Annotated in this window: 57 protein-coding genes (1 of these 57 cut by a window edge); 38 read left to right on the top strand and 19 right to left on the bottom strand. The window is 66.6% G+C overall.

What is annotated here, in order from left to right; genetic code table 11:
• Both hutU and VM621_RS09990 read right to left on the bottom strand, forming a co-directional pair.
• Nucleotides 1–1,645, bottom strand: the 5' portion of a protein-coding gene (gene hutU, locus VM621_RS09995; RefSeq protein ID WP_325468821.1) for a urocanate hydratase. The gene continues 29 nt to the left of window position 1, outside the view; 1,645 of the gene's 1,674 nt are visible here — the first part of the coding sequence; it begins with the start codon at nt 1,643–1,645; its stop codon lies beyond the left edge, outside the window.
• Nucleotides 1,646–1,743: 98 nt separating this feature from the next.
• Complete coding sequence (locus tag VM621_RS09990) at nt 1,744–2,199, bottom strand: hypothetical protein (protein WP_325468820.1); 456 nt, start codon at nt 2,197–2,199, stop codon at nt 1,744–1,746.
• A gap of 56 nt (nt 2,200–2,255) precedes the next feature.
• On the opposite strand from VM621_RS09990, the gene VM621_RS09985 reads away from it, so the two are divergent.
• From VM621_RS09985 to VM621_RS09950, 8 genes are all read left to right on the top strand, one after another.
• Nucleotides 2,256–3,518 (top strand): ectonucleotide pyrophosphatase/phosphodiesterase, encoded by a 1,263-nt coding sequence (locus VM621_RS09985; RefSeq protein WP_325468819.1) that lies wholly within the window; start codon nt 2,256–2,258, stop codon nt 3,516–3,518.
• A 9-nt stretch (nt 3,519–3,527) separates the two neighbouring features.
• Complete coding sequence (locus tag VM621_RS09980; RefSeq protein ID WP_325468818.1) at nt 3,528–3,920, top strand: hypothetical protein; 393 nt, start codon at nt 3,528–3,530, stop codon at nt 3,918–3,920.
• Nucleotides 3,921–4,589: a biliverdin-producing heme oxygenase gene (locus VM621_RS09975; protein WP_325468817.1), complete on the top strand. Its 669-nt coding sequence runs from the start codon at nt 3,921–3,923 to the stop codon at nt 4,587–4,589.
• Nucleotides 4,582–6,468 (top strand): GAF domain-containing protein, encoded by a 1,887-nt coding sequence (locus VM621_RS09970; RefSeq protein ID WP_325468816.1) that lies wholly within the window; start codon nt 4,582–4,584, stop codon nt 6,466–6,468. The genes VM621_RS09975 and VM621_RS09970 overlap by 8 nt, the downstream gene beginning before the upstream one ends.
• Nucleotides 6,469–6,519: 51 nt before the next feature.
• Complete coding sequence (locus VM621_RS09965) at nt 6,520–7,221, top strand: arginyltransferase (protein ID WP_325468815.1); 702 nt, start codon at nt 6,520–6,522, stop codon at nt 7,219–7,221.
• Between the two features lie 77 nt (nt 7,222–7,298).
• Entirely contained in the window at nt 7,299–8,087 is a 789-nt protein-coding gene (locus VM621_RS09960) for a cobalamin-binding protein (protein WP_325468814.1), read from the top strand.
• Between the two features lie 148 nt (nt 8,088–8,235).
• Entirely contained in the window at nt 8,236–9,807 is a 1,572-nt protein-coding gene (locus VM621_RS09955) for a sensor histidine kinase (protein ID WP_325468813.1), read from the top strand.
• A complete protein-coding gene (locus VM621_RS09950) occupies nt 9,777–10,430 on the top strand; it encodes a response regulator transcription factor (protein WP_325468812.1) in 654 nt (217 codons plus the stop codon). Before VM621_RS09955 ends, VM621_RS09950 begins: the two co-directional genes overlap by 31 nt.
• Before the next feature lie 5 nt (nt 10,431–10,435).
• Here the strand turns inward: VM621_RS09950 and VM621_RS09945 are convergent, their stop codons facing one another.
• Together VM621_RS09945 and pdxH are read right to left on the bottom strand one after the other, a co-directional pair.
• Nucleotides 10,436–10,876 (bottom strand): secondary thiamine-phosphate synthase enzyme YjbQ, encoded by a 441-nt coding sequence (locus VM621_RS09945; RefSeq protein WP_325468811.1) that lies wholly within the window; start codon nt 10,874–10,876, stop codon nt 10,436–10,438.
• A 13-nt stretch (nt 10,877–10,889) separates the two neighbouring features.
• Nucleotides 10,890–11,477: a pyridoxamine 5'-phosphate oxidase gene (gene pdxH / locus VM621_RS09940; RefSeq protein ID WP_325468810.1), complete on the bottom strand. Its 588-nt coding sequence runs from the start codon at nt 11,475–11,477 to the stop codon at nt 10,890–10,892.
• Between the two features lie 21 nt (nt 11,478–11,498).
• On the opposite strand from pdxH, the gene VM621_RS09935 reads away from it, so the two are divergent.
• Complete coding sequence (locus VM621_RS09935; RefSeq protein WP_325468809.1) at nt 11,499–12,308, top strand: kinase; 810 nt, start codon at nt 11,499–11,501, stop codon at nt 12,306–12,308.
• A 178-nt stretch (nt 12,309–12,486) separates the two neighbouring features.
• On the opposite strand, the gene VM621_RS09930 is transcribed toward VM621_RS09935, so the two are convergent.
• Entirely contained in the window at nt 12,487–13,329 is an 843-nt protein-coding gene (locus VM621_RS09930; RefSeq protein WP_325468808.1) for an NAD-dependent epimerase/dehydratase family protein, read from the bottom strand.
• A gap of 7 nt (nt 13,330–13,336) precedes the next feature.
• Here VM621_RS09930 and VM621_RS09925 point away from each other — a divergent pair, with 7 nt between their 5' ends.
• The 4 genes from VM621_RS09925 (at nt 13,337) to hemE (ending at nt 16,337) form a co-directional block, all read left to right on the top strand.
• A complete protein-coding gene (locus tag VM621_RS09925; RefSeq protein WP_325468807.1) occupies nt 13,337–13,867 on the top strand; it encodes a shikimate kinase in 531 nt (176 codons plus the stop codon).
• On the top strand, nt 13,867–14,934 hold the full coding sequence (gene aroB / locus VM621_RS09920) for a 3-dehydroquinate synthase (protein WP_325468806.1): 1,068 nt from the start codon (nt 13,867–13,869) through the stop codon (nt 14,932–14,934). Before VM621_RS09925 ends, aroB begins: the two co-directional genes overlap by 1 nt.
• Nucleotides 14,935–15,001: 67 nt before the next feature.
• Nucleotides 15,002–15,265, top strand: coding sequence for a WGR domain-containing protein (locus VM621_RS09915; RefSeq protein WP_325468805.1), 264 nt, complete (start codon nt 15,002–15,004; stop codon nt 15,263–15,265).
• Complete coding sequence (gene hemE, locus VM621_RS09910) at nt 15,255–16,337, top strand: uroporphyrinogen decarboxylase (protein WP_325468804.1); 1,083 nt, start codon at nt 15,255–15,257, stop codon at nt 16,335–16,337. The genes VM621_RS09915 and hemE overlap by 11 nt, the downstream gene beginning before the upstream one ends.
• 207 nt (nt 16,338–16,544) lie before the next feature.
• Here the strand turns inward: hemE and VM621_RS09905 are convergent, their stop codons facing one another.
• From VM621_RS09905 to purT, 5 genes are all read right to left on the bottom strand, one after another.
• Nucleotides 16,545–17,057, bottom strand: a complete 513-nt coding sequence (locus VM621_RS09905; RefSeq protein WP_325468803.1) for a tetratricopeptide repeat protein — start codon at nt 17,055–17,057, stop codon at nt 16,545–16,547.
• 3 nt (nt 17,058–17,060) lie between these two features.
• Nucleotides 17,061–19,388 (bottom strand): penicillin-binding protein 1B, encoded by a 2,328-nt coding sequence (gene mrcB, locus VM621_RS09900; RefSeq protein WP_325468802.1) that lies wholly within the window; start codon nt 19,386–19,388, stop codon nt 17,061–17,063.
• Nucleotides 19,389–19,485: 97 nt separating this feature from the next.
• The gene (locus VM621_RS09895; RefSeq protein ID WP_325468801.1) at nt 19,486–20,319 is read right to left on the bottom strand and encodes an SDR family oxidoreductase; all 834 of its coding nucleotides are present in this window, start codon (nt 20,317–20,319) and stop codon (nt 19,486–19,488) included.
• Nucleotides 20,320–20,327: 8 nt separating this feature from the next.
• Entirely contained in the window at nt 20,328–22,043 is a 1,716-nt protein-coding gene (locus VM621_RS09890; RefSeq protein WP_325468800.1) for a hypothetical protein, read from the bottom strand.
• An 80-nt stretch (nt 22,044–22,123) separates the two neighbouring features.
• Nucleotides 22,124–23,305, bottom strand: coding sequence for a formate-dependent phosphoribosylglycinamide formyltransferase (purT, locus tag VM621_RS09885; protein ID WP_325468799.1), 1,182 nt, complete (start codon nt 23,303–23,305; stop codon nt 22,124–22,126).
• Nucleotides 23,306–23,429: 124 nt separating this feature from the next.
• On the opposite strand from purT, the gene VM621_RS09880 reads away from it, so the two are divergent.
• The gene (locus tag VM621_RS09880; RefSeq protein WP_325468798.1) at nt 23,430–24,926 is read left to right on the top strand and encodes a transglutaminase-like domain-containing protein; all 1,497 of its coding nucleotides are present in this window, start codon (nt 23,430–23,432) and stop codon (nt 24,924–24,926) included.
• A 39-nt stretch (nt 24,927–24,965) separates the two neighbouring features.
• Here VM621_RS09880 and VM621_RS09875 read toward each other — a convergent pair whose 3' ends face one another.
• The gene (locus VM621_RS09875; RefSeq protein WP_325468797.1) at nt 24,966–25,355 is read right to left on the bottom strand and encodes a DUF423 domain-containing protein; all 390 of its coding nucleotides are present in this window, start codon (nt 25,353–25,355) and stop codon (nt 24,966–24,968) included.
• 81 nt (nt 25,356–25,436) lie between these two features.
• Between VM621_RS09875 and VM621_RS09870 the strand changes: the two genes are divergently transcribed.
• The gene (locus VM621_RS09870) at nt 25,437–26,054 is read left to right on the top strand and encodes an SCO family protein (RefSeq protein ID WP_325468796.1); all 618 of its coding nucleotides are present in this window, start codon (nt 25,437–25,439) and stop codon (nt 26,052–26,054) included.
• Nucleotides 26,054–26,497: a copper chaperone PCu(A)C gene (locus tag VM621_RS09865; RefSeq protein WP_325468795.1), complete on the top strand. Its 444-nt coding sequence runs from the start codon at nt 26,054–26,056 to the stop codon at nt 26,495–26,497. Before VM621_RS09870 ends, VM621_RS09865 begins: the two co-directional genes overlap by 1 nt.
• Nucleotides 26,498–26,521: 24 nt before the next feature.
• On the opposite strand, the gene VM621_RS09860 is transcribed toward VM621_RS09865, so the two are convergent.
• The 3 genes from VM621_RS09860 to VM621_RS09850 are packed head-to-tail and all read right to left on the bottom strand — an operon-like array spanning nt 26,522 to nt 28,537.
• Nucleotides 26,522–26,791, bottom strand: coding sequence for an acylphosphatase (locus tag VM621_RS09860; protein WP_325468794.1), 270 nt, complete (start codon nt 26,789–26,791; stop codon nt 26,522–26,524).
• Between the two features lies 1 nt (nt 26,792).
• A complete protein-coding gene (locus tag VM621_RS09855; protein WP_325468793.1) occupies nt 26,793–27,266 on the bottom strand; it encodes a TlpA disulfide reductase family protein in 474 nt (157 codons plus the stop codon).
• Nucleotides 27,263–28,537, bottom strand: a complete 1,275-nt coding sequence (locus tag VM621_RS09850; protein WP_325468792.1) for a YihY family inner membrane protein — start codon at nt 28,535–28,537, stop codon at nt 27,263–27,265. The genes VM621_RS09855 and VM621_RS09850 overlap by 4 nt, the downstream gene beginning before the upstream one ends.
• Nucleotides 28,538–28,618: 81 nt before the next feature.
• On the opposite strand from VM621_RS09850, the gene wrbA reads away from it, so the two are divergent.
• Genes wrbA through VM621_RS09830 form a run of 4 tightly spaced genes read left to right on the top strand, consistent with a single transcriptional unit; the run spans nt 28,619 to nt 31,837 of the window.
• Nucleotides 28,619–29,221, top strand: coding sequence for an NAD(P)H:quinone oxidoreductase (gene wrbA, locus VM621_RS09845; RefSeq protein WP_325468791.1), 603 nt, complete (start codon nt 28,619–28,621; stop codon nt 29,219–29,221).
• A complete protein-coding gene (locus VM621_RS09840) occupies nt 29,218–29,556 on the top strand; it encodes a DUF2069 domain-containing protein (RefSeq protein WP_325468790.1) in 339 nt (112 codons plus the stop codon). Before wrbA ends, VM621_RS09840 begins: the two co-directional genes overlap by 4 nt.
• 56 nt (nt 29,557–29,612) lie before the next feature.
• Nucleotides 29,613–31,313 (top strand): acyl-CoA dehydrogenase family protein, encoded by a 1,701-nt coding sequence (locus tag VM621_RS09835; protein ID WP_325468789.1) that lies wholly within the window; start codon nt 29,613–29,615, stop codon nt 31,311–31,313.
• A 38-nt stretch (nt 31,314–31,351) separates the two neighbouring features.
• On the top strand, nt 31,352–31,837 hold the full coding sequence (locus VM621_RS09830) for an asparaginase domain-containing protein (RefSeq protein WP_325468788.1): 486 nt from the start codon (nt 31,352–31,354) through the stop codon (nt 31,835–31,837).
• Nucleotides 31,838–31,845: 8 nt separating this feature from the next.
• On the opposite strand, the gene VM621_RS09825 is transcribed toward VM621_RS09830, so the two are convergent.
• Together VM621_RS09825 and VM621_RS09820 are read right to left on the bottom strand one after the other, a co-directional pair.
• The gene (locus VM621_RS09825) at nt 31,846–33,204 is read right to left on the bottom strand and encodes a S8 family peptidase (RefSeq protein ID WP_325468787.1); all 1,359 of its coding nucleotides are present in this window, start codon (nt 33,202–33,204) and stop codon (nt 31,846–31,848) included.
• A gap of 209 nt (nt 33,205–33,413) precedes the next feature.
• Nucleotides 33,414–35,255 (bottom strand): M4 family metallopeptidase, encoded by a 1,842-nt coding sequence (locus VM621_RS09820; protein WP_325468786.1) that lies wholly within the window; start codon nt 35,253–35,255, stop codon nt 33,414–33,416.
• 206 nt (nt 35,256–35,461) lie between these two features.
• On the opposite strand from VM621_RS09820, the gene VM621_RS09815 reads away from it, so the two are divergent.
• On the top strand, nt 35,462–35,905 hold the full coding sequence (locus VM621_RS09815) for a DUF4279 domain-containing protein (RefSeq protein WP_325468785.1): 444 nt from the start codon (nt 35,462–35,464) through the stop codon (nt 35,903–35,905).
• 15 nt (nt 35,906–35,920) lie between these two features.
• On the opposite strand, the gene sufT is transcribed toward VM621_RS09815, so the two are convergent.
• Nucleotides 35,921–36,478 carry a putative Fe-S cluster assembly protein SufT gene (gene sufT / locus VM621_RS09810; protein WP_325468784.1) on the bottom strand — a complete coding sequence of 186 codons (558 nt, stop codon included), beginning with the start codon at nt 36,476–36,478 and terminating at the stop codon, nt 35,921–35,923.
• A 191-nt stretch (nt 36,479–36,669) separates the two neighbouring features.
• Between sufT and VM621_RS09805 the strand changes: the two genes are divergently transcribed.
• From VM621_RS09805 to VM621_RS09735, 15 genes are all read left to right on the top strand, one after another.
• Nucleotides 36,670–37,119, top strand: coding sequence for a hypothetical protein (locus VM621_RS09805; RefSeq protein ID WP_325468783.1), 450 nt, complete (start codon nt 36,670–36,672; stop codon nt 37,117–37,119).
• 97 nt (nt 37,120–37,216) lie between these two features.
• A complete protein-coding gene (locus tag VM621_RS09800) occupies nt 37,217–37,840 on the top strand; it encodes an RNA polymerase sigma factor (RefSeq protein WP_414674520.1) in 624 nt (207 codons plus the stop codon).
• Complete coding sequence (locus VM621_RS09795; RefSeq protein WP_325468782.1) at nt 37,837–38,214, top strand: hypothetical protein; 378 nt, start codon at nt 37,837–37,839, stop codon at nt 38,212–38,214. Before VM621_RS09800 ends, VM621_RS09795 begins: the two co-directional genes overlap by 4 nt.
• Nucleotides 38,215–38,219: 5 nt before the next feature.
• The gene (locus VM621_RS09790; RefSeq protein WP_325468781.1) at nt 38,220–38,804 is read left to right on the top strand and encodes a DUF3106 domain-containing protein; all 585 of its coding nucleotides are present in this window, start codon (nt 38,220–38,222) and stop codon (nt 38,802–38,804) included.
• Nucleotides 38,801–39,373, top strand: coding sequence for a nitroreductase (locus tag VM621_RS09785; RefSeq protein WP_325468780.1), 573 nt, complete (start codon nt 38,801–38,803; stop codon nt 39,371–39,373). Before VM621_RS09790 ends, VM621_RS09785 begins: the two co-directional genes overlap by 4 nt.
• Entirely contained in the window at nt 39,361–40,260 is a 900-nt protein-coding gene (locus VM621_RS09780; protein WP_325468779.1) for a 5'-3' exonuclease, read from the top strand. Before VM621_RS09785 ends, VM621_RS09780 begins: the two co-directional genes overlap by 13 nt.
• Before the next feature lie 76 nt (nt 40,261–40,336).
• On the top strand, nt 40,337–40,939 hold the full coding sequence (locus VM621_RS09775; RefSeq protein WP_325468778.1) for an NUDIX hydrolase: 603 nt from the start codon (nt 40,337–40,339) through the stop codon (nt 40,937–40,939).
• Nucleotides 40,940–41,145: 206 nt separating this feature from the next.
• Nucleotides 41,146–44,691: a DNA polymerase III subunit alpha gene (gene dnaE / locus VM621_RS09770; protein ID WP_325468777.1), complete on the top strand. Its 3,546-nt coding sequence runs from the start codon at nt 41,146–41,148 to the stop codon at nt 44,689–44,691.
• 120 nt (nt 44,692–44,811) lie between these two features.
• Complete coding sequence (locus VM621_RS09765) at nt 44,812–45,771, top strand: acetyl-CoA carboxylase carboxyltransferase subunit alpha (protein ID WP_325468776.1); 960 nt, start codon at nt 44,812–44,814, stop codon at nt 45,769–45,771.
• Nucleotides 45,772–45,778: 7 nt separating this feature from the next.
• Nucleotides 45,779–46,159 carry a VOC family protein gene (locus VM621_RS09760; RefSeq protein ID WP_325468775.1) on the top strand — a complete coding sequence of 127 codons (381 nt, stop codon included), beginning with the start codon at nt 45,779–45,781 and terminating at the stop codon, nt 46,157–46,159.
• 62 nt (nt 46,160–46,221) lie between these two features.
• Nucleotides 46,222–46,965 (top strand): NYN domain-containing protein, encoded by a 744-nt coding sequence (locus VM621_RS09755; protein WP_325468774.1) that lies wholly within the window; start codon nt 46,222–46,224, stop codon nt 46,963–46,965.
• A complete protein-coding gene (tilS, locus tag VM621_RS09750) occupies nt 46,962–48,257 on the top strand; it encodes a tRNA lysidine(34) synthetase TilS (RefSeq protein WP_325468773.1) in 1,296 nt (431 codons plus the stop codon). The genes VM621_RS09755 and tilS overlap by 4 nt, the downstream gene beginning before the upstream one ends.
• A gap of 32 nt (nt 48,258–48,289) precedes the next feature.
• Nucleotides 48,290–48,550, top strand: coding sequence for an exodeoxyribonuclease VII small subunit (locus tag VM621_RS09745; RefSeq protein ID WP_325468772.1), 261 nt, complete (start codon nt 48,290–48,292; stop codon nt 48,548–48,550).
• Nucleotides 48,531–49,436, top strand: coding sequence for a (2E,6E)-farnesyl diphosphate synthase (gene ispA / locus VM621_RS09740; protein ID WP_414674519.1), 906 nt, complete (start codon nt 48,531–48,533; stop codon nt 49,434–49,436). Before VM621_RS09745 ends, ispA begins: the two co-directional genes overlap by 20 nt.
• A 151-nt stretch (nt 49,437–49,587) precedes the next feature.
• On the top strand, nt 49,588–52,464 hold the full coding sequence (locus VM621_RS09735) for an RHS repeat-associated core domain-containing protein (protein ID WP_325468771.1): 2,877 nt from the start codon (nt 49,588–49,590) through the stop codon (nt 52,462–52,464).
• Between the two features lie 58 nt (nt 52,465–52,522).
• Here the strand turns inward: VM621_RS09735 and VM621_RS09730 are convergent, their stop codons facing one another.
• On the bottom strand, nt 52,523–52,936 hold the full coding sequence (locus VM621_RS09730) for a DUF4870 domain-containing protein (protein WP_325468770.1): 414 nt from the start codon (nt 52,934–52,936) through the stop codon (nt 52,523–52,525).
• Between the two features lie 106 nt (nt 52,937–53,042).
• The gene (gene pmbA, locus VM621_RS09725) at nt 53,043–54,395 is read right to left on the bottom strand and encodes a metalloprotease PmbA (RefSeq protein WP_325468769.1); all 1,353 of its coding nucleotides are present in this window, start codon (nt 54,393–54,395) and stop codon (nt 53,043–53,045) included.
• Nucleotides 54,396–54,514: 119 nt separating this feature from the next.
• Here pmbA and VM621_RS09720 point away from each other — a divergent pair, with 119 nt between their 5' ends.
• Nucleotides 54,515–54,763 carry a DUF1653 domain-containing protein gene (locus VM621_RS09720; protein WP_046966332.1) on the top strand — a complete coding sequence of 83 codons (249 nt, stop codon included), beginning with the start codon at nt 54,515–54,517 and terminating at the stop codon, nt 54,761–54,763.
• Nucleotides 54,760–55,311 carry a ribosome biogenesis factor YjgA gene (gene yjgA, locus VM621_RS09715; RefSeq protein WP_325468768.1) on the top strand — a complete coding sequence of 184 codons (552 nt, stop codon included), beginning with the start codon at nt 54,760–54,762 and terminating at the stop codon, nt 55,309–55,311. The genes VM621_RS09720 and yjgA overlap by 4 nt, the downstream gene beginning before the upstream one ends.
• Nucleotides 55,312–55,543 lie beyond the last annotated feature (232 nt).

Genomic DNA, 55,543 nt, shown 5'->3' with positions numbered 1-55,543 from the left:
GCGCCCTGGCACAGGCGATCGCATCCTCATAACCCGCATCCGCATGGCGCATGACGCCGGTGCCCGGGTCGTTCCACAGCACGCGCGCCAGCCGCTTGTCCGCGGCCTCGGTGCCATCGGCGACGATGACCACGCCGCTGTGCTGGCTGTAGCCCATGCCGACGCCGCCACCATGGTGCAGGCTGACCCAGGTGGCGCCGCCGGCCACGTTGAGCATGGCGTTGAGCAGCGGCCAGTCGCTGACCGCGTCGCTACCGTCGCGCATGGACTCGGTCTCGCGGTTGGGGCTGGCCACCGAGCCGGAGTCCAGATGATCACGGCCGATCACGATCGGCGCCTTGAGCTCGCCGTTGCGGACCATTTCATTGAAGGCCAGCGCCAGTCGATGGCGCTGGCCCAGGCCCACCCAGCAGATGCGCGCCGGCAGACCCTGGAAGCTGATGCGCTCGCGGGCCATGTCGAGCCAGCGGTGCAGGTGCGGGTCGTCGGGGATCAGCTCCTTCACCTTGGCGTCGGTCTTGTAGATGTCTTCCGGATCGCCGGACAGCGCGACCCAGCGGAACGGACCGACCCCACGGCAGAACAGCGGGCGCACGAAGGCCGGCACGAAGCCCGGGAAGGCGAACGCCTCGGCGAGGCCCTCGTCCTTGGCCATCTGGCGGATGTTGTTGCCATAGTCGAACGTCGGCACGCCCATGGCGTGGAAGGCGAGCATCGCTTCGACGTGCTTGCGCATGGAGGCCTTCGCCGCGCGTGAGGTGCCCGAGGGATCGGACTTACGGCGTTCGAACCATTCCTCCACCGTCCAGCCCGACGGCAGGTAGCCGTTGACCGGATCGTGGGCGCTGGTCTGGTCGGTGACGGCATCCGGGCGAACGCCGCGTCGAACCAGTTCCGGCAACACGTCGGCGGCATTGCCGAGCAAGGCCACGGAGACCGCACGGCCTTCCTTCGCGTAGCGTTCCAGGCGCGCGAGCGCGTCGTCGAGGTCGCTGGCCTGTTCGTCGACGTAGCGCGTCTTCAGGCGGAAGTCGATGCGGCTCTGCTGGCATTCGATGGTCAGCGACGAGGCGCCGGCCAGGCTGGCGGCAAGCGGCTGCGCACCGCCCATGCCGCCGAGGCCGGCGGTGAGGATCCAGCGTCCCGCGAGGCTGCCGCCGTAGTGTTGGCGACCCATCTCGACGAAGGTTTCGTACGTGCCCTGCACGATGCCCTGCGAACCGATGTAGATCCACGATCCGGCCGTCATCTGGCCGTACATCATCAGGCCTTTGCGATCGAGCTCGTTGAAGTGCTCCCAATTCGCCCAGGCTGGCACCAGATTGGAATTGGCCAGCAGTACGCGCGGTGCGTCCGGGTGCGACGGGAACACGCCGACCGGCTTGCCGGACTGGATGAGCAGCGTTTCGTCGTCGCGCAGTTCGCGCAGTGCGCGCAGGATGGCATCGAAGCATTCCCAGTTGCGCGCGGCACGGCCGATACCACCATAAACCACGAGCTCGGCGGGGTTTTCCGCCACCTCGGGATCGAGGTTGTTCTGCAGCATGCGGAATGGCGCTTCCGTGAGCCAGCTGCGACACGTGAGTTCGGCGCCGCGCGGTGCGCGGACGGTGCGGGTCGTGTCGATGCGCGTAAAGGCCGTCATCGGGGAAACTCCGTCGATCCAGGGGAATCGCCGATTATGGGCTGGCGACGTGGCGCCTCGCCAGCCGCGTCGCAACAAACAACGCGTTAGTTGCCTGCTTAGTGGCCGGCGGAGCCAGCGCTGGCGGGCGCGGAGCGCTGCGTCGTGTCACCCGTCCGCGGCACGCTGGGGTTGCGCCGCGCGGCGGCGTCCTGTTGCGCCTGATAGGTCTGCTGCTGGGCGCGATCGGCGTTGTCCAGTTGGGAACGCAGGCCGGGGTCGGTGGCGGTGCTGCGCTGCTGGTTCAGGTTGCTCTGTCGCAGTTGCTGCTGCACGGCGCTTTGGTTCTGCTGGTTGATCGACTGCTGGCGGTCGACTTGCTGCTGGAACTGCTGGGTATGCGAGGGTGCGTACACGACGGGCCGCGCGGCGGGCCGGGCCACCGGTGCGGGTGCCGCTGGCCGGGCAGCCGGAGCGGCCGCCTTGGTGGTTGGCGTCGAGGTCTGCGCTGTCGTCGTCAGCGGCAGGGCCACCGCAAGAAGAAACGACAGGATCTTGTGAGATGAATTGGTCATGGGACTCGTCCATCATAGGCGGATTGCCTTGATGAACAGAGCCTACGTCGTCCTTCATGAACGCCACGTCGTCCCCGCTGCAGCGCCTCTTTTTCGCGCTTTTCGCGGTGGTACTGGCCGGATGCGCCACGCGCCCCGCCAAGCCCACCACCCCGTCTGTCACGCCCGTGCTGCTGGTCTCGATCGACGCGTTCCGGCCCGACTACCTGGACCGTGGGCTGACACCGAACCTTGTCGCCATGGCCGCCGAGGGTGCGCGTGCGCGGTACATGCTGCCTTCGTTTCCGTCACTGACATTTCCCAACCACTACACGCTGGTGACCGGCCGCGTGCCCGACCGCAACGGCATCGTCAACAACACGATGCAGGACCCGGTGCTGGGCAAGTTCAGCCTCTCCAACCACGACGCGACCAGCGACGGCCGCTGGTGGGCGGATGCCGAACCGATCTGGGTGACGGCGCAGAAGCACGGCCTGCATACGGCCACCATGTTCTGGCCCGGCACCGAAGCCGAAATCCACGGCGTGCGCCCCGACCACTGGATTCCTTTCGACGACTCGCTCACCTCGCGGGCGCGGGTGGACAAGCTGCTATCGTGGATCGACGAACCGGGCCCGAAGCCGGCCTTCGACACGCTGTACTTCGACGCCGTCGATCATGCCGGCCATGAGCACGGGCCGGATTCCGCCGAACTCAACGCCGCCCTGGGCGAGGTCGACGACGCGATCGGCTATCTCGTGGCCCAGCTGCGCCAGCGCGGCCTCTACGGGAACATGAACCTGGTGATCGTTTCCGATCACGGCATGGCCTATGTGCCCAAGGGCAATATCGTCTTCGCCGACGACGCCACCGATCTGAACGCGCTGGACGCGGTGTCCTACGGTGTCATGGCCACCTTCAATCCGAAGCCCGACGTGGACACCGGTGCCGCCGTCGCCCGTCTGCTCGGCCCGCACGAGCACATGCGCTGCTACCGCAAGCAGGACCTGCCCAAGCGGCTCGACTACGGCAGCCATCCGCGCGTGCCGGCGTTCGAATGCCTGGCCGACACGGGCTGGTCGATCATCAGCCGCGAGGCCCTGGCAAAGCGCAAGGACCCGATGTCGCTGGGCGAGCACGGCTACGACAATCTCGACCCCGCCATGCGCGCCCTGTTCGTCGCCCATGGCCCGGCATTCGCGCGCGGCGTGACCGTCGCACCCTTTCCCAACGTGGACGTGTATCCGTTGCTGATGAGCCTGCTGCGCCTGCCCGCGGAGTCCAACGACGGTCATATCGAGGATGTGAGGGGCCTGCTGGCTCCGGCGCAAATCCCGTAGAATCCGGGCATGCGCCAGATCTATACCTCACCCCGCCCGGAAAACATCGACCGGATCGTGTCGCTCCTCACCGAGCACGACATCGAGACGACCGTCACCAACCGGTCGACCTGGAATCGCCCGACCTACCAGCGCTTCAGCTATTCGCAGCGCAACGACAATCGGGATGCCTGGCCGCAGGTATGGGTCAAGCGCGCCGACGACTTCCCCAAAGCCCGCGCCTTGCTGAAGGACATCGGCATCGAGCCGGTGGTGCGTTTCCAGGAAGAACTGCAGATGCACCGCTCCCCGGACCTGCGTCCGGCCCCCCAGCGCACGGCATCGCGCATTCGCCTGATGGCGCTGGCGATCGTCGCCGGCGTTGTGGTGGTCGTGGTGCTCAAGGCTGTCCAGGTGCTCTGAATGGCCGGCGCCGTCGGTTCGACGCCCGCCCATCTTCTGCTGCGCGAAGCCACCCGGGATGCCCATGAGGCGGCCGAAGCGACGGCCGGGATGCGGTTGTTGCTGGCCGGCGAGCTGGACGATCGCGGCTACGCTGGCTTGTTGCGGGCGCAACTGGGGTTGTTCGACGCGTGGGAAGCCGGACGGCGTGACTGGCTGGCCGGGCTGACAGAGTGGCGTTATGTGTCGCGCGCGGCGTTGATCGAGGCGGATCTTTCGGCTGCCGCGCCCATCGCCGATGAATCGGCTCCCACACAAGACATGCGCAGGCGGTCTGTGGGAGCCGACTTTGTCGGCGATGAATCGACTCCCACTCAGGACCCGCACAGGCGGTCTGTGGGAGCCGACTTTGTCGGCGATGAGGCCGCCTACTGGGGCGAGCTCTACGTCGTCGAAGGTTCGGCCCTCGGCGGACGTGTCATAGTCCGCCGTCTTCGCGAGCTTTACCCCGAGCTCCCGCACCACTTCTACGCCGTCGGCGAAAACGCCCCAGCCGGCTGGCGACGATTCCAGTCCCTGCTCGATCGCGCCCTCCCCGACGAAGCCTCCCAGGAGGCGGCCACCCTTGGCGCGCAGCGGATGTTCGCGCGCTTTCAACAGATGCTGAAGGATCCTGCGGCCCATGACTGACCTGCCCGACCTGACCGCCTGCGACCGCGAGCCCATTCACATCCCTGGCTCGATTCAGCCCCATGGCGTCCTGATCGTGGTGGATGCGCGCACGCGGACGATCCTGCAGGTCAGCGAAAACGCCGCGGACGTGCTCGGGGTCGACCCCGTCGTCGTCCTGGACGCCCCGCTGCACGAAGTCATCGCCCTGCCGGTCGATCTGTTCGACGATGACGAACGCCCCGCCCATAGCGCGTGGGTGTCCGTGTCCTTCCCAAACGCGACCAGGCAGGGGGATTGGTACGCCTCGGTACACGCCTACGACGCGCGCTGGATGATCGAGATCGAACCTCGCGAGAGCGATTTCGAAGACGACCCGTACCGTGTGGGCTTCGACCTCACCCACCGGCTCGAACTCGATACCACCGTGGAACGCGCCGCCGCGCGGGTGGCCCGCGCCGTTCGCAACCTGCTCGGCTACGACCGCGTCATGGTCTACCGCTTCGATCACGATTGGCACGGCGAAGTCATCGCCGAAGCGCGCCAGGAAGACCTCGAGGCCTACCTCGGGCTGCACTATCCCGCGACGGACATTCCCGTGCAGGCTCGCGCGCTCTATCTACGCAACCGCGTCCGCCAGATCAGCGATTGCCACTACGTGCCGGCGCGCATCCTGCCTGCCTACGATCCGGAAACCGCCGCGGCCACCGACCTCAGCGACATCTCGCTGCGCAGCGTCTCCCCGGTCCATCTCGAATACCTCGGCAACATGGGCGTCACCGGCACGCTGGTGGCCTCCATCATCGCCAATGGCAAGCTGTGGGGCCTGATCTCCTGCCACCACTACAGCCCGTTCTTCGCCGACCACCGCATGCGCGAGGTGGCCGACGCCGTGGCGCGTGCCTTCGCCTCGCGCGTCGCGGCGATCGAGGAACTGGCCAAGATCGAAAGCGAAAGCGTGCTGCTCACGGTGCGCGAGAAGCTCATCACCGCCTTCAACGAACGCGACCGCATCGACCCGGAACTGCTCGCCTCCCTCGCGCCCGAGTTGCTCGAGGTCGTGGACGCCGACGGCATTGCCATCTTCGCGGGCAACCGCGTGATGCGCCACGGCCAGTTGCCGGAGGAAGCCGCCTTGCTGCGCATTCGCGATTTCGTGGGGCGCGGTGCCGCCGCAGTAGTGGATGGCATCGCCGGCGTGCTCCACACGGACGAGGTAGGCGCACGCTACCCGGAACTGGCCGGCCCCGACGTCACCGGCCTGGCTGCGGGCATCATCTTCATGCCGCTGCAGTCCGACGCGCACAACGCCGTCTTATGGACGCGCGCCGAACAGGTGCGCAACGTGCGCTGGGCCGGCAATCCGGCACTGTCCAAGCTGGAGGTTTATCCCGGTGCGCGCCTTTCGCCGCGGCAGAGCTTCGCCACCTGGCAGGAAAACGTCCGCGGCCGCTCACGGCCCTGGTCGCGGCTGCACCTGGAATCCGCGCGTGGCCTTCGCGTGCTGATCGAGATGATGGAACGCAAGCACTTCCAACAGAGCTTTGCGCTGATGCGCGCCTCACTGGCTCGCCTGCCCGATCCGATCGTCATTACCGACGCCGCGCAGACCGACTGGCGCGAGTGTTCCGTGGTTTTCGTCAATGACGCCTTCGTCCACAAGACCCGCCGCAGCGCCGAAAGCGTCACCGGCCTGCCCATGACCGCCCTGCTCGGCGAGAGCCCCGAGGCCCTGGCCACCCTGGTCACCACCGTCGACGCACGGAACGCCGCCTCGGTCGTGGTTCCACTTCGTCACAGCGACGGCTCGATGCTGCAGGCGAGGGTCGAGCTGGAACCGGTCGCGGACGCGATGGGCAACATCACCCACTGGATGTCGGTGTTCCATTTCGGCGGCTGATGCCAGCGGTACGGGCTGACGCCAGCACCGCTTCAGCGCTATAACATCCCCATGACCGACCGTGTCCGCCTGTTCCAGACCCTGCCGCATTCCTGTGGCTATTTCGCCGAGCGGACGGCGCAGAACCTCGTGGTCGACCCCGGCGCCCCCAACCTCGACAAGCTCTACGGCCCGGCCCTCGCCAAAGGCTTCCGGCGCGCCGGCGGCCACCTCTACCTGCCCCAATGCGCGGCCTGCCAGGCCTGTGTGCCGTGTCGCATCGATGTCGACCGCTTCACGCCCGATCGCGCGCAGCGCCGTTGCCTCAAGCGCAATGCCGACCTGACCGTCCGCGAAGGCATTCCCGGCTTCACGCCCGAGCGGCATGAGTTGTACGAACGCTACCTCCGCGCCCGTCACAGCGGCGGCGGCATGGACACGGCCGACGCCGAAGACTTCCAGCGCTTTCTTGCCGCACCGTGGAGTCCCACCCTCTTTCTCGAGTATTACCTGGGCGAGCGCCTGCTCGGCGTGGCCGTGACCGATATCGCGCTTGCCGGTGTTTCGGCCGTCTATACCTTCTTCGACCCCGACGAAACATCGCGTGGGCTCGGTACCTTCGGCATCCTGCAGCAGGTGGCCCTGGCGAAGCGCCGTGGCATTCCGTATGTGTATCTGGGATTCTGGATCGCCGGGCATCCGAAGATGGATTACAAGCGTCGCTTTAGGCCGTTGGAAATTCGGCGGCACGGACGTTGGATCGAGATGCCTTGATGCGGTCCACGCACGCCTGTCGAAGCACGGACCATGGCGGTGGCACAATCGGCGTTTACCCGCCTTTCGGAACCCCCATGGGCCCGCGCCGCATCGTCTGCCTCACCGAAGAACCCACCGAAACGCTCTACCTACTCGGCGAGCAGGACCGCATCGTCGGCATCAGCGGTTTCACCGTGCGGCCGACGGAAGCGCGCCGCGACAAGCCCAAGGTCAGCGCCTTCACCAGCGCGAAGGTCGACAAGATCCTCGCCCTGAAACCCGACCTCGCCATCGGCTTCTCGGATATCCAGGCCGATATCGCTCAGGCCCTCATCAAGGCCGGCGTCGAAGTGTGGATCTCCAACCATCGCAGTGTCGAAGGCATCCTTGAATACATCCGCCGCCTTGGCGCGATGGTCGGCGTCGCGGATAAAGCGGAGACCCTCGCGGCGACGCTGGAACGTGGGCTCGAGGAAACGCGCGACGCGTCGGCGCGCCTGTCCCGTCGGCCGCGCGTCTATTTCGAGGAATGGGACGAACCGATGATCTCGGGCATCCGCTGGGTGTCGGAGCTGGTCGGCATCGCCGGTGGCGACGACGTGCTACCCGGTCGTGCCGTGCAATCGCTGGCGAAAGACCGGATCATCGCCGACCCGCAGGAAGTGATCGACACGGCGCCGGAGATCATCGTCGGCTCCTGGTGTGGGAAGCGGTTCCGGCCCGAACAGGTTGCCGCGCGACCGGGCTGGGAGAACGTGCCGGCGATTCGCGATGGGCACCTGTACGAGATCAAGTCGCCACTCATCCTTCAGCCCGGCCCTGCCGCCCTGACGGATGGCCTGGCCGAACTGCGCCGCATCATCCACGGCTGGACGGCCAGATGACCGTCCCGGCCTTCCCGATGGCCTAGACACCAATCCGACACCGCGCGCGTATAGTCGTAAGGGAGTCGTAAGGGGTGTGGCGGGGGTCACACGAAAAATGTGACGACAGCGGGTTAAGGCCGCCTCGGAAGAGGCGGTGGGAGAGCCGATGACGCAGGCCTTGCCATCGACATATGACGCGACGCGCTGGTGCGGTGGTGTTTTCGTGGGCGTCATGGCGGCGCAGCTGCTTTCCGCTGCGCTATGGAGCCATCAGGGCGGCACGCATATCGTCTGGTTCCCCGGCGCGGTACTGCTGGGCGCCCTCCTCGCGACTCCGCGACGCCTGTGGCCCGCGCTGATGGGCGCGGCACTGGTGGGGCTGGTGATCACCGGCGTGTCCTTCGGACTGCCACTGGCGGATACGGCGCTGGTGGTCTCACCCGCCGTGCTACTGACGCCGGTGGCTGCCTGGGCGATGCAGCTCGTGCCCGCGCACGCGCCGCCACTGGAGGACTTCACCCGGCTCTATGCGTTTGCCGCGGTGGCGGTCATCGCCCTGCCCGCGGCCTGCGCCACGCTGATCGACTACGCGAGCCATTACACCTCGTTTCGCGGCTCTGTGCTCAGTGACTGGCCGAATATCGCTCTCGCCCATGCGCTGGGCTACGTGCTCTATGTGCCGGTCTGGGTCAGCGTGCGGAATCCGGATTCCGCCGTACGTCATCAAGCACGCCTTCCTACCGAGTTCTACCTGCTGATGGTGGTCTCGACGGCCCTGCTCGGGGTGATCTGGTACGGCTACGGCGGCCGCCCCGAACTCGTGCCCGTGCTTTGCCTGGCACCGGCACCGATCATCATCGCCGCGATCATCCGGGCGCAGATGACCGGCAGTTCCATCGCGGTCTTCATCATCGTCATCATGGCCGGCCATCTCAGCGTCGGCGGCTACGGGCCGTTCACGGCCTCGACAGCGCAGGAAACGACACTCGCCCTGCAACTGTGGACACTCACCGCGGCACTCTCCGCGTTGACGCTCGGCGTGGTGGTGGAGCAGCGCTTCGCCAGCCGTCGCGCCCTCGACGATGCCCATGAAGAACTGCGCGAGATGACCGGCCGGCTCATCGCCACCCAGGAGCAGGAACGGGCTCGCCTGGCGCGTGACCTTCACGACGACATCAACCAGCGCCTCGCCGCCTCGTCGATCGGCCTTAGTGCGCTGCGGCGGCGCGTTCCACCCTCCGTGCAGGCGGAAGTGGCGCACATCCAGCATCAAGTCATCGCCCTGTCCGAGGACGTGCGGCAGCTTTCACACGAACTGCATCCGAGCTGCCTGGACCATGCGGGACTGCGCGACTCGCTCGAGGCCTTGTGCCACATGCCGCGGCGGCCACGCGCGCCGCAGGTGGTCTTTATCGCGGACCAGGCCATCGACGTCCTCTCCGCGGACATTGCCCTGTGTTTCTATCGCGTTACGCAGGAGGCGCTGACGAACGCGCTGCGCCACGCCGAGGCAAGCCAGGTGACGATCAAGGCCTCGGTGAATGGCGACCTCGCATCGCTATGGATCTTCGACGACGGCAAGGGCATCGACCCCGACGCGTTCCCGACGAAGAAGCCAGGCATCGGTTTGCTCAGCATGAGTGAACGTGCGAAGTTGCTGGGAGGCAGCTTCGAACTGCGTACCGCACCGGGAAAGGGAGTGGATGTATGCCTGCGCATACCACTGGAAACGGGTTGAGCTGCGAAGCGCTTCCGCGCATCGTCTTCGCCGACGACCACCGCATGGTTGCCGAAGGCATCGAACGGCTGCTCGCCGAGGACTTCGAACTGGTCGCCCTCGCCCAGGATGGCAAGAGCCTGATCGACAGCGTCGAACGCGAAAAACCCGACCTGATCCTCTCGGATATCAACATGCCTGGCGGCAGCGGACTCGAGGTACTCAAGACCCTTCGCGCCGGCGGCAACACCACGCCTTTCGTTTTTCTCACCATGCACGCCGAACCCGCACTGGCCGCTTCGGCCATGCGCGCCGGTGCCAACGGTTACGTGCTCAAGGTCTCCGCCGGCGACGAGCTGCTCAGCGCACTCCGCCAGGTACTCGCCGGTGGCACGTACGTCTCGCCGTCGCTCGGTGCGCGCAATCTTCGCGGCCACACGGCCGATTTGCACCAGCTCACGCCCAAGCAGCGCGAGGTACTTCGGCTGGTCGGCTCCGGCCTCCGGTCCAAGCAGATCGCCGCCCAGCTCGGTCTTTCGGTACGCACGGTGGAGGCGCACAAGTACACCATCATGCAGATCCTGGACGTGCACAGCACCCTCGAGCTCGTCCGTCGCTCGGAGGACCTCGGACTCTTGTTCTGACCGCCTCAGTGGCCCGATATCGTCACGGTGATCTTGCGCTGGTGCGCTTCACGGCGGTGCTCGTAAAGGAAGACACCTTGCCAGGTTCCCAACAGTGGACGCCCGCCGTGCACCGGTACCGAGAGCGATACACCGGTCAGCACGGCGCGCACATGCGCGGGCATGTCGTCGGGGCCTTCGTCCTGGTGGCGAAACAGCGGATCGCCGTCGGGCACCAGCCGTGCGAAGAAGCGCTCGAGATCGGCGACGACCGTCGGGTCGGCATTCTCGCCGATAAGCAACGAAGCGCTGGTGTGCTGCACGAAGACGTGCGCGATACCGGTCGAGACACCACTGGCCGAGACGGCGTCGGTCAGACGATCGGTGATCTCGATAAGCGAACGGCCACGCGTGTGCACCGTGAACGTGGTCTGTGCGATGTGCTGGACGGGTTGGGCGCGGCTCATCGCGGACTCCGGATCAGGGGTAAAGCAGGCGGCTCGTCCAGCTTGTACCGTGTTCGGCGTGGACGATACGTTCGTGCAGGCGGAATTCGGCGCCGTACCAGAACTCGACGCGGTCCGGCTTGAGCAGGTAGCCGCCCCAATGCGGAGGACGTGGTACGTCGCGGCCTTCGAACTCCTTCTCGAAGTGCGCCACACGATCTTCGAAGGTCTGCCTGTCCGGTAGTTCCTGGCTCTGCTTAGACGCCCAGGCACCGATCTGGCTGCCGCGCTGGCGACGCACGAAATACGCGTCCGACTCCGCCGCGCTGGCCTTGCTCACACGGCCCTCGAAACGCACCTGGATGCCTTCGCGGATCTGCTTCCAGTGGAAGCACACCGCCACCTGGTCGTGCGCGGCCATCTCGCCGGCCTTCGCGCTCTCGTAATTGGTGAAGAAACCCAACCCGTTCTCGTCGATGCGCTTGAGCAGCACGATGCGTGAATGCACGCGGCCGTCAGCGTCGACGGTGGCGAGGTTCATGGCGGTGGGTTCGCGATCGCCACTGGCTTTGGCCTCGTCCAGCAGGCCACGGAAGGTGTCGAGGATCTCGGGAGTCAGCATGGGTAGGCTATGCTTGCCGGTATGGAATCAGCCGATGCTATCACGCTCGCCGAGCGGGTCCTGGGGCGTTTCGCCGCGCCCATCGCGCACGCCTCCAAGCCGTTCATCCTGGGCCTTTCCGGCCTGCAGGGCAGCGGCAAGAGCACCCTCGCCACGGCCATGATCGACGCCGCCCGCGACCGCGGCTGGTCCGCCGCGACCCTCTCCCTGGACGACGTATACCTGACTCGCGCCGAGCGCCAGACCCTCGGTCGCCAGGTCCACCCGCTGCTAAGTACACGCGGCGTCCCCGGCACCCACGACCTCGCGCTCCTCGCCTCGACGCTCGACGCCCTCGACAAGGCCGCCTACGAGCGACCGGTTTCGATGCCGCGTTTCGACAAGGGGCACGACGATCGTTACGCCGAGCCGCTATGGCCCGAAGTGCCGCAGCCGCCAATGCTGGTCATCCTGGAAGGCTGGTGCCTTGGGCTCGACCCGCAGGCCGAGGCCGCGCTGGCCGAGCCGATCAATGCGCTGGAGCGCGACGAGGATGCCGACGGCGTCTGGCGCCGCTGGGTGAACGCGAAGCTGGCCGAGTACCTTCCCGTGTGGCGTCGCCTCGATGCCCTCGTACTGTTGCAGGCCCCATCGTGGGAGGTGGTCGCGCGCTGGCGCGACCAAGCCGAGTGGTCACTTCGCGCACGCGGCGAGCCGCAAGCCATGAATAAGGACGAGATGGCGAGGTTTCTTCAGCACTACGAGCGGCTCAGCAAGCACGCGCTGGATACGTTACCCGCGAAGGCGGACATGATCGTCACGCTCGATCGGGATCGCCATCGAATCGGATAGGGCGCGGGCGGGCTCGTGCTTTCCATGTGGGAGCCGCTTCAGCGGCGATAACGCAAAAGCCTCAGTCGCGCCCTTGTCGCACTGAGGGTTCGCCGCTGAAGCGGCTCCCACATTGCGCCTTGCATCGACATTGCGCCCCGCATCGATATTGCGCCTTGCATCGACATTGCGCCTCGCATCAAATAAGAGCGGCATAACCCATCCGCGCATCCGGCCAGCGGCATCGAAACCCCGTCGCGCGCAGGCGTGCGTTCGACAGGCGTTTGTTGCCGATGCCTGCAACCGGCGGGCCATCGGGCGGTGGCGCGGCGCCAAGCAGGCCGGCGAGGTAGTCGTAGAGTTCATCGACGGGCAGCGGCGTATCGTCGACGCCGACGTAGAGCGATTCGGGCGCGTCCAGCGACAACAGATGCGCGATGGCAGCAGCGGCGTCGTCGACATGCATGCGATTGGCGAAGACGCCGCGGCCGCGTGGCACGGAGACCGAGCCCTCGCGAAGTCGTTCGAACAATTGCGTTCTTCCCGGGCCGTAGAGACCGGCCAGGCGCAACGACATGCCGCCCACGTCACGCGATGCCAGCCAATCCTCCGCTTCGACAAGGACACGCCCGTTGAAACCGGGTGGGTCCGTGGGCGTGGTTTCATCGACCCAGTCGCCGGCGTGCTCGCCGTAGACGGCGGTCGAGGAGACGAACAGCGTCCGGCTCGGCGGCACCGGAAGCGCCTCGAGCAGATGCCGGAACCCATCGACGAAAATGGCGCGGTACGCCCGTTCATCGCGCGCGTCCGGGGTGGCGGCGAAGACGACCGCGTCGACCTTTGGAAGGTCACACAAGGTGTCGGGGCGGGTCAGGTCGCCGCGTAGCCAGCGGATCGCGGGATCCGGCGTCACTTCGCCACGGCGCAGCGCGATGACGTGCTTTCCCTGCGCCACCAACCGTCGAGCCACGCGGCCGCCGACATCACCAGCGCCGGCGATCAGCACGGTCTCGTTCTTCTGTGGATGGCTTATTGCTAGCATGGGTGCAATGAATCCTTCGCCCAACCTGTTCCTGGTCGGCCCCACGGGGGCCGGCAAGACCACGATCGGACAGCGCCTCGCGGCGCACTATGGCCTGACCTTCGTCGACCTCGACGTGGAAATCGAGGCACGCTGCGGTACGACGATCGCCGCGCTCTTCGAAAGCGAAGGCGAGGCGGGTTTCCGGGCACGCGAGTGCGCGCACCTGGATGAGTTTAGTCGGCGTCAGGGCATCGTGCTTGCCACCGGCGCCGGCGCCGTCGTGGACCCCGCCAACCGCGATCTGCTGATGAACCGGGGCACCGTGCTCATGCTCGGCGTCGATGTCGACGAACAGCTCGATCGCCTGCAGCACGATCGCGTCCGCCCAATGATCGCCGGCAACGATCGCCGGGGGCGGCTGGAAAGCCTCGCCCTCGATCGCAACCACCTCTACGAGGAAATCGCCGACCTGATCTTTCGCGGTCGGCACGAAGACGTCGACGCCGCCGCGCCCCGGGCCATCGCCCTCCTCGACCGCCACTGGAAACGCAGCTGATGGAAACCGTCGACGTCGCCCTTGCCGGGCGCGAGTACAGCGTCTGGATCGGCCCCGGCCTCATCGCGGACAGCGCACGCTGGCGTGCCAGTATCCGCGGCAGGCATGTGCTGGTGGTCAGCAACACCACGGTCGCGCCCCTGTATCTGGCGGCGCTGGCGAAAGGCCTCGAAGGCCTGACCTGGTCGTCCTATCTGATCGACGATGGCGAAACCCATAAGACCTTCGCCAATGTCGGCCATGTCCTCGAAGCCCTCGGGAAACTCGGTGCCACGCGAGACGCCTGCGTGATCGCCCTCGGTGGCGGTGTGGTCGGCGACCTCGCCGGCTTCGCCGCGGCCTGCTGGATGCGCGGCATCGACTTCATCCAGGTGCCCACCACCCTGCTGGCGATGGTCGATTCGTCGGTCGGCGGCAAGACCGGCGTGAACCTCCCCGCAGGCAAGAACCTCGCCGGGGCCTTCCATCAGCCGCGCGCCGTCGTCGCCGATGTGGACGTACTGGCAACCTTGCCGCAGCGCGAGTACCGCGCCGGCCTCGCGGAAATCGTCAAGGGCGCCGCCATCGGCGACGCGGACTTCTTCGAATGGCTGGAAGCGCATGCCGACGCGTTGGCAAAGAGGGAGCCAGCCATCCTGATCGAGGCGATCGCGCGCAAATGCCGGTACAAGGCCGGCGTCGTCGCGCGCGACGAAACCGAACAAGGCGAGCGCGCCCTGCTCAACCTCGGTCACACCTTCGGCCACGCCCTGGAAACCGCGGGCAACTACAGCGAGATCCTGCATGGCGAAGGCGTGGCCATCGGCATGGTTCTGGCCGCCCGCTTGTCCGAGAAGCTGGGCATGGCGGCGGCCGTCGACACCCAGCGTCTCAAGGAGCTGCTCGAACGCCTCGGCCTGCCCACCACGCCATCGCGCGAACACGCCGCCAGCCGCCTGCTCGACCTGATGCGCCTGGACAAGAAGAACACCGCGGGCACGCTGCGCCTTATCCTCTGGCGCGGCATCGGTCGCGCGGAGATCGTCCCCGGGGTGAGCGACGCGGACGTCCTCGCGGTGCTGGATTGACGCATACCGTGCGTACCCCGGGGCGACCACCTACAATGATCGGCCCTGCGCCAGCCCGGATCGTTTGATGCGGATCTACATGCAAACCATGCCCGAAGCGGCGGCGGAAGCGCCCCGTTTCGTCCAGATCACGCTGGAACAGGATCTTCTCGGCGGCTGGACCCTGTACCGCGAGAGCGGCATCCAGGGCGGCAAGACGACACTCAAGCGCGAGGTGTACCTCGAGCGCGACGCCGCGACCGCCGCCTTCGAGAAGGCGCGCGACGCACAGATAAAGAAAGGGTTCAAAGTGATGTTCAGCCAGGGTCAGGAGTCCGCGCATGGCCGCTGACGTCCTTCGCAACGACCGCTTTCTCCGCGCATTGCGTCGCGAACCGACCGACACCACGCCGATCTGGGTGATGCGCCAGGCCGGCCGCTATCTGCCGGAGTACCGCGCCACGCGCGCGAAAGCGGGCAGTTTCATGGGCCTGGCGACCAACCCGGAATACGCCTGCGAGGTCACCTTGCAGCCGCTTGCGCGGTTCGAGCTGGACGCGGCCATCCTGTTTTCCGACATCCTGACCATCCCCGACGCGATGGGTCTGGGGCTGTCGTTCGCCCAGGGCGAAGGCCCGCGTTTCGAACGTCCGCTGCGCGATGCCGCATCGATCGAAAAGCTCGTCGTCCCCGACATGGACGGCGAACTGCGCTATGTCATGGATGCCGTGCGCCTGATCCGCAAGGAACTCGACGGCCGCGTCCCGCTGATCGGCTTCTCCGGTAGCCCGTGGACGCTGGCCTGTTACATGGTCGAAGGCGAGGGCTCGAAGGATTTCGCCAGGGTCAAGGCCCTGGCCTGGAACGAGCCCGCCCTCGCCCACCGTCTGCTCGACACCATCGCTCGCTCGGTCGCCGCTTACCTGATCGCCCAGGCCCATGCCGGCGCGCAGGCGCTGATGATTTTCGACACCTGGGGCGGCCTGCTCGGCCCGGCGCCGTTCAAGGCATTCTCGCTGCGCTACATGACCCAGGTGGTGGACGCACTGAAGGCCGATCCGATCAGTCGCGACCTGCCGGTGATCCTGTTCTCCAAGGGCGCCAGCGGCCAGCTCGAGGCGCTCGCCGATACCGGTTGCACCGGCCTGGGCGTGGACTGGACGATCGATATCGGCGAAGCACGCCGACGCGTCGGCGAGCGCGTCGCGTTGCAGGGCAACCTCGATCCCGCCGTGCTACGTGCGTCGCCGGAGATCGTGGCGCGTGAGGCGCGCGCCGTGCTGGACGCCTTCGGCAACCACCCGGGGCACGTGTTCAACCTCGGACACGGCATCACCCCGGAAGTCGATCCGGAAAACGTGAAGGTGCTGGTCGATACCGTGCACGAGCACGGTCGGGTCATTCGGGGCGGCCGAGGCGACTAATTGTGGCAGCCGGCTAATAATGGTGGGAGCCGGCTAATTGAGGGAGCCGGCTAATAATTGTGGGAGCCGCTTCAGCGGCGAATAAGGAAACACGCGGCGTAGCCGCGCTCGTCGCCGCTGAAGCGGCTCCCACATAGAGCCTCGGGCCTTGGGGCCTAGAGGCCTTTGGGGCCTTGGGGCTCGGGGGCCTGGAGGCCTGCGAAACCTCTAGAACCGATTCGGCCCTGCGATGTGGCACTTACCCAGCTCGGCACGGGCGGCCATCGCTTGTCCCTGGTCGTTTGCCTGCATGCGCATCTCATAGATGGTCTGCCAGTTGCGCGCGCAGAGGCTGCCCGACTTCGGGCCCATCTCGAAGGACTGCCTGGCCAGCTTCTCGGCCGTCGGGAAATCCTGCATGCGGACGGCCACTTCGGCGCGGTCCTGGATGAGTTCCGGCGCCTCGGGCGCCAGCTTCAGGGCCTGAACGAGCTTGGCGTCCGCATCGGGGTAGCGGCCGGCCTGTTCGTCCGCCTGGGCGGCTTTCTCCAGACCCTGCACGCCGGGATCGCGTAGCGGGGCGACTTCGATCGCCGACTTCTCGCGCTCACCCGCGGCGCGGATCTGGGCGACGATGTCGTAAGCGGGCTTGCTGGGACGGGTCGCCTGCGGCGGAGCGGGCTGGCTGCAGGCGGCGACGAGCGTAACGGCGGCGATGGCACAGAAGCGAAGGCGATGCATGGGTCAATCCGTAGGATTACTGGGAACGGGCGGCGCCGGCTGGGCGTCACCGCCGCCGAACATACCCTTGAATTGCTGCCAGAAACAGCCCTCCTCGGCATCAGGCACGTAACCGGACACGAAGGGGAACTGCCGGGCGCCCTGGCAGGACGGGTCCGTACGCTTGCCCGTCTGCGGGTTCACCCAGGCCATTTCGAGGCCATCGCCCAGTGCTGTGGGCAGCGGCCTGGTCGGCAGCTTGCGGAACAGTTCCTGCCACACGCGCATGCTGCCGGTGGCGCCGTAGAGCCCGGTGGGCTTGTTGTCGTCGCGACCCATCCAGATCACGGCGAGGTGCTCGCCCGTGAAGCCGGCAAACCAGCTGTCGCGCTGGCTGTCGCTGGTGCCGGTCTTGCCGGCGGCATGCAGCGAGCCCAGTGCCGAGTTGCCGATGGCTGCCGCGGTGCCGCTGTTGACCACCTGCTGCATGGCCCAGGTGGTCAGGCGCGTGGCGCTCTGGTACTCGCCTTCACCGCCCTTCACCTCGTAGCGCTTGATCGCCTGCCCCTTGTTGTCCATCACGCCGCTCACGGCGATCAACGGCAGGGCATGGCCATCGGCGGCGATGTACTCGTAAAGCTGGGCCACCTGGAACGGTGACAGATCGATCGCGCCGAGCAGCAACGACGGGCTCGGGTTGACGTCTTCGAGACCGAAGGATTCGAGGAAACCCTTGATCCGCGGTACGCCGACCTGCATGCCGAGGTGCACCGTGGCGAGATTCCAGGAATGCACCAGGGCATCGAGCATCGGCACCTGGCCGTGGATCTCGCGATCGTCGTTCTGCGGTGTCCAGGGCTTGCCGTCGGGTTGGGTCATGTTGATCGGCGTGTCGTCGACGATCGTGGCGAGCGACCACTTCGACGGCTGCGCCCAGGCCACCAGGTAAACCAGGGGCTTGACCAGCGAACCGATCGAACGGCGCGCGTCGAGCGCACGATTGAAACCCTGGTCACCCGGATCGCGCGAGCCGACCACCGCCAGCACGCTGCCGGTGGCGGTATCGGTGACCACCGCGGCGGCCTGCGCCGCGGCGCCGCGCTTGCCCAGCGATTTCGCCGTGGTCAGGATGGCCTGCTCGGTGTACAGCTGGGCGGCGGGATCGAGTGTCGTGAAGATGCTCAGGCTGCCGTCGCGCAACGCGGCTTCGTCGAAGTCGGCGGTGATCTGCGAACGTACCAGCTGCATGAAGGCCGGGAAGCGGTTGTGCGGAAGTTGCGCGTTCTCGGCGATGCCGAGCGGCGTCGCCTGCGCGGCCTTCAGCTGTGCATCGTCGAGCAGACCGGTGTCGTGGAACTGCTGCAGCACCAGATTGCGTCGGGACAGCGCGCGATCGGGGTAACGGCGGGGGTCGTAGTAGCTCGGCCCCTTCACCAGACCGACGAGCATGGCGATCTCCTGCGGACGCAGGTCCTCCAGCCGACGGCCGAAGAAGAACTCGCCGCCGGCGGCGAAGCCGTGCACGGCCTGGCTGCCCTGCTGGCCGAGGAAGACCTCGTTGACGTACGCCTCGAGGATGCGGCCCTTCGAATAGTGCGCCTCCATCAAGACCGAAAGGATGGCCTCGTTCACCTTGCGCAACATGTTCTGGCTGCGGTCGAGGAACAGGTTGCGCACCAGCTGCTGGGTCAGGGTCGAGCCACCCTGCACGGCATGACCGGCACGGAGGTTGGCCAGCGACGCGCGCGCGATCGCGGAGAAGTCGATGCCGATGTGATGATTGAAGTCGCGATCCTCCACCGCCTGCAGACCCTGCACGAGCAACGGCGGCACGTTCTCGAGGCGCACGATGCGACGCTCTTCCTGCTGCGCGCCGTAGAGCGTGGCGATACGCGCGGGGTCGAGGTGGATGCTCTTGATCGGCTTGTCGTTCGTGTCGTCGACGATCTGGCCGACCTGGCCATTGGCCAGGCTTACCCGGATGCGATGGGGCAACTCGCCGCCGTCCGGACCGGAGTAGCCACGCGAGGCGATGACGAAACGCGAGCCGTTCTTCGCATAACTGCCCTGCACCTTGCCGGCGCCGTCGGTGGTATAGCCGGCGAAGGTGAGTTCGAGTTCGAGCGCGGCGGGTGTCATGGCGCGCCCCGGTTCAAGCGGTAGCGGTCGCGCATACACGCGCGTCGGCACCGCGAACACCAGATCGTTGAAGCGATCCTGCAGGCGGGCGTTGAGGATGAGCGTGTAGGGCAGCAGGAAGCCGAACACCAGGCCCATCACCAGCCAGAACGGAATGCGCAACCAGGGCCAGCTGGCGCGCAGGAGGGAGCCAAGACGATTCAGGAAAGCCAACGCGGGGAGGTCCTGGGGAAAGAGACGTAGCCGGATGATAGGGGCACAGCCCCGGCGCCCATCTGAACGAACGCTGGCGAAGCGGTGACTCGCGGGGTCAGGACGCCGTCCGCCAGGTCTCGGGCTGCGGCGCGAAAGCGCGGGGATGAACGTCGAGCGCGGCCTCCAGGAGCCGATTGTCGGCGATCAGGTCGCTATCGAGCCGGCGCACAGGGCCCCGCATCCCCGGCGAGACCAGGACGGCCGCGTTCAGGATAAAACGCGGAATCGGCACGGGAAGGGTCGCCGAACCCGCGGTGCGGCGTGCCCGACGGAACATCTCGGCCGCGCTCAGGCGCTCGCCACCGCCGATGGCGAAGGTCTGGTTGCGGCCCGCCGGTCGCTGCAGGGCGGCTACGATGGCCGCCGCGATGTCGTCGGCGTGGACGGGCTGACGCTGACCTCGACCCGCCGGTAGCGGAAAGACGTGCCGGCGCAGGGCGCCCTGCACGACCGGGGTGAGGCTCTTGTCGAGTCCGGCCCCGTAGATCAGCGTTGGACGGAAGATCGTCCACGGCATGCCGCGGGAGGCGCACGTCGTGCTGAGCTGGGTCTCCGCCTCGCGCAGGATGCGCGAGAGGTCGCGCTCTTCGGGATCGGTGGAGTCTCGCTTGGTCTCGGCGCTCATCGACGAGGTCGCCACGATATGTGGCGTCCCCGAGACGCGCGTTTGCGAAAGCCATCGCGAAAGCCCGTTCAACGGACCCAGGCAAACGATCGCCTTCAGCGGCGGCAATGCGGGCATCTCGTCAGGAAGCCGGCCGGCGAGCCAGTCCGGGTGCAGCGCCCCGGGATGCCGACCAAGGGGCAGAACGTCCTCACCGGCGGCGACCAGGCGAGGCAGGAGAAAGTGTCCGATCTGGCTCGACGCGCCGATGACGAGAATCTGCATGCCGTCGCTCATCGCCCCGTAGCGATACGCTCATAAGCGCCCTGCAGGCGCGGGTCGTCGGGAGCGTAGTGACGGGCTCGGTCGAGGGCCTGGAACGCGCCCTGACGGTCGCCCTGCGACGAACGCTGGAGGGCATTGTCGATCCACGCGCTACCGAGGCGATGGCGCATCTCGCCCTGTGAGGCATCGCCTGGGGCGAGGTCGGAAAGCGTGCCGTAGAGGTCCTCGGCGCGTTTGACGTTGCCATTGGCCACGGCCTGCTGCATCAGCTTCTCGACCTGGCCCGGCAGGCCCTGCAAGCCGGCACGGGCGGCGGGATCGTTACCGTCGATGGCGAGTGCATTCCGATACAGGTCGTAGGCGCTGTCGCCCGGAGGATCCATGATGTCGCCGCGTGCCACGGCGGCCTGCGCTCGACCGACCAGCGCGGCGACCTTCGCCTTCTGCTCCGGGCTGACCGCCAGGGACGCCTCGGCGGTATCGCCACCGCCTGCCGTGGCGACGCCATCGGACGTGGCGGCACGCTTGCCGCCCCGGGCTTCGCCACCGCCGATACGCGCACGCGCGGCGGCAAGTTCGGCGGATTTCGGGGCGAGCTTCGCAGCCTGGTCGAGCAACCGTGAGGCCTGCGCATCGTCTTCGCTGTCCAGGGCGGCATTGGCCTGCACGATCAGCGCCTGCGCCACCTGCCCGAGTCCGGCCCGGGCGTCGGCGTTATCCGGATCTTTCGCGAGCACGGCACGAAAACGCGCCAGCGCGTTGTCGTCGCCATCGCCGGTGAAACGGCCGGCGCGCATCGCGTCGTTGCCCTGCTGGATGAGGGTGGTGACGGCCTGGTCATCCTGCTTGCGGTTTTCCGCCAGCGAAGCGCGCAGGGACGGCAGGTCCCCATACCCCGGGACGAGAATGGCAATGCGGTCGACCAAGGTGTTCGCCTTCGCCCTGTCGTTATCGGCGATGGCCTGGCGCGCCTGCGCGGCCAGCGCGTCGCCGACCTTGTCCAGACCGCGGGCGGCTACCGCGTTGGATTTGTCCGCGTCGAGCACACGGCGGTAGAGCGCGCCGGCACCGTCGTCGCCGTCGAGCTTGCCGGCAGCGAATGCCTGCTGTGCCTGGTCGATAAGCGACTCGGTATGGCCCTGCGGATTGCGTGCCTGCGACAGGCGTGTGCTCAATTGCTCGACGTCGTTGCCGCCACCCAGCAGCTCACGCGCCACGTTGAGCGCGGCTTCGGCTTCGTCGAGCCGGCCGGCGGAAAGTGCCTGGTCGGCGCGGGCGACCTCTGCCTGCCCCACGCGGCGAAGACCATCCCGGGCCTGGTCGCTGTCGGGTTGCTGGTCGCGCGCCTTCTCGAACAGTTCGCGCGCGCTGTCGCCCTGCGTGCCATCGAGCTTGCCGGCATCGAGTGCCTGGTTGGCCTGGGTGAGGACATCGTTGAGTTCGGTGCTGGGAACGAGGTTGCGCAGGCGGTCCTGCTGCAGCCACAGGCCGGTGGCGGCGCCGATCAGCACCAGCACCAGGACGGGAATGAGCCAGCCGCGCTTGCGCGGACGCCGCGGTGGTGGCGTGGGACCGCCGGCGCGTCGCCGCGGCTCGTCGACCACGAAATGTGGCAAGCCGTCGTCGACCGGCGGTGCCGGCTTATCCAGATCGTCGAGCCGACCGAGGGTCGGTTCGGTTCGTCCGCGTGGTTCGTAGTCGTTCGAGTCTCGGCGTCCGCTCATGGGTCAGGCATCTTCCCTAGGAGCGCAGCAGCTTAACATCGGGGCGTGAACGGCCGTTGTAGACCGTCACGCCCGTCCATTCAGAGTTCGACGCGAATCCGGCTCGCCGCACGCTTGGCTTTGTCGAGTGCTTCCTCGACCGTGGCGCCGCGAGCGAGGGTCACCGCCATGCGACGGCGTCCGCGCACCTCCGGCTTACCGAAGATGCGCAGCATCGTCCCGGTCTCGGCCAGCGCCTCGGCAATGCCGTGGTAGGTCGGCGCCGTGCCCTCGCCCTCGACGAGCACGGCGCACGAGGCGGCCGGGGCGAAGAGGTGGATCTCCGGCACGGGCAGGCCGAGGATGGCCCGCGCATGCAGCGCGAATTCGGAAAGATCCTGCGAAATCAGGGTGACCAGGCCGGTGTCGTGAGGACGCGGGCTCACCTCGGAGAAGATCACCTCGTCGCCACGCACGAAGAACTCCACGCCGAACACGCCCCAACCGCCGAGTGCCGCGGTGATCGCGTCGGCCTGCCGTTCTGCCGACGCGCGCGCCGCGTCGCTCATGGGTTGCGGCTGCCACGATTCGCGGTAGTCGCCCTCTTCCTGGCGATGACCGATCGGCGCGCAGAACGACACGCCATCGCGATGGCGCACGGTGAGCAGGGTGATCTCGTAGTCGAAGTCGATGAAGCCCTCGACGATGACCCGGCCGCGACCGGCACGGCCGCCGGACTGTGCGTATTCCCACGCCGCGTCCGCATCGGCGGGCTGACGCACCACACTCTGGCCCTTGCCGGAAGAGCTCATGACCGGCTTGACCACGCAGGGCGTGCCGAGGGCGGCCACAGCGGCGAGGAAGTCCTCACGGGTATCGCAGAAGCGGTAAGGCGACGTCGGCAGGCCGAGCGTTTCCGCGGCAAGGCGGCGGATACCTTCCCGATCCATGGTGAGCCAGGCAGCCCTCGCGGTGGGGACGACCTTGAGGCCCTCCTTTTCCATCTCGATGAGGGTCTGCGTGTGAATCGCCTCGATCTCGGGGACGACCAGGTGCGGCTGTTCCTCTTCGATGAGCTTGCGCAGGGCGGCGCCGTCGAGCATGTCGATGACGTGGCTGCGATGCGCCACCTGCATGGCCGGTGCGTTCGGGTAGCGGTCGACCGCGATCACTTCCACGGCGAAGCGCTGGAGTTCGATGGCGACCTCTTTGCCGAGCTCGCCGGACCCCAGCAGAAGCACCTTGAGGGCGTTGTGGGAGTGCGGGGTGCCGAAGCTCTTCATAGGGGTGGGTCCGGAGGGGGCGAAGCTCCCATTCTACCGGGCCAGCCCCCGACGAAAGGGGTACTTGACTCCAGCCACCAAAGTGCTGTTATTCACTTGTCCCCAACAATCCGGAAGTACGCTCATGAGACGTCGTCTTGCCGCCGTCGCCGTACTGCTGTGCCTGACCGCCAATTCGGCCCTGGCGGACCAGCGCTGGATGACCGTTCTCCTCGACGGTCGCAAGGTGGGCAACCTGGAGATCGACCGCGATCAGGCCGGCGACAAGGTGACGACCACCCAGGTCCTCAACTTCCGCCTCACCCGCGTGCATACGCCCATCCTGCTCGAGACCCGGATCAAGACGGTGGAATCGCCGTTGGGGGCACCCCTGGCGTTCTACGCCAGCACCAACATGTCCTCGCAGCAGAACCTCGTCGAGGGCGAGGTGCGTGACGACGGCGCATTCCAGGTGGCCAACACCGTGGGCGGCCAGTCGAAGGTGAACCTCCTGATCTGGCCGACCGGCGCGTCGCTCGCCGAGGGACAACGCCTGGCCATGGTCGCCCACGGTTTCAAGCCGGGCACGACCTACCAGATCCGGAATTTCGACACCGTCAAACAGCAGGTCGCCAACGTCGAAGTCGTCGTGATCGGCGACGAGGTGGTCGACATGCCCGACGATCGCCGCGAGACGGTGCACCATCTCAAGGAGTCGTTGGTCGGCGCATCAGGCGACCACAGCGTGGACATCTGGGTCGACGACCAGGGCTATATCCGTCGTGGCATTTCGCCGTTGCTCGGTTTCCGCCTGGAGATGGCCGCCTGCAGCGAGGCCTGCGCCAAGGCGCCCGACCAGGACGTCGACCTGCTTCGCGCGGCCATGATCCAGTCGCCCCGCCCCATGGTGATGGGGCTGCGTGCGGCGCCGGTACGCTACACCGTGACGGTTCGCGGCAATTTTCCGCAGCCCTTCGTCGAAACCGACGAGCAGCACGTGGTGTCCCTGGGCGATGGCGTCTATATCATCGATGTCGGCTTCGGTCACATGACGAGCGACGAGGCGGCGCCCTCCCCCGAGGACACGGCAGCGAATGCGTGGGTGCAATCGGACTCGCCGCAGATCCGTGCCTTCGCCAGGCAGATCGCCGGCGACGCGAGCAGCGACCTCCAACGCATGCGCCGGCTTCGCTCCTATATCTCCGACTACATTTCGCGGAAGGGGCTCGACGTCGGCTACGCGTCCGCGCTGGAGACCATGGAAAGCCGTAACGGCGACTGCACCGAACACGCCGTGCTTCTCACGGCACTGGCTCGGTCGATGGGCATCCCGGCCCGCGTGGTCACCGGTGTCGTCTATGTCGAGCGCATGGGCGGCATGTCGCGCGTGTTCGTGCCCCATGCCTGGACCCAGGCCTTCATCAATGGTCGCTGGATCAGCTTCGACTCGGCGCAGCGACGTTTCGACTCGACCCACATCGCGCTCGGCGTAGGCAACGGCGACCCATGGCGTTTCTTCGCGGCGATGAGCACCCTGGGCCACATCACCATCGATCGGGCGGTCGCCGCATCCAACCTGATGGATCTGCCAATGCCTTCAGGCATTACCGCCAATGTCGGCGGCGGCAAGGGGTCGAACTGATGGGAGCCGTCGCTCCCATCGCCGAGGAATCGGCGAAACCTACGCAGCGGGAGCCTCACGCTGTCGCAACGCGAATCCCACCGCGATCCACCCCGCGATAAACGCCACGCCGCCCACCGGCGTCACCAGCCCGACCGGCCGTGGCGCGCCCAGCGCCAGCCCGTACAGGCTGCCCGAGAACATCGCGATCCCCAGCGCGAACAGCAGGATCGCCGCGGACCGAGCCCGGCACGACGGCAGTCCGATCACGGCGCCGAACAGCGCCAGCGCGTGCCAGAAATGGTATTCCACCCCGGTATGCCATATCTCCAGGCCGTGGTCGTCGATCACCCCGCGCAGGGCGTGCGCGCCGAAAGCACCCAAGGCGACCGCCGAAGCGCCGGCAATGCCGACGAGAAGGGCCTGTGCGCCACTGACATGTTGTCGCATGCGGATCGTTCCTGATGGGGGAAGTGCCTGACGGCCGGCACGGGTGGCGTATCCTTCGCGGGATATGTCGCGGAGTGTCGCATGAAGCCGTCGTTCTCCCGCCGGGCCGTCTGGGCCTTGCTGATCCTGATCGCCCTCGTCAGCGCGGGCGGCTGCCAACGCGAGCCGCAGCCGGCATGGCGGCTGACCGACGTGTCGGGCCATCTGCCCGACCTCGACTTCCACCTCACCGACGACAACGGCAAGGCGGTGACCGGCGCCGATTTCAAGGGCAAGGTCACCCTGATGTATTTCGGCTACACGCATTGCCCCGATGTGTGCCCGCTGACCCTGACCCAGTTGCACGTGGTGCTGGATCGCCTCGGACCACCGGCCGATAACGTGCGCATCCTGTTCGTCAGTGTCGATCCCAAGCGCGATACGCCGGAGATCATGCATGCCTACGTCAACGCATTCGATAAACGCGCGGTCGGCCTGGTCGGCTCCGATGCCGACGTAGAAGCGTTGGCCAAACGCTATCGCTCCGCGTTCACCCGCGAGCCGGACCGTGGCGACGGCGCGTACGACGTCAGCCACAGCTCGGCCATCTATTTCTTCGACGCCGAAGGCAAGGCACGCCTGCTGGCGACGCCGTCGGCCTCGCAGGACGACATGGTGCACGACCTGCACCTCCTCACTTCACTGGGAGCCCCACCGTGATGTTTCGATCGCTCGTTGCCGCCATGCTGCTTGTCGCCGGCGCGGCGCACGCCGCCGACGTTCCCACCGTCAAGGCCAGCGAAGGCTGGCTTCGTATCCTGCCGGGCAACCTGCCCGCAGGCGGCTACGTGAGCTTCGAAAACCTGTCCGACCACGCGGTCTCGATTGTCGGTGCCGCATCGCCGGACTATGCCGAGGCCATGATTCATCGCAGCAGCACCGACGGTGGCATGGGCCGCATGGAAATGATCGACAGCGTACCGCTGCCGCCGAAGGGCACACTGGCGTTCGCGCCGGGCGGCTACCACGTCATGCTGATGGGCGCGAAGCACCCGGTGAAGCCGGGCGACACGCTCGTCGTCACCTTCGCGCTGTCCGATGGGGAAAAGCTGCCGGTGACCTTGCTCGCCCGTCCGGCGAATGCGACCGGTCCCACCGACTGAATCCGGCTGATCCGCGGGGGCCGGCTATTTGGTCACGAACTCGACCGGCGCATCGTGTGCACCGATGTCTTCGCGATAGAGCTCGTTGACCTCGGCCGAGTCCGGACCGTCGTGCAGCCAGACCTCGAGCCGGTCGATCGCCGCTGCCTCGCCATAGACGACCACCTCGACGCTGCCATCCAGCAGGTTGCGAGCGTGGCCGGTGAGCCTCAGTGCTTTCGCCTGCTCCCGTGCCGAGGCACGGAAGAACACGCCCTGCACCTTCCCCCTGACGACGAAGCGAGCGGCTTTCATCTCATTTCCCCTTGCCGATGGCCTCGCCGAGGCTCTGCTCGGTCACCGGCCCGACGAAACGCTTGGCCACCGTGCCATCCGGCGCGATGAGGTAAGTCGTCGGCAGGCCCTTCGGCGGCTCGAAGGCCTTCGGCGGATCCATGACATCGACCTGGGCGATCGGGTACACGACGGGATGCTTCGCCAAGAAAGCGCGGATATCCTTCGCGTCGGTGTCCTCGAAGGCGAGGCCGATCGCCGCGACGTTCTTGTGGTTCTTCACGAAGGCCGAGATATCCGGCATTTCCTTGATGCACGGTACGCACCAGGTTGCCCAGTAGTTCACCACCACCCATTTGCCGTGTTGCTCGGCGAGGTTGAACGGCTTGCCGTCCAGCGTGGCGATCTTCAGTTCCGGGGTCGCGGCCGGTGCCGCGATGACGGGCCCTGCGAGGGCCAGGGCAACGACGGCAGCGGTGAGAAAGCGGGCGATCATGCGGGTGTATCCTCGATGGAAGCGCTAACGACAGCGGGGGGAAAGAGCCGGTCGAGCCGCGCACCCAGCGTCGCATCCAGCGCGGCGGCAAGGTGGTCGAGCAGCACCAGCAATTCGGTGGGGAGATAGATGCCCAGGCGCTCCACCTGCTCGCGTGGATGCAAGGGCAGGCGGTACGACGTGCAACGGTAGACACGAAGCAGTTCCGTGCAGTCGAGGCTACGCGTGAGTAGCCAGCCGCCGGCCTCGCCCCGCTGGATCATGTCCGAACGTTGCAGGTCGTCGAAATAGCAGGTGATCGCGCTGGACGGCAGGTAGGGCGCGCGTACGCGCACGGTGGCCGGGTCCACGCTGTCGCCGGCGCGTTGCGCCTCGACGAAATGTTGCAGCACCACCAGCAGGCCGATGAACTCCGCTCCTTCGGGGAGGGCCTCCTGCGGCAGGGTGTATTCGAATGCCGAGATCGACGCGGCGATCGAGGCACCGAGGATCACGATGATCCAGGACAGGTAGATCCACAACAGGAAGATCGGGATCGCCGCCAGCGCGCCGTAGATTTCCTCGTAGGTTGGCGCGTTGCGGATGAACAACGTGAAGCCCCAACGCGCGATCTCGAACAGGATGGCGCCAAGCAGCGCGCCGATGCCGGCATGACGCCAGTCGACACGACGATTCGGCACCATGGTGTACATCAACACGAGGGTGACGAAGGTGATCGCGAACGGCAGGACATTGAGCAAGCGGCTCTGCGTCGCGATCTGGTCGGCCGCCGCATGGAGCATGGGAAAGGCGGTGATGTAAGAAGTGAGCACGAGACTGCCGACGACCAGGATAGGACCCAGCGTGAGTGCCGCCCAATAGAGCAAAAGACGCGAGGTCCATCCGCGCGGCTTGCGCACGCGCCAGATACGATTCATCCGGTCTTCGATGCTTATCATCATCGAGACCGCGCTGAAGAGCATGACCAGGATGGAGATGCCGGTCAGCTGGCTGGCCTTGTCGGCGAAAGCCAGCATGTACTCCTGGATCTTGATGCCCGTGGCGGGTACGAAGTTCTGGAAAGCGTAGTTCGCCAGGCTGCCGCGCCATTCGGCGAACACCGGAAAGGCCGACAGAATGGCGAACACGGCGACGGTCAACGGCACGAGCGAGACGAGCGTGGTGTACGACAGCGCGCCGGCCGTCTCGAAGCACTTATCGTCGACGAAACGCAGCCACGTGAAGCGGGTGAAACTCAGGGCGCGATCGCGGTCGAAGCGAAGCGGCGGCATGTCTGTCCTTCATCCTGTCCCGAAACATTGGGAACATGTGGCAGTTCTGCGAGACTAGCGCCTTCGCACAGGCGGCCATCCATGTCCCACGACGTCCTCGTACTCTACTACAGCCGTAGCGGCCACACGGCCCAGCTCGCCCGCCTCATCGCCCGCGGCATCGAGGAAGTCCCCGGCATGCGGGCACGCCTGCGCCAGGTGCCACCGGTCGCCCCGGTGACCGAGATCGCCATGCCGCCCGAACCGGACGAAGGCGCGCCCTATGTATCCCGAGCCGATCTGGTCGAGTGCGTGGGCATGGCCATGGGCAGCCCCACGCGCTTCGGCAACATGGCCGCGCCGCTGAAATACTTCCTCGACACCACCGGGGCAGAGTGGGCATCCGGTGCGCTGGCCGGCAAACCGGCCGCATTGTTCACCTCGACCAGCACCATGCACGGCGGGCAGGAAGCCACCTTGTTGTCGATGGCGTTACCCCTGCTCCACCACGGCATGCTGCTCGTCGGCATTCCCTATACCGAGCCGGCATTGACCAGCACCACCAGCGGAGGCACCCCGTACGGGGCCAGCCATGTCGCCGGCGGGCGCGGCGACAACGTCATCAGCGAGCACGAACGCGAGCTCGCGCGGGCGCTCGGCCGGCGCCTGGCCGACGTCGCCCGACGACTGGCGACGCCCGCGTGAGCGTGATCCTGACCGGCACGCAGAAAATCGGCTTATGCGCGTGGGCCGGCTTGCTGGTGCTCCAGGTGCTCTGGTACTCGCTCTACCCACCGGTGTCGATTCCGACCTGGGTTGCCCTCGTGCTCACCGTTCCGCCGCTGCTTCTGCCGCTGCTCTCGCTGCCGAGGGTCACCCGCGCCCTGCTCTGGGTCGGCGTGCTGGCGCTGTTCTATTTCTGCCACGGCGTCACCGAGACATGGAGCGGCGGCCCGGATCGATGGCTTGGCGTGATCGAGCTGGTGCTCACTCTGTCGCTGATCGGCACACTGGGCGTGGGCGTGCGTCGCCCGCGTTGACCCCTCAAAGTCATCGGCGCAGGCTAGGCCCGCTTACCGACGGAGAGGATGCCACGATGGGTTTTCTGCAGGACGCGCCCCGACTGGCGCATCCCTTTCGCGACGATCGCGTACTGAACGCCTGGCTCGGCCGCGTGTTGCCGGCCGAGCGCCTGGATGCGATGCGAGGCGACCTGGACGCCTTGGGCGACTATGCCTTGATGGCCTGGGATCGACGCGGCCGCACACCGCGCAGCGAACCCGTCCTTACCTCATGGGACGCCTGGGGTGCCCGGGTGGATCGGATCGCGCTGACGCCTGCGTGGGAGGAGGGCCCCGGCATCACCACTCGCCACGCCGTGCTCGCTTCCGGCCATGCCGCCTCGCCATGGGCGCGCGTCGAAGCGTTCGCCCGCGTTTATCTCTATCACATCGCCAGCGAGTTCTATTGCTGTCCGCTGGCCATGACGGACGGCGCGGCCACGGCCATCCGCGCCTCCGGCAATGCCGCCCTGATCGCACGCGCGCTGCCGCACTTTCTCAGCCGCGACGCTTCCACGTTCTGGCTCTCCGGGCAATGGATGACGGAAACCCCCGGTGGCTCGGATGTCAGCCGCACCGAGACGGTCGCGCGGCAGGATCCCGACGGACAATGGCGGCTGTATGGTCGCAAGTGGTTCAGCTCGGCCGTGGTCGGCGAAGCGGCCCTGGCCCTGGCGCGACCGGAAGGCGCAGGCCCGGGGACCTCGGCCCTCGCCTTGTTCTACGTCGAGACGAAGGACGAACACGGGGCCTGGCGCGGTATCACGATCGACCGCCTGAAGAAGAAACTCGGCACGCACGAGCTGCCTACCGCCGAGATTCACCTGGATGGCCTACCGGCGACACCGGTCGGACCGCTGGACCATGGCGTGCGACAGATTGCGCCGATGCTCAACGTCACACGCACCTGGAACGCCGTTTGCGCCGTGGCAAGCATGGCGCGTGCGATCGCCCTTGCACGCGACTACGCCACGCGCCGCAGCGCCTTCGGGGCGCGCCTGATCGATCAACCCCTGCACGCGCGAACGCTTGCCGACATGCAGGCCGAGTTCGAAGCCGCGTTCTCGCTCACCTTCTTCGTCGCCGAATTGCTGGGCCGCACCGAGCACGGCGAGGGTGCGGCTCATGAAGCCGCCCTGCTCCGCCTGCTCACGCCACTGGCCAAGCTGTGGACGGCCAAGGTATCGATACGTGTCGTCTCCGAAGCGCTGGAGTGCTTCGGCGGTGCCGGCTATATCGAGGACACCGGTCTGCCGCAGCTACTGCGCGACGCCCAGGTCTACGCCATCTGGGAGGGCACGACCAATGTCCTCTCGCTGGACATGCTGCGCGCCATCGGAGCGACCGGGCTCGCGCCGTTGCGGCGGGCCATCGACGACCTCATCGGCCCGGATGCACCCGAGCGCACCGCCATCGACACCGCGCTGGACGCCACCGAAGCCCTGCTCGGCGACCTTGTCTCGGACCGCGCGGCCCTCGAGGCATCCGCGCGCGGTGTCGCCTATACGCTGGCCCGCACAACGGCCGCCGCGTTGCTGGTGCGCTCGGCGACCTGGGCGAACGCAGCGACCGACCCGCGTCCCGCCGCTGCCAGCCGGCGCTTCATCGCACGCGGGCTCGATCGGCTGGCACTCCCTGAGAACGACGAGGACGTGCTCCTCGCCACCGACACGGCGCCGCGCCCCCGAGGCAGCAAGGCCGCCGCCGAAGCGATGGGCACCCCGGTCACGAGGTAGAATGAGCGCCCCGCTTTATCCGGCTTCCCAGGTCAGACATGCAGCAGCTCACCATCGTTACCACCGGCGGCACCATCGACAAGGTCTACTTCGACGACAAATCGGATTACCAGATCGGTAGCCCGCAGATCGCCGATATCCTTCAGCAGCTGGGCGTCGCGTTTCGTTTCGATGTGATCCCGATCCTGCGCAAGGACAGCCTGCATGTGACGGACGAGGACCGGGCGCTGATGCGCAGCACGATCGAAGCGCAGCCGCACCGCCACGTACTGGTGACGCACGGCACCGACACCATGGTCGAGACGGCGCGCGTGCTGGCGGGTATCCCCGGCAAGGTCATCGTCCTTACCGGCGCATTGAACCCGGCGCGCTTCCAGGGTTCCGATGCGGTGTTCAATATCGGTTGCGCCGTGGGCGCGGTGCAGTCGCTGGACGATGGCGTCTACATTGCCATGAACGGCCGCGTGTGGGATCCGGCCACGGTCCGCAAGAACCGTGACGCGAACCGCTTCGAAGCGATCTGATCCACCGGTCATGAGCCCGGCCGGGGCAGGACGCTGTCCTCGATCACCGCGCTCACCGTTGCACCGGCATCGATGAGGCCGGCCCCACAGCCCTTCGGGCAGGGGCCCGGCAGCGGCCGCGCATTGTCGACCAACTGTGCGGTGATCTCGTCCACGCCGATGAGCGGGTCGGCCGAGCGCATGAGCGCGACCAGTCCGGCGACCTGGGGCGCGGCCATCGATGTGCCGGCGTAGTACTTGAAGACAGGCCGTTGGCGACCGCGTTCGCCCGCGTCGACCGACGAAAGGATGTCGTCCACGCCCATGCCCCAAAGCGTGCCTCCCGGCGCGGCGACCGTCACCCCGTCACCGTAGTTCGAGTAGGAGGCCATGCCGCCGTCGCGCGCCAGCGCGGCGACCGAGACGACGCCGGGGCAGTTGGCGGGCGATACGGCCGACGCCTTGATCGAATCGTTGCCGGCGGCGGCCACTACCGCCGTTCCGCGCGAGCGCGCCTGTGCGATGGCGCGCTCCATCGTCATGCCGCAGGCGCCGGGCAGGCGCAGGCTGAGGTTGATCACGTCGACGGGAGCCCTGCCGGGCACGCCTGCCACTTCACCCCCGGATGCCCAGACGATGGCGTCGGCCAGATCCGAAAGCCGGCCACCGCAACGCCCCATGACACGCACCGGAACGACCTTCGCCAAAGGGGCGACACCGACGATACCCGGGGTGTTGCCGGCGCGCGCCACAACGATGCCGGTGACATGCGTCCCGTGCCACGACGAGGGCGAAAACTGCTTGGCCCCGCAATCGCCCGGGTCTTTCCAGTCGCCTTCGTCGGTGGGATCGGCATCGCGACCATCGCCATCACGCGCCGCGTGTGCGTCGGCGATGAAGTCGAACCCGGGAAGCAGTTGCCCATCGAACTCGGGATGGGGCGTCACCCCGGTATCCAGGACCGCCACGACCGAGCCTTCGCCACGGGTATCGCGCCATGCCACCGGTGCCTCGATACCGACCTTCGCGTCATGCATGTACCACTGGCGCCGCCAGAGGGGATCGACGATGCCGATGCCGGCCAGATCGATCATGCGATCTTCCTCCACCGCGAGGACACCCTGCGAGGCCGCCATGACCTCGGCTTCGGCGGAAGACAGCTCCACCAACTCGCCTCCCGCGGCCACGCGGCGCAGGTGCCACGCAGGCAGGCCACGCTGGGACGGCGTCCGCACCGCCGCCGTTGTCGCTGTCGCTGTCGTCGCGAAGGCGGGGTCGGCGAAATGCACGATGTAGCGCTTGGTCGTTCCGTCCGAGGCGACGACGGGCATGCTCACCACGAGCCAGAGAGCGACGACGGCGTGAGGCAGACCGGAATACTTCGACATGGCACGTTCCTTCGACAAGGCGCTCCGCGGCGCCGATCGAAATAAGCTAGAAGACGCACCCTCGCGCAACCATCCGCTATACCTCGACATGACATGTGAGCATGAGGCGGCACGTGTTTCGGACAACGCTTACGCCGCAAAGCGTGCGGCAAAGGAAAGGCGCGGGCATCGCTGCCCGCGCCTTTCGTCACGACTGAACCCACACGCGCTTACGGCGTCCAGGTCGCCTTCAGCGACACACCCGAGAACGCGGAGTAACCGCGCACCTTCACGTAGTACGTGCCGGCCTGGGTCGTCGCGAACGTGCACGACTCGGCATTGCCGGTCTTGTACGGACGGCAGTTGTAGCTCGAGGTCGTCGGTGCGGAACCGAACTTCACATAGAGGTCCGCATCACCCGTGCCGCCGCTCGTCGCGATGACAAGATTGGTCGCGCCGGCGGCCACGACCACCGTATAGCTCAGTTCCTGGCTCGCGCTGCCGGAGAGGCCTGTCTTGGCCACGCCGTTCTGCAGCGCCGTACCACCGCCACCGCCGCCCGTCGAGCAGGTCACGCCCACGCCGCTGAACGCCGCGGCGACATCCGTTGCCGAGAGACCGAGGTCCGTCGCCGCGCTGGCGACGCCACACGAGCCGCTGTTGAAGGTGGAGCTCGCCGTCCAGTAGAGGGCGTTGGCGCGGGCGAACACCTTGAACGCATTGACCGTTCCCCAACCGGTCGTCTTCGCCAGCAGGCAGAACGCCTTGTTATAGACACCGGACGAGTAGTGCACGTCCAGGCCGCTGGTGTAGTCGGCCGCGTTGCCGATCGAGCCTCCATCCTGCGGCGGATCGCACATGTAGCGAAGCGCGGTGCCGATGCCGGCACTGGCCTTGACGATGTCGGCACCGACCAGGAAGTCGTTGCTACCACGGTCGTAGAATTCGGCCGCTTCGCCGGCGATGTCCGAGTAGGCTTCGTTCATGCCGCCCGACTGGCCGCTGTAGGTCAGGTTCGAGTGCTGCTCGGTGTAACCGTGGCTGATTTCGTGCGAGGTCACGTCCAGCGCCACCAGCGGATAGAAGGTGCTGGCGCCGTCGCCGAAGTTCATCGAGCTGCCGTCCCAGAACGCGTTCTCGTAGCTGGAACCGTAGTGGACCTTCATGATCAGCACCTGGCTCAGCGGTGCTGAGCCAGTGTATGCGGTGTACATGTCATGCACCACGCCACCGAAGTGGTGGGCGTCGTTGATCGGGCCATAGGCACCGTTGATCGCGTCGCCGGTGGAGTTGAAGCACGTGAAGCTCCACAACGTCCCCGCGCCGGACGTGGCGTGGTTGAGGTTGTAGGTTTTCACATTGGTGTTCTGCGCGGTGCAGGTGCTACCCGACTGCGTCACGCGCAGCGCGGGCTTGCCACCGGCGCCCCAGGTGTACTGCCCGGTCTTCTGGTTGCCACCTGGACCGGTCGCATCCACCTCGGCGTAGGTCAAGCCTTCCCACTGCTCGATGATCTCGCCGGTGTTGGCGTCGATGATCGCGGTCGGGCGGGTCGGATGGTCGCCACCGGAGAAGAACGAGGTCAGGTAGACCAGGCGGGCCGGCACACCGTCGCCAGGATAGACGTAGAGATCGGCCTTGGCGTTCTCGGGCTTCGCCACGGCACCGGCCAGGGTCTTGGCCTGCTTGCCGAGCAGCGCGATGGCGCGCGCGCCGTCGATCTTCGGTGTCACCGAGGCGAGGTCGACCTGAAGGTCGGAGGTGACGATGCCGTTGGCGACCAGCGAATTGCCCTGGGCGTCCTGCTCCACAGCAATGCTCCGACCAAACACGGGTACGCCCTTGAAGGTTTGCTGCATGCGTACCGTCTGCGTGCCCTTGACGGTCGGCAGCGCGGTCTTCGCGACAAAGGCGTTGTCGGCCGACAGGCCGAGTTTCACGGCCAGCTGGCTGGCGGGGACGGCTCCCAGGCTCTGCGCGCGCAGCGCCTGCTCGGTGGCCGCCGAAGCGACGGAGCAGGTCGCGATACCCAGCGATGCGACCAGGAGTTTCAAGCGAACATGACTTGCCATTACGTTCCTCCTCCAGGAACAGGCCACACGAACCCGTTGCGGTCGTGTGGACCACATTCCGAACGATATGATTGACGCGCCGAAGCGCGATGCCCGTTGCAACTTCCGGCCCCCCCGCCGAAAGTGCTTGTCAACCTAGCGCAAGTTTTCGCGGTCGACTACCTAGGGATTTCCCTAGGCCTCACGAACTTGCGAAGATGGTGACCATGACCCAATCGACCGACATCGACCTCGAACTTCGCCAGATGACCCCGTGGGTGCGCGCGTCGTTCCGCCTCACATCGGAGCGGCACACGCTCGACCACCTGACCGCCGAGTTCGGCGTTGCGGGTGCCAGAAGCTGGCAGCGCGGCGAGACGGAGGGAGATTCATTGCAGCGTCGCAGCCATGGCTGGTGCGTGGAGTTGCCCGAGCAACGCACGTATGCGCTGGACGACGCGCTCAGCCAGTTGCTCACCATGTTGGCGCCGAAGCGCGACGACATCGTCGCGGCCATTCGCAGTCTCGAGCTGGATGCGCACGTCGGCCTCCACGTGCGAGTGACGGGCGATCGCGTGCCTGCCTGCTACTGGTCGCCGGCGAACATCAGAACGCTCGCCCTCTACGGAGCTTCTCTGGAAGCGGACATCGCGGTAACGCCGGCACCCTGATCCTGACCCTGATCCTCAGAGCATCCCGGTTTCGAGCTTCGCCGCGTCCGACATCATCGAATGGTTCCAGGGCGGATCGAAAACGAGGTCGACATCGGCTTCGACCACCGTGGGAATGAGTTCCAGCTTGGTGCGGACATCGTCGACCAGAATGTCACCCATGCCGCAGCCCGGCGCGGTCAGGGTCATTTTCACATAGGCCCGGCGCGCGCCTTCGTCGTTGGATTCAAGGCTCACGTCGTAAACGAGGCCAAGTTCCACCACATTGATGGGGATCTCGGGATCGAAGCAGGTACGCAACTGCTGCCAGACCAGCTTCTCCACTTCGTCGTCCGACGCACCGTCTTCGAGTTCGATCGGACGCGGGGGCTCCTTGCCCAGCGCATCGGCATCGCCGCCCGCAATACGGAACAGGTTGCCTTCCACGTACACGGTGAAGCTGCCACCCAGGGCCTGGGTGATGTAACCGATCTGCCCGGCCGGAAGCGTCACGGTTTCGCCCTGCGGCACCATGACCGCCTGGCAGTCGCGCTCGAGGGTGAAAGGTTCGCTGCTGAGGCTGAAACCGCTCATTGCTGTCCTGTGAAGGCCGCACCGCGGCCGCAAAGTCGTCGATTATGCGCCCGCCGCGAGCCGACGGTAAGCATCCTGCAAGCTACGTCGGGGCGGCGACCGGGCGCCTCAAGAGCAAGCCTCGCGCTTGCCCGCTATCATTGCCCCCTTTTGCCCACCCCCTGATCCCATGCCTCATCCGAAGGAACCCCATGCCGGCTGAGCGTTTGCGCCGCCTCGCCGGACTTCTGTTCGGCGCTTTCTGCGCCGTCGCGTTCGGTTTCGCCGCCGGCGCCGTGTGGATGGTGCCGTCGATGATGTTCGGCCGTGCCCTGCCCGCCCTGGTCCTTCCGGTAGGCTGGGTCCTGGGAATCGTCGTGCGCCGCTGGCTGCGCATCGAACGCGGCCTGGGCTCGGTCCTGGCGGCCGTCGCCACCCTTGTCGCAGCCGCCTATACCGCCTGCCTGGTCGCGGCAGCGACCATCTCGGGAATGATGGGTATCGGCTTCGGCCAGACCATTCACGACGCCGGGGCTTCCATGCTGCTGGAACTGGCTCGCCTCGCCCAGGGGCCCTGGGACCTCGTGTTATACCTCGCCGGCGCCCTCCTGGCGGGCTTGGTCGCCTGGCCCATCGCACGCCGGTCCACGGGCGGGCCCTGACTTCATAAGCCGTAAATGCCCGGCCCAGGAAGATGGCAGGGGCAGAACCAGTCAACCGGCGGTCGCCGACCGCGTTAATCGGAGTGATTCAGGCCGTATGGAGCACGAGGATGCCAGCACCGACGAAGCGAAGGGCGCCGTGAACGGCTCGCTCGCGCTCGACAGCGCATCCCTGGACGATGTCCGCGAAGTCCCGGCGAACATGGACGCCTTCCTGGCGGCCATCGAGCGCAGGGCCTGGCGCATGGCGGAAATCCACCTGGGCAACCGGGAAGACGGCATGGATGCGGTGCAGGACGCCATGTTGCGCCTGGTTCGCCACTACGCCGACAAGCCGCCGGGCGAATGGACGCCGCTGTTCTGGGGCATCCTCCGCCGCCGCATCGTCGACCTCCAGCGTCGCCGCAAGGTGCGCTCGATCATCGTCGGCTGGATCGGCGGTGGCCGCGACGACGACGGCGACGAACTGCCCGCCTGGGAGCCCGCCGACGACAGCCCGGACCCATCCGCCAGGCTCCAGGACTCGCAGGCTTACGGGGACATCGTCGTCGCCGTACGCAAGCTGCCCCGGCGCCAGCGCGAGGCGTTCACCCTGCGCATCATGGAAGGGCTGGATGTCGCTGAAACGGCCGCTGTCATGGGCTGCTCCGACGGCAGTGTCAAGACTCACCTTTCGCGCGCGATGCATGCGCTGCGCGATCAACTGGAGGCATGGCGATGAGCCAGCACGATCGAGACCTCGAACGTCGCGCCCGGGAACTCTACCTGCGCGCCAGCCGCGACGTGGACCCGGCCACGGCCGGTCGCCTGCGCGCGGCCCGGCGGACGGCGCTCGCCGCACCGCACGAATCCGCGGCACGCCGCCTGATGCTCCCTGCCGGCGCGTTTGCCGTCGTCGCGCTCGCCTCGCTCATGCTGTGGCAGCCGGGTGGCGCGCCGCCGTCGGCGCCGCCGGCCGTGATGCAAGCGGCCGACATCGAGGCCGCCGACCTCCCGCCCGACCCGGACAGCACCGATCCCGCCCTGTACCAGAACCTGCAGTTCTACAGCTGGCTGGCCTACAACGACACGCAGCCGTCCGCCGCCCACAAGTGATCGCCATGCGCCGCTTTTCCCTTGTCATCGCCCTCTTGCTTGCGTTGGCCGCGCCTGGCGCCGCCGTGGCGCAGGATCGGCCACCGCCGCCGGTCGGCGGATCCGATTGGCCGGACAGTGAACACCCGTCCGTGCCGCCGCGCCCCTGGAGTCAGCTGACCCCCGACGAGAAGGACATCCTTTCCCCGGTGGCGCATGACTGGGACAGCTTCACGCCCAGGAAGCAGTCCCACATGCTCGAGATGGCGCAGCGCTGGAAAGGGCTCCCTCCCGAGCGGCGCGCCCAGATCCGCGAGCGCATCGACCGCTGGCAGCACATGACGCCGGAAGAGCGCGCCGAAGCGCGCAAGAACCAGCAGAAGTTCAAGGACCTCAGCCCCGAACAGCGCGCCAAACTGCACGCCGCCTTCGAGCGCTTTCGCAGCCTGCCGCCCGCGCAGAAGCAGGCGCTGATGGAAAAGTGGCGTGATCAAACGCCGGAACAGCGCCGTCAGGCCATCGATAACATGGGGCCGAACGATGCGCTGCCGCCCCCACCCCGGGGCGAGCGCGGACCGCCTCCGGATGGTTCCGCTAAACTGGGCGGATGACGCAGACCACCCTGGAACTCCTCGATCGCCGCCGCTCCGTGCCCTCGCGCCAGCTCGGCGAACCGGCCCCGGACGACACCACCCTCAAGCGCCTGCTGGAAGCGGCTGTCCGAGTGCCCGATCACGGCAAGCTGGCGCCGTTTCGTATTCGTGTATTGCGCGGCGACGCCAAGCGTCACTTCGGTGCGCGGCTGGCGAAGCTCGCCGTCGAAGCCAATCCCGACCTCTCCGATGCCAAGCGCGAAAAAGAACTGAAACGCTACGACCACGCGCCCCTGGTGCTTGTCGTGTCGGCGAAGATCGACGAAACGAGTGCGGTGCCCGAACTCGAGCAGAACCTCACGGCGGGATGCGTGGCCTACAACGTGCTGCTCGGTGCGCAGGCGCTTGGCTTCGGCGCACAATGGCTCACCGGCTGGGCCGCCTACGATCGCAACGTGGCCCATCTGCTGGGCATGACGACGAACGAACATGTCATCGGTTTCCTCCACATCGGCACGCCCTCGATGGACGCGCCCGAGCGTGAGCGACCGGCCTACGACGATATCGTGAGCGTATGGACGCCGTGAGCGGGGATTCCCTCGTCCACCTCGTGGACGGCAGCCTCTACGTATTCCGCGCCTGGCATTCCATGCCTGACGAGTTCCACGACCAGGACGGCGAGTCGGTCAACGCCGTCCACGGCTTCACGCGTTTCCTGTGCGAACTGCTCGAGCGCAGCCGCGCGGAGCACGTCGCCGTCGCCTTCGACGCCTCGCTCACCACCTCGTTTCGCAACGCGATCTATCCGGCCTACAAGGCCAACCGCGAGCTACCGCCGCCGCAGCTCGTTCGCCAGTTTTCGCTGTGTCGTGAGATCGCCGCGGCACTGGGCCTCAGCGTCCTGAACGACCATCAGTACGAAGCCGACGACCTCATCGGCAGCGCGCTATGGGGCCTGCGTTCGCACGGATTCCGCGGTGTCATCGTCTCCGCCGACAAGGACTTCGGCCAACTGCTCGGCGAGCACGACGAACAATGGGACTTCGCCAAGAATCTGCGCTGGGGACCCAGCGGTGTGTTCGACCGGCTCGGCGTCCATCCTCACCAGGTTGCCGACTACCTGGCCCTTTGCGGCGACGCGGTCGACAACATCCCCGGCGTCCCCGGCATCGGCGCGAAAACCGCGGCCGCCCTGCTCGCTCACTTTGGCAGCCTCGACGCGGTGCTGGACCGGATCGACGAGGTCCCTTACCTGCGTTTCCGTGGTGCGGCGGCCTGCGCGGTGCGCCTGCGCGAGCACGCCGAGCAGGCACTGATGTGTCGCCGCCTGACCCGCATCGCCCTGGATATCGCCGTGGCCGAGACCGCCGACGCGCTGCGCCGTCGCCAGGGTGAAGCCGCCACTGTGGACGAACTCTGCGAGCGCCTGCGTTTCGGTCCGCTGACCCGGTCCCGGCTGCGCGCGCTGATCTGAAGGTATCCCACCCAACGTCACACGGCCGCGCTACCCTTGGCCGGATACTGCGTATCCACCATCCAGGAGCCCGCCCATGCAGACCAGTCCGTTGCCCCACGCCTCGCCGATCCCCGACGACGCCAGCGCGCCGGAAGAGGTGCTGCACAAGGCGAAGTGGCTGACCCTGAAGCGCCGCGGCCGATGGGAATATGCCGAGCGCAACAATCCCGGCGGCGCCGTGATCATTCTCGCCGTGACGCCCGACGACAAAGTCGTCTTCGTCGAGCAGTACCGCGTGTCGATCCTCGCCAACACCATCGAGATGCCCGCCGGCCTGGTGGGCGATCTCGCCGACGCCGAGGATGAGGACGTGCTGATCGCCGCGCGTCGCGAACTCGAGGAAGAAACCGGCTACGCCTGCGGCAGGATCGAATTCGTCCACGAAGGCCCGTCCTCGGCCGGCATGAGCACCGAGATGATCGCCTTCGCCCGTGCCTGGGACCTGGTCCGCGTCGGCAAGGGCGGGGGCGACGAGACCGAGAACATCATCGTGCACGAAGTGCCGCGCGCCGAAGCCGGCAAATGGCTGTTCGACCGCGCCGCCGAAGGGTTTTCGATCGATGCCAAGCTTTTTGCGGGCCTCTGGTTCATCGACCACCCCGAGGCACATATCCGGGATAACCGCAGCCTTACCTGACAGCCGCGCCCCTGGTGCCCCGTGTGGGAGCCGATTCATCGGCGATCCCGCGGCAGCGGGCCAGCCTACGCCAAGCACCCTGTCGCCGATGAATCGGCTCCCACACAGGGTGCTCGGCCGCGTCTGGGGCGGGTAACGACAAAGTCAATTCTTGTCGCTAAGTCACTCCCCGGTTAGCCTTCCCTCTGCTTCACCCGGCGCCGCCCATGTCTGTCCGCTTTGCCCATCTCCACCTGCACAGCGAGTATTCGCTGGTCGACTCGACCATCCGCATCAAGCAGCTGGTCGCGGCCTGCGTGCGCACCGGCGTGCCCGCCGTCGCACTGACGGATGAGAACAACCTCTTCGCGCTGGTCAAGTTCTACAAGCAGTGCACGGCTGCGGGCATCAAGCCCATTGCCGGCTGCGACATCTGGGTGTCCAGCCCTGACGATCCGCGTCCCTGGCGGCTGACCCTGCTGTGCCAGGACCGCGACGGTTACCTCAACCTCTCGCGTTTGGTCTCGCGCGCCTGGCGTGAAGGCCAGGGCACCGGCCGCGCGCTTGTCGACGCCGCCTGGATGCATCCCGAGAGCGTGCGCGGCCTCATCGCCATCGCCGGCCGCGAAAGCGAGTTGGCGCGCGTGGCGCTCGGCGCCGGGTTGCCTGCCGCCGGTGCCCGGCTGGAATCGCTGCGTCGGCTGTTCCCCGATCGCCTGTACCTGGAGCTGACCCGTACGGGTCGCCAGCACGAGGAAGACTGGGTGCGCGCCGCGATGGCGCTCGCCGGCGACTACGAGCTGCCGGTGATCGCCAGCAACGACGTCCGCTTCCTCGAGCGCGAAGGCTTCGAAGCCCACGAGGCACGCACCTGTATCAACCAGGGCCGCGTCCTTGCCGACCCCAAGCGCCCGCACGACTACAGCGAAGAGCAGTATTTCAAGAGCGCCGAAGACATGGAGGCGTTGTTCGCCGACATTCCCGAAGCCCTCGAGAACACGGTCGAACTGGCCAAGCGCTGCAACCTGGAACTGACCTTCGGCGAGTACTTCCTGCCGAACTTCCCGGTCCCCGAAGGCCATACGCTCGATACCTTCATCCGTGCGCAGGCCCAGGCCGGCCTGGAAGAACGCCTCGCCGTGCATCCGCTGGCGCCCGGCAAGACGCGGGAGGACTACCAGGCCCGTCTCGATCGCGAAGTCGACGTCATCATCGGCATGGGCTTTCCCGGCTACTTCCTCATCGTGGCCGACTTCATCGGCTGGGGTAAGGACAACGGCATTCCGGTCGGACCGGGCCGTGGTTCGGGCGCCGGTTCGCTGGTGGCCTGGGTGCTCAAGATCACCGACCTGGATCCGCTCCAGTTCGAGCTGCTGTTCGAGCGCTTCCTCAATCCCGAACGCGTGTCGATGCCCGACTTCGACATCGACTTCTGCATGGATCGCCGCGATGAGGTGATCGACTACGTCGCACGCAAGTATGGCCGCGACCACGTCAGCCAGATCATCACCTACGGATCCATGGCCGCCAAGGCCGTGCTGCGCGACTCCGGTCGCGTGCTCGGCATGGGCTACGGACAAGTGGATCGCCTCGCCAAGCTCATTCCCAACCGGCCGCTCGACCTCACGCTGGGCGACGCCCTCGGCCGCACCGAGAAGTCGAAAAAAGAACCGGACCGCATCGTCAAGGAATTCTGCGACGTCTACGAGCAGGAGGAAGAGCCGCGCCAGCTGATCGACCTCGCGCTCAGCCTCGAAGGCCTCACCCGCAACGCCGGCAAGCACGCCGGTGGCGTGGTGATCGCACCGACCCCGCTGACCGACTTCGCCCCGCTTTACTGCGAAGCGAGCGGTGAAGGTGTCGTCACCCAGTACGACAAGGACGACGTCGAAGCGGTAGGCCTGGTGAAGTTCGACTTCCTCGGCCTGCGCACGCTGACGATCATCGACTGGGCGGTGAAGGCGATCAACCGGCGCCGCGCGAAGGAAGGCGTCGAGCCGCTGGTGATCGAAGCGTTGCCGCTGGACGATCCCAAGGTCTACGACCTGCTGAAGAAGGCGCAGACCGTCGCCGTCTTCCAGCTCGAGTCGCGCGGCATGCAGGGCATGCTCAAGGACGCCCAGGCCGACCGATTCGAGGACATCATCGCCCTGGTGGCCCTGTATCGCCCCGGCCCGATGGACCTGATTCCCAGCTTCTGCGCGCGCAAGCATGGTCGCGAGGCCGTGGAGTATCCGGATCCGCGCGTCGAGCCCATCCTGAAAGAGACCTACGGCATCATGGTCTACCAGGAGCAGGTGATGCAGATGGCGCAGATCGTCGGCGGTTACACGCTCGGCGGCGCCGACCTGCTTCGCCGCGCGATGGGTAAGAAAAAAGCCGAGGAGATGGTCAAGCATCGCGCCACCTTCCGCGAAGGCGCGGCGAAGGACGGCATCGATTCGATCAAGGCCGACGCGATCTTCGACCTGATGGAGAAGTTCGCCGGCTATGGTTTCAACAAGTCGCATGCCGCGGCCTACGCGCTGGTCTCCTACCAGACCGCCTGGCTGAAGGCGCACTACCCCGCCGAGTTCATGGCCGCGACGATCTCGTCGGACATGGACAACACCGAGAAAGCCGTCACCTTTCTCGAGGAAACGCGTGCCATCGGCATCAAGGTGCTGCCGCCGGACGTCAATGCCTCGGACTGGATGTTCGAGGCGGTGGAACCGAAGGTCGTCCGTTATGGCCTGGGCGCGATCAAGGGCGTCGGCCAGGGCATCTGCGAAGAGATCGTCGCCGAGCGCAAGGCGAGGGGGCCGTATCGTGGCCTCGTCGACTTCTGCCAGCGCGTCGGCTCGAACAAGCTCAACAAGCGCACGATGGAAGCGCTGGTGCAGTCCGGCGCGCTCGACGCGCTAGGCGAAAACCGCGCCACGCTCATCATGCACCTGCCCGAAGCGATGCGCGCCGCCGATCAGGAAGCGAAGAACCGCGCGTCCGGCCAGGTCGATATTTTCGGCAACGCCTTCGGCGCCGCGGAAACGCCGAGCATCATCGAACTGTCGGGCAGCGTGCCCGAGTGGCCGCTCGAGCAACTCCTGCAGGGCGAGCACGACACGCTTGGCCATTACCTGTCGGGTCATCCCACCGACCCGTGGAAGGGCGAACTCGCGCAGCTCTCCAGTTGTCCCATCGGCGAAATCCCCCAGCGCTACCAGCCACCCAAACCGCGGCGCAACGACGACGACGAAAACGCCAGCCGGTTCCGTCGTGGACCGGAAACGCCGTGGACGGTCGCGGGCATGGTGGTCGGGATGCGCAAGCGCGGCGACAGCGATGCGTTCGTGCAGATCGAAGACGCCACGGGACTGCTGGAAACCAGCTTCTTCCGCGAGGTGTTCACCGAAGCCGCCCCCCTGCTGACGCGCGGCAGCCTCATCGTGGTCGAGGGCGGACTGCGCATCGACGATTTCGCCGGCGGCTACCAGCTGCGCGCGCGCAAGGCCTATGCGTTGTCCGATGCCATGGAACACTTCGGTCGCCTGTTGACGCTACGGCTCAACGGGATCGGCCCTGATTTCCCGCAGCACCTGCGCCAGGCGCTGATGGGCTACCGCGGAGGCCGCACGCCGTTGCTGCTGTCCGGTTACCGCAACACCGTCGGCCAGGCCAGCTTCGAGCTCGGCGACGAGTGGCGCGTGCGCGCCTCGCCCGATCTCATACGCACCCTGCGCAGCCTGCCAGGCGTTCTTGGCACCGAGCTCCGCCTGGTGCGCCCGGCGGACTGAAGCGCCGCCAAGGCTTCGGTTTCAAGCACTTAGGTCCCTGCCGGCAAACCGTACCCCGGCGCACACTGGCGCCCCGCCCCACCCGCTATACTGTCGGGTCTTCCCGAACCACCGTTGCCCATGAATCCCAATTTCCTCGATTTCGAACAACCCATCGCCGAACTGGAGGCAAAGATCGAAGAGCTTCGCCATGCCAGCAGCGGCCAGGCGTTCAACATCGATGAGGAAGTCGGCCGGCTTCGCGAAAAGCTGAAAATCAAGACCGCCGAGATCTTTCGTAACCTGACGCCCTGGCAGGTCAGCCAGGTGTCGCGTCATCCGGCGCGTCCGTACACGCTGGATTACATCCAGGCCATGTGCGAGGAATTCCACGAGCTCAAGGGCGACCGCATGTTCGCGGACGACCAGGCCATCGTCGGTGGCCTGGCGCGCGTCAACGGCCGTTCGGTGATGATCGTCGGCCACCAGAAGGGCCGCGACACCAAGGCCAAGGTGAAGCGCAACTTCGGCATGCCTCGTCCGGAGGGCTATCGCAAGGCGCTGCGCCTGTTCAAGATGGCCGAGCGTTTCAATATCCCGGTGTTCACCTTCATCGACACCGCCGGTGCCTGGCCGGGCATCAACGCCGAAGAACGCGGTCAGTCCGAAGCGATCGCGCGCAACCTGCTCGAGATGGCCGAGCTGCGCGTGCCGATCATCTGCACGGTCACCGGCGAAGGCGGTTCCGGCGGCGCGTTGGCCATCGGCGTGGGCGACCGCACGCTGATGCTGCAGTACTCGACGTATTCGGTCATCACACCGGAAGGCTGCGCCTCCATCCTGTGGAAGAGCGCCGACAAGGCCAAGGACGCCGCCGATGTCATGGGCCTCACGGCACCGCGACTGCTCGAGAACGGGCTGATCGACAAGATCGTGCGTGAGCCGCTGGGCGGTGCCCATCGCAACGCCCAGTCCATGGCCATCCGCCTCAAGGCCGTGCTTCTCAACGAGCTCGACGAACTGGAAAAGCTCGGCGTCGACCAGCTGCTGGAAAAACGCTACCAGCGTCTGCGTGGCTACGGCGCCTTTACCGAAGGCTGAGCCGGCGATGACGATCCACGGCCTCGCGCATGTGAACATTCGCGCCTCCGAGGCCATGATCGAGCGCGTGCGCCGGTTTCACGTCGACGTCCTCGGCCTCAGCGAGGGCGCGCGGCCAGCATTTCGCTCTCGTGGTTACTGGCTGTACGCCGGCGACCGCGACCTGATACATCTCACGATCGACCCCGCCATGTCGGGCGACGCACCGGCCCGTACCGGCTGGCTCGATCACTTCGCCTTCGCTGCGACGGGTCTCGATGCCATGCTTGCCCGGCTCGACGCCGCCTCGGTGGCATACCAGATCGACCGGGTGCCCTCCTCCGGCGAGGCCCAGGTGTTCTTCCGAGATCCCGCCGGCATCGCGATCGAGCTGAACTTCGCCGGCTGACGGCGCTCGTCACATCGATCGGGCTACCATCGGTCTTCCACGCACCGACCGCGGACCGTCTCATGGCCAACGACGTCACCGATAAACTCGCCGTCCTCATCGACGCGGACAATGCACGGCCCGCGATCGTCGACGGCCTGCTCGCCGAAGTGGCGAAATACGGCACCGCGCACGTGAAACGCATTTACGGCGACTGGACCGGACCCCACCTCAATGGATGGAAGACCGCCCTGCTCGATCATTCGATTCAGCCGATCCAGCAGTTCGCCTATACGTCGGGCAAGAATGCCACCGATTCGGCGATGATCATCGACGCGATGGACCTGCTCTATTCCAATCGTTTCGACGGCTTCTGCATCGTTTCCAGCGACAGCGATTTCACCCGGCTCGCCTCGCGCATCCGCGAAGCCGGCCTCATGGTTTACGGGTTTGGCGAGCAGAAAACGCCCAAACCGTTCGTCTCCGCCTGCGACAAGTTCATTTACACCGAAGTGCTCGTCGGCACCGTGGAGAACGAAGCCTCCGAGCCGCCCGTGCAACGCTCGGCGAATGAGTTGCGTGGCGACACCAAGCTGGTGAACCTGATCCGCAACGCCATCGACGCCGGCTCCGACGAGAACGGCTGGGCCAGCCTCGGTGCCATCGGAAGCATCATCAACAAGCGCTCGCCCGAGTTCGACTCGCGCAACTACGGCTATTCGAAGCTGAGCGGCTTGATCAACGGCATGGGGCTGTTCGAGGTCGAAGAGCGCCAATTGGGCAATGCCCGCCATCTCTTCGTGCGCCTTCGCGCCAAAGGCAAATGAGCGCCTCGCTGACCGATCACCTGGCCCGCGCACTCGATGACGTGCCGGGCGTGCCGCTGCTGGTCGCCTTCAGTGGCGGACCCGATTCCACCGCGCTGTTGCATGCGCTGGCCGGACACATGCCGAGACCACCGCTGCGCGCGCTCCATGTCGACCACGGGCTGCACGCCGACAGTGCCACCTGGGCGGTGCATTGCCGGCGCCTCGCCGATTCGCTCGGCGTGCCGATCGACGTCGTACGGGTCACCGTGGACCTCACGCGCGGCGAAGGCATCGAGGCCGCGGCAAGGCGAGCGAGACGCGCAGCCTTCGCGTCCGCCCTGAAGCCCGGTGAACATGTCGTCCTTGCGCATCATCGCGACGACCAGATGGAAACCGTCCTGCTCAAGCTCCTGCGTGGCGCAGGGCCGGAAGGACTGGCCGGCATGCGGGCGGTGCGCCCGTTGGGCGCAGGCATGCTGTGGCGCCCGCTGCTGGATCTTCCGCGCAGCGCGCTGCTCGACCACATTGCGCAAAACGGCCTGTCCACCCTGCACGATCCCTCCAACGACGACCCGCGCATCGCACGCGCTTACCTGCGCGCGACGGTCATTCCTGCGCTGATGGCACAGTGGCCACAGGCAGGCGTCAGCATCGCCCATAGCGCGCGCCTGTGCAGGGAGGCCGCCGACGGCCTGCGCGAGGGCTGGATCGACGCCCTGGCACGTCTGCGCCGCGAGGAAGACACCCTCGACGCCCGCGGCTGGCTCGACCTGCGGCCGGCATGGCGCGCCCCCCTCCTCGACCACTGGTTGCACACGGCTGGCCTGAGCGCGCCCACCACCGCGCAGCGCGACGTGCTCGAACGACAGATTCGCGAAGCCTCGGCGGAACGCCTGCCCCTGGTCGGTTGGCAGGACACCGAGGTCCGTGTCTGGAAAGGGCGCCTCTGGGCCATGCCGCGCTGCCAGCCATTCGACGAGGCATGGTCGGTCGCCTGGCAGGGCGAACCGCTGGCGCTACCCGGCGGCGGGATGCTTACCCTGGGCGGCGTTCGGCTGCCGGAGGCGCTGACCGTGCGCTACCGGCGCGCCGGCGATCGCATTCGCACCGCCGGCAACCACATCACCAAGGAACTGCGCGATCTGTTCCAGGAAGGCGCGATTCCGCCCTGGCGGCGACCGCGGATGCCCCTGCTTTGCGAAAGCGGCAACCTGGTCGCCGTGGCCGGGCGCTGGATGAGCGATCGCGGCAAGGCCATTTTCGATGAGGCAGGTGCTTATCCGGTCTGGCAGCACGGCGTTTCCGATTGATCAAAAAGGCCATGTGAGCTAATTTTGCCGGCATGCCGAAGTCCCCCGCCCCCGTTGTGCCCGCATCGACCATCGCCGAATTCGAGCACTCGCTCGACGAGCTCGAGCAACTGGTCACGCGCATGGAAGGCGGCGAGTTGAGCCTCGACGAATCGCTCAAGTCGTTCGAGCGTGGCATCGGCCTTTACCGGCACTGCCAGACGGCGCTGGAACAGGCGGAGCTGCGGGTGCGCCTGCTGCTCGACCCCGAAGCCCCCGAGACCGCCGAACCCTTTGACTCCCACATCGACTGATCTGCCGGCGCCGCTGAAGGCGCTGGTCGGCCGGGCTGACGAAGCGCTCGCGCGCGCGTTGCCCAGCGGCGACCTTCCCCCCGTCGAACTGCACGGCGCCATGCGCTACGCCGTGCTCGGCGGGGGCAAACGCCTGCGTCCGCTGCTCGTCTACGCGGCCGGGCATGCCCTCGGCCGGGACGACGGTATCCTCGACGCACCCGCCTGCGCGGTGGAGATCATCCATGCGTACTCGCTGGTGCACGACGACCTGCCGGCGATGGACGACGACGCGCTGCGCCGCGGCCAGCCTACCTGCCACATCGTTTACGGCGAAGCCATGGCGATTCTCGCCGGCGATGCCCTCCAGGCCCTCGCCTTCGAGATCCTGTCCACGCCCTACGGCGACAGCGACGACTCGACGGCGCGTATCGCCATGCTGCGCGCCCTGGGCGCGGCCTGCGGCGCCGAAGGCATGGCCGGCGGCCAGGCCTTCGATCTCTCCGCCGTGGGTCGAAAACTGTCGCTCGCCGACCTCGAGCGGATGCACGCCTATAAGACCGGCGCGCTGATCCGCGCCTCGGTACGGCTTGGCGCCCTGGCGGCCGGCTGCACCGATGCGGCGCTCCTCGACCGCCTGGACCGCTACGGCCATGCCGTGGGTCTGGCATTCCAGGTGCGCGACGATATCCTCGACGTGGAAGGCGAGTCCGCGGTGATCGGCAAGACCGCCGGCAAGGACGCCGCCGCCGACAAGCCCACCTTCCCGTCCATCATCGGCCTGGCCGCCTCGCGCGAGCGCCTCGACACCCTCGTCCGCGACGCCCTTGAAGCCATCGCGCCGCTCGGCGAGCGCGGCGAGTGGCTGGCCGATCTGGCGCGCTATTCGGCGCAGCGTCGCCACTGATCGACCCACGGCTGGAATTACCAGTCGCTCAACGACTTGGCCGGAAGCAGCCGGTTTTTCGCCATCGCTTCGGCTTGCGAAGGTTCCCAGCACGAGATAAGTGTCGATTCGTCGAGCAAGAACGCCGCTACGGCGCCTGACGGACTTCGCGATGAGCGCCAGCCTCCATCGTCACACGCCACAACTCTCCGCCGTCGACGCGCGCGGCCTGCCGGTGCGCTCGGTGGCGTACGACCGTCTGCAGGTCGCCGACGAGCCCATCGCGCGCATCCGCAGGCAGACGTATGACGCCACGGGCCATGCAACCGGGCAATGGGATGCGCGCCTATGGGCCGACGGCGGCGAGGCTGGCGAACCTAACCAGCGCGCGATGCATAGCCTCTCGAGCCGACTGCTGCGCAGCGTAAGCGTGGACGCCGGTTGGCGGATGGGCCTGTTCGACGGGTCCGGACAGGCACGGGAGGGATGGGATGGCCGGGGCACCCATCGGTGGAGCGATTACGACGCCCAGCTGCGACTGGTGAGCGTGCATGAGCAGTGGGACGGCGGCCTCGCCTGCTGCACGGAGCGCCTGCACTACGGCAACGCCACCGAAGCGGCAACCAACCGTTGCGGACGGATGGTCCGTTACGACGATCCGGCTGGCAGCCTCGCTGTCGCCGCGTATGACCCGCTGGGCGAGCCCAGGGTGCAGACGCAGCGCTTTCTCGCGAATCCGGTCGTGCCCGACTGGCCGGTCGCCGAAGCCGCGCGGGACGCCTTGCTGGAGCACGACGTCGACGGGTCGCCCGTGGCCTATACGACCCAGTGGATACGTGACGCGCTGGCGGCGTCGCTCAGCCAGCTCGACGCCATGGGGAACGAACGGACCACACGCTACGACGTGGCGGGACAGCTGCTGCAAGCGGGCTTCACGCCCGTCCAGGCCGCTTCCGTGGAGGTGTTTCATCATCCTGCCTACAACGCCGCCGGTCGGATGATCTCCGGGACGGCCGGCAATGGCGTGGTCACCACCGCCATCTACTCGATCGTCGACGACCGCCTGCAGGCGCTCGAGGTGCGGCGCACGGGAGCGACCCTGCAGGATCTGATCTACACGTACGACCCCATGGGCCACGTGTTGCGTGTCGAGGATCTGGCGCAACCCACCGACTGGTTCTCGGGCGCACAGGTCGAACCGGTATGCGCGTATCGCTACGACACGCTGTATCGGCTGGTCGAGGCCGGCGGCCGGGAAAGTGTACTGGCGACCGTTCGGCCAGGCCTGCCCGAGCTCGGCGGCCCGGGTGGGACCGTCGACGCGAGCCGCCTGCGCAACTACACGCAAACCTATACCTACGATGCCGGTGACAACCTGCTGACGTTGAGGCACGCGTCAGGCGGCCCGACGCAGTACACGCGGACGATGACGGCCGAGCCGCGCAGCAATCGCTGCCTGCCGGACACGGATCCGAACCAGCCACCGGACTTCGACATGGCGTTCGACGCCAACGGCAACCTGCTCCGGCTGGAGGGAACACAGGCCGTGCAATGGAATGCACGTAACCAGTTGCAGAAGGTCACGCAGGTCTTGCGCGGCGCCGGTGCGAACGACGACGAAGTGTATGTCTACGACGGCGCAGGCCAGCGTCGGCGAAAACGGCGCGTTACACAGGCCAGGGCGACACGGCACGTATCGGAAGTGAGGTACCTGCCCGGCCTGGAGATCCGCAGCGACACGGCAACCGGTGAGGTGGTGCACGTGATAGACGTGCAGGCGGGTCGCAACCGGGTAAGACACCTGCGCTGGGTGACCACCCGGGCGGCCCTGCCCCCAGCGCAATGGCGCTACAGCCTCGACGATCGTCTGGGCGGCAGCTCGCTCGAACTGGACGAGCTTGGCGCGGTCATCAGCCACGAGGGCTATTACCCTTACGGGGGGACGGCGTGGTGGGCCGCGCGCAGTGCGATCGAGGCCTCGTACAAGACGGTTCGCTATTCGGGTAAGGAACGCGATGCGACAGGCCTCTATGACTACGGCTTTCGCTACTACGTCCCCTGGCTCTGCCGCTGGGCCAGTCCCGATCCCGCCGGCAACGTCGACGGCATCAACCTCTACAGGATGGTGGCGAACAATCCGGCGAGCTATAGCGACACCGATGGTCGGCAACGAACACCTATCGACAAGAGCATTCACCAGATCTGGATCGGCGACCGACCCGACCTGCTGAAAACGCACGTAGACACCATCAACCGCAATGTCGAGACCGCGTCCGACTACCGGTTTGTGTTGCATATGGACGTGAATAACCCGGATGCCTATGCGGAAACCGTCAAGGAACTGAGGGTGCATGAGATCAACTGGTTAAGCCTGGAAGACGGCAGCGCCCCCGAATTCTCCGGAACCTGGCTATTCAATCTTTATGACGACTTCCGGATGAAACCGGAAAATCTCGCTTTCGCCGCCGATACCCTGCGGATTCCGCTGATCCGCAAGAAAGGGGGGTTCTATCTCGACGTCGACGACGTGCTGGCCAATTCCCACGCATCGGATGACTCGCAGGCCCCGTTCAGTTCGGGCGTGTTCGAAGCAGCGCCCGATGAAGTGCTGACGATGCAGCCTGTCGGGGTCCCATGGGAACAGCCCGGTTCTCCCGAAAGCATTCAACTTAACAACAGTTTCTTCGCCGCACACGCCTCCAATAGAACGCTTGAGCGTCTCGAGCAGGACATGGTGAAGAAGTATGACGAGGCCCGGGATTCGGGAGCCTACTCCCAGGGAGGCAGCATGGAAGTGGGTGAGTATCTCGCGGCGCACCGAAAAGCGGATCGCGTGCAGATCCTGTCCGGCATCGTGGGAACCCGTGTCTTCACGGACACCATCGCGCGCGAAGACGCAGAGATAGGAGAGCACCTGTCGATCGTACGATCGGTGATCGCCCATGGCCCTCCACGTGGCTTCGACCTGGCTGCGTTCGAGGAGCGGATGAATCAGAAAATGCCGCTATCCAGGTACAACACGGTAGGCTCCAACCATTCCTGGCGATGATGGCCATGAACGAAAAGCCCGCGTTCGCGGGCTTTTCGTCGAAACCATTCGCAATGACTCAGCTGACCAGCCGCAGCGCGAAGGGATAGCGGTAGCTGCCCGTCTGACTGACCCTCACGGCGGCGAGGATGCAGAAGACGATGTTGAGGATCCACAGCACGACGTGCAGGAAGGCGCCGATCAGGATGACCGTGAGGATCCAGCAGATCACGTATCCCAGGAGAACGGTGATCTGGAAGTTCAACGCTTCCTTCGACTCGGTGACGAGGTAGGTCTTGTCGGACCTGTCCTTGTTGATCAGCCATACGATCAGCGGAACGATGATGCTGAAGAGGAATCCCGAAAGATGCGTGAGCATCGCGAGGTTCTTGTCGTCGTTGCCGGAAACCGGCGGAACCGGCTCGTACGGCGGCGGACTGGGCGGCGGGCTCGGCGGGGGCGACGGCGGGATCTGGTCGGACGGCGTACTCATGGTGCGACTCCGGTGGCGATGTCGGCCCCACTGTCGGAGAGCGCAGGGAACGTGTCAAGCCGTCCTTACGGCACATACCGCCCCCGCAGGGGCGGCATGAGGCAGCTCACTCGCCCGCGATCATCATGTTCTCGATCAGCCAGGACCCGGTGAGGATGTGCGACCGCCGGTCGACGTCATTGCCCACGGCCACCAGGTTGGCGAACATGTCGCGCAGGTTGGCGGCGATGGTGATCTCTTCGACCGGGTAGGCGATCTCGCCATTCTCTACCCAGAAACCCGACGCGCCCCGCGAATAATCGCCCGTGACGATGGACACGCCCTGCCCCATCACCTCGGTAACCAGCAGGCCGGTGCCGAGTTTGCGCAGCATGCCGGCGAAGTCGTCGTCACCGGTCTTCACGAGCAGGTTGTGGACCCCGCCCGCGTTGCCGGTGGAGGTCAGGCCAAGTTTGCGTGCCGAATAGCTACCGAGGATGTAGCGCGCCAGTACGCCGTCGACGACCAGGGGAGCATCGATCGTCGCCACGCCTTCGGCATCGAACACCGACGACCCCATGCCGCGCGGAATGAGCGGTTTCTCATCGATGCGGAACCAGGACGGCAGGATCTGCTTGCCCACATGGTCGAGCAGGAAGGTGGAGCGGCGGTAGAGCGAGCCGCCGCTTACCGCGCCGAGCAGGTGGCCGATGAGCGAGCGGGAGATCTCCGGCGCGAACAGCACCGGCGCCTGGCGCGTACCCAGACGGCGCGCATTGAGCCGCGCCAGCGTGCGTTCGGCGGCCTTACGGCCGATCGCCGCGGGGTCCATGAAGTCGTTGGCGCTGCGCTGGCTGTCGTACCAGTAGTCGCGCTGCATGCCGTCGTCGTCGTCCCCGGCGATCAGGGCGACCGAGAGCGAATGGCGCGTACCGCGCTCGCGCCCCAGGAAGCCATGGGAATTGGCGTAGACCGACAGGCTCTGCCCCGCGCTCACGCTCGAACCGTCGGAATGGGTGATCCCGGCGACGGCACGTCCCGCATCCTCGATTTCCTGGCCCAGGACGATGGCGCGATCGACATCGATATCCCACGGATGCCACAGGTCGAGGTCTGGAAAGGTCGTGGCCATGCGATCGGCATCGGCCAGGCCGGAGGCCGGGTCGTCCTCGGTGAACCGGGCAATGGCGCAGGCCTGGTCGATCGTGGCCTGGATCGAGTCCGGGTTGAGGTCGGCCGTGCTCGCCGAACCCTTGTGCTGGCCGAAGTAGACGGTCAGGGCAAAGCCGCGATCACGGGTGTGCTCGACGGTTTCGACCTCGCCCAGGCGCACGTTCACGTTCAGGCCGATATCGACGCTGGCGGAAACCTCGGCCTGCGTCGCGCCGGCGGCCCGGGCCCGGCGGATGGTGTCCTCGGCCAGGGTGGCGAGGCGATCGAGGTCCTGCTGACTGCTGTCGACGGTGGAAACGAGGCTCACGTGGGCTTCCCGGGGGCTGGCGGTTAGAATGGCAGGCCGCACGCGGCCAATCCCATCCAGATGGGGTCGCGTCACCCGATTAAAAAGCAACGCACCGCACATGGTGCCATGGAACACATATGAGCATCCGTGTCGGCTTCTACCGCCACTTCAAGGGCATGCCCTACCGCGTACTGGGCACCGCCCGGCACAGCGAAACCATGGAAGAACTCGTGGTTTACCAGGCCCTGTACGGCGAGCACGGCCTGTGGGTCCGCCCCGCGGCGATGTTCGCCGAAACCGTCGAACACGACGGCCGCACGCAACCCCGCTTCGCCTTCGAGGGTGAAGCCACCGACCTTTTCGCCACGCCGGAGACCCAGCCATGAAGCCCTACGACGATCGCCCGAAGAAGGACGACGAAGAAGAAGACTTCGGCCCCAGCCGCAGCGAACTGCGCCGCAATGCCCTGGACATGCTCAAGCTGGCCAAGCAGCTGGTGGAGCTTCCACCCAGCCGCATTCCCAAGCTGAAGCTGCCGGAAGACATCGTCGACGAGATCGGCCGCACCCGTAAGGTCACCGCCCACATCGCCCACAAGCGCCAGCTGGCCTTCCTCGCCAAGCAGATGCGCCGCCACGGCGACGAAGCCTTCACCGACGCCCGTGCCGCCCTCGGCGAAGATCGCGACCGCCAGCGCCAGGAGGCCGCACACATGCACCGCCTCGAAGCCCGTCGCGAGAAGCTGATGGAAGGCGGCGACGTCGCCCTCGGCGAGTTGTTCGACGAATACCCCCACCTGGACCGCCAGCACCTGCGCTCCCTCGTCCGCCAGGCCAAGGCCGAACGCGAGGCGAGCAAGCCGCTGCATGCGTTCCGCGAGCTCTACCGGATCATCAAGGAACTCGAGGCCGGCTCGTCCGAAGACGAAGCCTGACCCCCGCTCCGCACTATGTGGGAGCCGATTCATCGGCGATAGATCTTCCCTCAAAGAAAAAGCCAGCGCTCCACAGCGCTGGCTTTTTTTAGGTTCATCGCGGAAGTCCGGGGACGCCGAAGGCATCGGTTCACTCAGCGGCTGATGCCGCGGCGAGCGCGGACGTTACGGCGCAGAGCCTTCGGTGCCCACCCTCGCTGCTCAGACAGGTCCTCCGCGTTTCGTACCGGAA

This window comes from Luteibacter sp., from assembly GCF_035539195.1.
GTDB lineage: Bacteria > Pseudomonadota > Gammaproteobacteria > Xanthomonadales > Rhodanobacteraceae > Luteibacter.
Note: the sequence above shows the minus strand (reverse complement) of the source record. Positions and strands in the feature narration are given on the sequence as shown.

Bases quoted from the DNA above. Each gene is read 5' to 3' on its own strand.
- sufT (WP_325468784.1), bottom strand. From the start codon at position 36,478: ATGAGCGGTTTCAGCCTCAGCAGCGAACCTTTCACCCTCGAGCGCGAC.
- VM621_RS09830 (WP_325468788.1), top strand. From the start codon at position 31,352: ATGCAGCAGCTCACCATCGTTACCACCGGCGGCACCATCGACAAGGTC.
- tilS (WP_325468773.1), top strand. From the start codon at position 46,962: ATGAGCGCCTCGCTGACCGATCACCTGGCCCGCGCACTCGATGACGTG.
- VM621_RS09975 (WP_325468817.1), top strand. From the start codon at position 3,921: ATGGCCGGCGCCGTCGGTTCGACGCCCGCCCATCTTCTGCTGCGCGAA.
- VM621_RS09755 (WP_325468774.1), top strand. From the start codon at position 46,222: ATGGCCAACGACGTCACCGATAAACTCGCCGTCCTCATCGACGCGGAC.
- VM621_RS09915 (WP_325468805.1), top strand. From the start codon at position 15,002: ATGCGGATCTACATGCAAACCATGCCCGAAGCGGCGGCGGAAGCGCCC.
- VM621_RS09730 (WP_325468770.1), bottom strand. From the start codon at position 52,936: ATGAGTACGCCGTCCGACCAGATCCCGCCGTCGCCCCCGCCGAGCCCG.
- VM621_RS09985 (WP_325468819.1), top strand. From the start codon at position 2,256: ATGAACGCCACGTCGTCCCCGCTGCAGCGCCTCTTTTTCGCGCTTTTC.
- VM621_RS09965 (WP_325468815.1), top strand. From the start codon at position 6,520: ATGACCGACCGTGTCCGCCTGTTCCAGACCCTGCCGCATTCCTGTGGC.
- VM621_RS09805 (WP_325468783.1), top strand. From the start codon at position 36,670: ATGCCGGCTGAGCGTTTGCGCCGCCTCGCCGGACTTCTGTTCGGCGCT.
- VM621_RS09860 (WP_325468794.1), bottom strand. From the start codon at position 26,791: ATGAAAGCCGCTCGCTTCGTCGTCAGGGGGAAGGTGCAGGGCGTGTTC.
- aroB (WP_325468806.1), top strand. From the start codon at position 13,867: ATGGAAACCGTCGACGTCGCCCTTGCCGGGCGCGAGTACAGCGTCTGG.
- VM621_RS09720 (WP_046966332.1), top strand. From the start codon at position 54,515: ATGAGCATCCGTGTCGGCTTCTACCGCCACTTCAAGGGCATGCCCTAC.
- VM621_RS09960 (WP_325468814.1), top strand. From the start codon at position 7,299: ATGGGCCCGCGCCGCATCGTCTGCCTCACCGAAGAACCCACCGAAACG.
- VM621_RS09745 (WP_325468772.1), top strand. From the start codon at position 48,290: ATGCCGAAGTCCCCCGCCCCCGTTGTGCCCGCATCGACCATCGCCGAA.
- VM621_RS09880 (WP_325468798.1), top strand. From the start codon at position 23,430: ATGAGACGTCGTCTTGCCGCCGTCGCCGTACTGCTGTGCCTGACCGCC.
- VM621_RS09905 (WP_325468803.1), bottom strand. From the start codon at position 17,057: ATGCATCGCCTTCGCTTCTGTGCCATCGCCGCCGTTACGCTCGTCGCC.
- VM621_RS09935 (WP_325468809.1), top strand. From the start codon at position 11,499: ATGGAATCAGCCGATGCTATCACGCTCGCCGAGCGGGTCCTGGGGCGT.
- VM621_RS09815 (WP_325468785.1), top strand. From the start codon at position 35,462: ATGACCCAATCGACCGACATCGACCTCGAACTTCGCCAGATGACCCCG.
- VM621_RS09950 (WP_325468812.1), top strand. From the start codon at position 9,777: ATGCCTGCGCATACCACTGGAAACGGGTTGAGCTGCGAAGCGCTTCCG.
- purT (WP_325468799.1), bottom strand. From the start codon at position 23,305: ATGAAGAGCTTCGGCACCCCGCACTCCCACAACGCCCTCAAGGTGCTT.
- VM621_RS09765 (WP_325468776.1), top strand. From the start codon at position 44,812: ATGAATCCCAATTTCCTCGATTTCGAACAACCCATCGCCGAACTGGAG.
- dnaE (WP_325468777.1), top strand. From the start codon at position 41,146: ATGTCTGTCCGCTTTGCCCATCTCCACCTGCACAGCGAGTATTCGCTG.
- VM621_RS09980 (WP_325468818.1), top strand. From the start codon at position 3,528: ATGCGCCAGATCTATACCTCACCCCGCCCGGAAAACATCGACCGGATC.
- wrbA (WP_325468791.1), top strand. From the start codon at position 28,619: ATGTCCCACGACGTCCTCGTACTCTACTACAGCCGTAGCGGCCACACG.
- VM621_RS09800 (WP_414674520.1), top strand. From the start codon at position 37,217: ATGGAGCACGAGGATGCCAGCACCGACGAAGCGAAGGGCGCCGTGAAC.
- VM621_RS09790 (WP_325468781.1), top strand. From the start codon at position 38,220: ATGCGCCGCTTTTCCCTTGTCATCGCCCTCTTGCTTGCGTTGGCCGCG.
- VM621_RS09835 (WP_325468789.1), top strand. From the start codon at position 29,613: ATGGGTTTTCTGCAGGACGCGCCCCGACTGGCGCATCCCTTTCGCGAC.
- VM621_RS09890 (WP_325468800.1), bottom strand. From the start codon at position 22,043: ATGAGCGGACGCCGAGACTCGAACGACTACGAACCACGCGGACGAACC.
- VM621_RS09855 (WP_325468793.1), bottom strand. From the start codon at position 27,266: ATGATCGCCCGCTTTCTCACCGCTGCCGTCGTTGCCCTGGCCCTCGCA.
- VM621_RS09875 (WP_325468797.1), bottom strand. From the start codon at position 25,355: ATGCGACAACATGTCAGTGGCGCACAGGCCCTTCTCGTCGGCATTGCC.
- VM621_RS09820 (WP_325468786.1), bottom strand. From the start codon at position 35,255: ATGGCAAGTCATGTTCGCTTGAAACTCCTGGTCGCATCGCTGGGTATC.
- hemE (WP_325468804.1), top strand. From the start codon at position 15,255: ATGGCCGCTGACGTCCTTCGCAACGACCGCTTTCTCCGCGCATTGCGT.
- VM621_RS09780 (WP_325468779.1), top strand. From the start codon at position 39,361: ATGGACGCCGTGAGCGGGGATTCCCTCGTCCACCTCGTGGACGGCAGC.
- VM621_RS09870 (WP_325468796.1), top strand. From the start codon at position 25,437: ATGAAGCCGTCGTTCTCCCGCCGGGCCGTCTGGGCCTTGCTGATCCTG.
- VM621_RS09785 (WP_325468780.1), top strand. From the start codon at position 38,801: ATGACGCAGACCACCCTGGAACTCCTCGATCGCCGCCGCTCCGTGCCC.
- VM621_RS09930 (WP_325468808.1), bottom strand. From the start codon at position 13,329: ATGCTAGCAATAAGCCATCCACAGAAGAACGAGACCGTGCTGATCGCC.
- VM621_RS09955 (WP_325468813.1), top strand. From the start codon at position 8,236: ATGACGCAGGCCTTGCCATCGACATATGACGCGACGCGCTGGTGCGGT.
- VM621_RS09925 (WP_325468807.1), top strand. From the start codon at position 13,337: ATGAATCCTTCGCCCAACCTGTTCCTGGTCGGCCCCACGGGGGCCGGC.
- VM621_RS09945 (WP_325468811.1), bottom strand. From the start codon at position 10,876: ATGAGCCGCGCCCAACCCGTCCAGCACATCGCACAGACCACGTTCACG.
- VM621_RS09895 (WP_325468801.1), bottom strand. From the start codon at position 20,319: ATGCAGATTCTCGTCATCGGCGCGTCGAGCCAGATCGGACACTTTCTC.
- VM621_RS09970 (WP_325468816.1), top strand. From the start codon at position 4,582: ATGACTGACCTGCCCGACCTGACCGCCTGCGACCGCGAGCCCATTCAC.
- yjgA (WP_325468768.1), top strand. From the start codon at position 54,760: ATGAAGCCCTACGACGATCGCCCGAAGAAGGACGACGAAGAAGAAGAC.
- VM621_RS09865 (WP_325468795.1), top strand. From the start codon at position 26,054: ATGTTTCGATCGCTCGTTGCCGCCATGCTGCTTGTCGCCGGCGCGGCG.
- VM621_RS09795 (WP_325468782.1), top strand. From the start codon at position 37,837: ATGAGCCAGCACGATCGAGACCTCGAACGTCGCGCCCGGGAACTCTAC.
- pdxH (WP_325468810.1), bottom strand. From the start codon at position 11,477: ATGCTGACTCCCGAGATCCTCGACACCTTCCGTGGCCTGCTGGACGAG.
- VM621_RS09760 (WP_325468775.1), top strand. From the start codon at position 45,779: ATGACGATCCACGGCCTCGCGCATGTGAACATTCGCGCCTCCGAGGCC.
- VM621_RS09990 (WP_325468820.1), bottom strand. From the start codon at position 2,199: ATGACCAATTCATCTCACAAGATCCTGTCGTTTCTTCTTGCGGTGGCC.
- VM621_RS09775 (WP_325468778.1), top strand. From the start codon at position 40,337: ATGCAGACCAGTCCGTTGCCCCACGCCTCGCCGATCCCCGACGACGCC.
- VM621_RS09850 (WP_325468792.1), bottom strand. From the start codon at position 28,537: ATGCCGCCGCTTCGCTTCGACCGCGATCGCGCCCTGAGTTTCACCCGC.
- VM621_RS09825 (WP_325468787.1), bottom strand. From the start codon at position 33,204: ATGTCGAAGTATTCCGGTCTGCCTCACGCCGTCGTCGCTCTCTGGCTC.
- VM621_RS09735 (WP_325468771.1), top strand. From the start codon at position 49,588: ATGAGCGCCAGCCTCCATCGTCACACGCCACAACTCTCCGCCGTCGAC.